54 protein-coding genes (2 of these 54 only partly in view) are annotated in these 56,738 nt (G+C 72.9%); 35 read left to right on the top strand and 19 right to left on the bottom strand.

The genetic code is table 11. The annotated features are described in order from the left end of the window. Nucleotides 1-770, bottom strand: partial view of a DEAD/DEAH box helicase gene (locus tag OC439_RS12940; protein ID WP_262013599.1) — the 5' portion only. 3,952 nt of this gene lie to the left of the window's left edge; the window shows 770 of its 4,722 coding nt (coding positions 1-770); it begins with the start codon at nt 768-770; the stop codon falls past the left edge of the window. Nucleotides 771-1,031: 261 nt separating this feature from the next. On the opposite strand from OC439_RS12940, the gene OC439_RS12935 reads away from it, so the two are divergent. The 10 genes from OC439_RS12935 to OC439_RS12890 all read left to right on the top strand — a co-directional run bounded on the left by OC439_RS12935 (nt 1,032) and on the right by OC439_RS12890 (nt 11,333). Further along, the gene (locus tag OC439_RS12935; RefSeq protein WP_262013659.1) at nt 1,032-1,355 is read left to right on the top strand and encodes a hypothetical protein; all 324 of its coding nucleotides are present in this window, start codon (nt 1,032-1,034) and stop codon (nt 1,353-1,355) included. A 250-nt stretch (nt 1,356-1,605) separates the two neighbouring features. Then, nucleotides 1,606-4,440, top strand: a complete 2,835-nt coding sequence (locus tag OC439_RS12930) for a Na+/H+ antiporter subunit A (RefSeq protein WP_262013598.1) — start codon at nt 1,606-1,608, stop codon at nt 4,438-4,440. Continuing rightward, nucleotides 4,437-4,919, top strand: a complete 483-nt coding sequence (locus OC439_RS12925; protein ID WP_047894325.1) for a Na(+)/H(+) antiporter subunit C — start codon at nt 4,437-4,439, stop codon at nt 4,917-4,919. The genes OC439_RS12930 and OC439_RS12925 overlap by 4 nt, the downstream gene beginning before the upstream one ends. After that, the gene (locus tag OC439_RS12920) at nt 4,916-6,421 is read left to right on the top strand and encodes a Na+/H+ antiporter subunit D (protein WP_262013597.1); all 1,506 of its coding nucleotides are present in this window, start codon (nt 4,916-4,918) and stop codon (nt 6,419-6,421) included. Before OC439_RS12925 ends, OC439_RS12920 begins: the two co-directional genes overlap by 4 nt. Then, complete coding sequence (locus OC439_RS12915; RefSeq protein ID WP_262013596.1) at nt 6,418-7,068, top strand: Na+/H+ antiporter subunit E; 651 nt, start codon at nt 6,418-6,420, stop codon at nt 7,066-7,068. The genes OC439_RS12920 and OC439_RS12915 overlap by 4 nt, the downstream gene beginning before the upstream one ends. Then, a complete protein-coding gene (locus OC439_RS12910; RefSeq protein WP_013284715.1) occupies nt 7,065-7,328 on the top strand; it encodes a monovalent cation/H+ antiporter complex subunit F in 264 nt (87 codons plus the stop codon). The genes OC439_RS12915 and OC439_RS12910 overlap by 4 nt, the downstream gene beginning before the upstream one ends. Before the next feature lie 61 nt (nt 7,329-7,389). Further along, complete coding sequence (gene mnhG / locus OC439_RS12905) at nt 7,390-7,722, top strand: monovalent cation/H(+) antiporter subunit G (RefSeq protein ID WP_262013595.1); 333 nt, start codon at nt 7,390-7,392, stop codon at nt 7,720-7,722. Between the two features lie 163 nt (nt 7,723-7,885). After that, a complete protein-coding gene (locus tag OC439_RS12900; RefSeq protein WP_262013594.1) occupies nt 7,886-9,241 on the top strand; it encodes a hemolysin family protein in 1,356 nt (451 codons plus the stop codon). After that, nucleotides 9,238-10,302, top strand: coding sequence for a hemolysin family protein (locus OC439_RS12895; protein WP_262013593.1), 1,065 nt, complete (start codon nt 9,238-9,240; stop codon nt 10,300-10,302). Before OC439_RS12900 ends, OC439_RS12895 begins: the two co-directional genes overlap by 4 nt. Before the next feature lie 101 nt (nt 10,303-10,403). Next, nucleotides 10,404-11,333: a sporulation protein gene (locus OC439_RS12890; protein ID WP_262013592.1), complete on the top strand. Its 930-nt coding sequence runs from the start codon at nt 10,404-10,406 to the stop codon at nt 11,331-11,333. Between the two features lie 13 nt (nt 11,334-11,346). Here OC439_RS12890 and leuE read toward each other — a convergent pair whose 3' ends face one another. Together leuE and OC439_RS12880 are read right to left on the bottom strand one after the other, a co-directional pair. Then, on the bottom strand, nt 11,347-12,009 hold the full coding sequence (gene leuE, locus OC439_RS12885; protein ID WP_262013591.1) for a leucine efflux protein LeuE: 663 nt from the start codon (nt 12,007-12,009) through the stop codon (nt 11,347-11,349). Further along, on the bottom strand, nt 12,006-13,253 hold the full coding sequence (locus OC439_RS12880) for a bifunctional pyridoxamine 5'-phosphate oxidase family protein/GNAT family N-acetyltransferase (RefSeq protein WP_262013590.1): 1,248 nt from the start codon (nt 13,251-13,253) through the stop codon (nt 12,006-12,008). Before OC439_RS12880 ends, leuE begins: the two co-directional genes overlap by 4 nt. A gap of 38 nt (nt 13,254-13,291) precedes the next feature. Here OC439_RS12880 and OC439_RS12875 point away from each other — a divergent pair, with 38 nt between their 5' ends. Both OC439_RS12875 and OC439_RS12870 read left to right on the top strand, forming a co-directional pair. Further along, entirely contained in the window at nt 13,292-14,629 is a 1,338-nt protein-coding gene (locus OC439_RS12875) for an aminotransferase class I/II-fold pyridoxal phosphate-dependent enzyme (RefSeq protein WP_262013589.1), read from the top strand. 80 nt (nt 14,630-14,709) lie between these two features. After that, on the top strand, nt 14,710-15,411 hold the full coding sequence (locus OC439_RS12870) for a UdgX family uracil-DNA binding protein (protein WP_262013588.1): 702 nt from the start codon (nt 14,710-14,712) through the stop codon (nt 15,409-15,411). Here OC439_RS12870 and OC439_RS12865 read toward each other — a convergent pair. Together OC439_RS12865 and OC439_RS12860 are read right to left on the bottom strand one after the other, a co-directional pair. Then, nucleotides 15,401-15,748: a nuclear transport factor 2 family protein gene (locus tag OC439_RS12865; protein WP_262013587.1), complete on the bottom strand. Its 348-nt coding sequence runs from the start codon at nt 15,746-15,748 to the stop codon at nt 15,401-15,403. The two genes, OC439_RS12870 and OC439_RS12865, sit on opposite strands and share 11 nt — an antisense overlap. 44 nt (nt 15,749-15,792) lie before the next feature. After that, nucleotides 15,793-16,449, bottom strand: coding sequence for a 4a-hydroxytetrahydrobiopterin dehydratase (locus tag OC439_RS12860; protein WP_262013586.1), 657 nt, complete (start codon nt 16,447-16,449; stop codon nt 15,793-15,795). An 85-nt stretch (nt 16,450-16,534) separates the two neighbouring features. Between OC439_RS12860 and OC439_RS12855 the strand changes: the two genes are divergently transcribed. The 7 genes from OC439_RS12855 (at nt 16,535) to rny (ending at nt 24,616) form a co-directional block, all read left to right on the top strand. Continuing rightward, a complete protein-coding gene (locus OC439_RS12855) occupies nt 16,535-17,677 on the top strand; it encodes an acyl-CoA dehydrogenase family protein (RefSeq protein ID WP_262013585.1) in 1,143 nt (380 codons plus the stop codon). A gap of 69 nt (nt 17,678-17,746) precedes the next feature. Further along, a complete protein-coding gene (locus OC439_RS12850; protein WP_262013584.1) occupies nt 17,747-19,045 on the top strand; it encodes an MFS transporter in 1,299 nt (432 codons plus the stop codon). 4 nt (nt 19,046-19,049) lie between these two features. Then, nucleotides 19,050-19,250 (top strand): DUF3046 domain-containing protein, encoded by a 201-nt coding sequence (locus OC439_RS12845; RefSeq protein ID WP_030504158.1) that lies wholly within the window; start codon nt 19,050-19,052, stop codon nt 19,248-19,250. 185 nt (nt 19,251-19,435) lie between these two features. After that, a complete protein-coding gene (recA, locus tag OC439_RS12840) occupies nt 19,436-20,485 on the top strand; it encodes a recombinase RecA (RefSeq protein WP_013284729.1) in 1,050 nt (349 codons plus the stop codon). Nucleotides 20,486-20,496: 11 nt separating this feature from the next. Then, on the top strand, nt 20,497-21,189 hold the full coding sequence (locus OC439_RS12835; protein WP_047894669.1) for a regulatory protein RecX: 693 nt from the start codon (nt 20,497-20,499) through the stop codon (nt 21,187-21,189). A 51-nt stretch (nt 21,190-21,240) separates the two neighbouring features. Further along, nucleotides 21,241-21,945 (top strand): 3-keto-5-aminohexanoate cleavage protein, encoded by a 705-nt coding sequence (locus OC439_RS12830; RefSeq protein ID WP_262013583.1) that lies wholly within the window; start codon nt 21,241-21,243, stop codon nt 21,943-21,945. A gap of 904 nt (nt 21,946-22,849) precedes the next feature. Continuing rightward, complete coding sequence (gene rny, locus OC439_RS12825; RefSeq protein WP_262013582.1) at nt 22,850-24,616, top strand: ribonuclease Y; 1,767 nt, start codon at nt 22,850-22,852, stop codon at nt 24,614-24,616. Between the two features lie 57 nt (nt 24,617-24,673). Here rny and OC439_RS12820 read toward each other — a convergent pair whose 3' ends face one another. The 4 genes from OC439_RS12820 to OC439_RS12805 are packed head-to-tail and all read right to left on the bottom strand — an operon-like array spanning nt 24,674 to nt 28,069. Further along, complete coding sequence (locus tag OC439_RS12820) at nt 24,674-25,642, bottom strand: amino acid ABC transporter permease (protein WP_262013581.1); 969 nt, start codon at nt 25,640-25,642, stop codon at nt 24,674-24,676. Then, the gene (locus OC439_RS12815; protein WP_047894121.1) at nt 25,639-26,346 is read right to left on the bottom strand and encodes an amino acid ABC transporter permease; all 708 of its coding nucleotides are present in this window, start codon (nt 26,344-26,346) and stop codon (nt 25,639-25,641) included. Before OC439_RS12815 ends, OC439_RS12820 begins: the two co-directional genes overlap by 4 nt. A 36-nt stretch (nt 26,347-26,382) precedes the next feature. Next, nucleotides 26,383-27,261, bottom strand: coding sequence for a glutamate ABC transporter substrate-binding protein (locus OC439_RS12810; protein ID WP_262013580.1), 879 nt, complete (start codon nt 27,259-27,261; stop codon nt 26,383-26,385). 52 nt (nt 27,262-27,313) lie between these two features. After that, nucleotides 27,314-28,069 (bottom strand): amino acid ABC transporter ATP-binding protein, encoded by a 756-nt coding sequence (locus OC439_RS12805; protein WP_315985928.1) that lies wholly within the window; start codon nt 28,067-28,069, stop codon nt 27,314-27,316. A 199-nt stretch (nt 28,070-28,268) separates the two neighbouring features. Here OC439_RS12805 and selD point away from each other — a divergent pair, with 199 nt between their 5' ends. Both selD and OC439_RS12795 read left to right on the top strand, forming a co-directional pair. Beyond that, nucleotides 28,269-29,258, top strand: coding sequence for a selenide, water dikinase SelD (gene selD, locus OC439_RS12800; protein WP_262013579.1), 990 nt, complete (start codon nt 28,269-28,271; stop codon nt 29,256-29,258). Between the two features lie 213 nt (nt 29,259-29,471). Further along, nucleotides 29,472-29,951 carry a hypothetical protein gene (locus tag OC439_RS12795; RefSeq protein ID WP_135238912.1) on the top strand — a complete coding sequence of 160 codons (480 nt, stop codon included), beginning with the start codon at nt 29,472-29,474 and terminating at the stop codon, nt 29,949-29,951. Nucleotides 29,952-30,029: 78 nt separating this feature from the next. Here OC439_RS12795 and OC439_RS12790 read toward each other — a convergent pair whose 3' ends face one another. Then, entirely contained in the window at nt 30,030-30,257 is a 228-nt protein-coding gene (locus OC439_RS12790) for a DUF2277 domain-containing protein (protein WP_262013578.1), read from the bottom strand. Nucleotides 30,258-30,309: 52 nt separating this feature from the next. Here OC439_RS12790 and miaB point away from each other — a divergent pair, with 52 nt between their 5' ends. Then, nucleotides 30,310-31,809, top strand: a complete 1,500-nt coding sequence (miaB, locus tag OC439_RS12785; RefSeq protein ID WP_262013577.1) for a tRNA (N6-isopentenyl adenosine(37)-C2)-methylthiotransferase MiaB — start codon at nt 30,310-30,312, stop codon at nt 31,807-31,809. Nucleotides 31,810-31,857: 48 nt separating this feature from the next. Here the strand turns inward: miaB and OC439_RS12780 are convergent, their stop codons facing one another. Both OC439_RS12780 and OC439_RS12775 read right to left on the bottom strand, forming a co-directional pair. Continuing rightward, entirely contained in the window at nt 31,858-33,480 is a 1,623-nt protein-coding gene (locus tag OC439_RS12780) for a cellulase family glycosylhydrolase (protein WP_262013576.1), read from the bottom strand. Nucleotides 33,481-33,811: 331 nt separating this feature from the next. After that, a complete protein-coding gene (locus OC439_RS12775) occupies nt 33,812-35,020 on the bottom strand; it encodes a DUF349 domain-containing protein (protein ID WP_194802971.1) in 1,209 nt (402 codons plus the stop codon). A 204-nt stretch (nt 35,021-35,224) separates the two neighbouring features. On the opposite strand from OC439_RS12775, the gene OC439_RS12770 reads away from it, so the two are divergent. From OC439_RS12770 to dapF, 3 genes are read left to right on the top strand one after another with little or no spacing between them, the layout of a single operon-like run. Continuing rightward, nucleotides 35,225-35,944, top strand: coding sequence for a hypothetical protein (locus OC439_RS12770; protein WP_262013575.1), 720 nt, complete (start codon nt 35,225-35,227; stop codon nt 35,942-35,944). Next, complete coding sequence (miaA, locus tag OC439_RS12765) at nt 35,929-36,846, top strand: tRNA (adenosine(37)-N6)-dimethylallyltransferase MiaA (RefSeq protein ID WP_262013657.1); 918 nt, start codon at nt 35,929-35,931, stop codon at nt 36,844-36,846. The genes OC439_RS12770 and miaA overlap by 16 nt, the downstream gene beginning before the upstream one ends. Nucleotides 36,847-36,853: 7 nt before the next feature. Continuing rightward, entirely contained in the window at nt 36,854-37,702 is an 849-nt protein-coding gene (gene dapF, locus OC439_RS12760; RefSeq protein WP_262013574.1) for a diaminopimelate epimerase, read from the top strand. A 528-nt stretch (nt 37,703-38,230) separates the two neighbouring features. Here the strand turns inward: dapF and OC439_RS12755 are convergent. Next, the gene (locus OC439_RS12755; RefSeq protein WP_262013573.1) at nt 38,231-39,703 is read right to left on the bottom strand and encodes an NAD-dependent malic enzyme; all 1,473 of its coding nucleotides are present in this window, start codon (nt 39,701-39,703) and stop codon (nt 38,231-38,233) included. Between the two features lie 195 nt (nt 39,704-39,898). Here OC439_RS12755 and hflX point away from each other — a divergent pair, with 195 nt between their 5' ends. Next, a complete protein-coding gene (hflX, locus tag OC439_RS12750) occupies nt 39,899-41,362 on the top strand; it encodes a GTPase HflX (protein ID WP_262013572.1) in 1,464 nt (487 codons plus the stop codon). Between the two features lie 50 nt (nt 41,363-41,412). Beyond that, nucleotides 41,413-43,167, top strand: coding sequence for a hypothetical protein (locus tag OC439_RS12745; RefSeq protein WP_262013571.1), 1,755 nt, complete (start codon nt 41,413-41,415; stop codon nt 43,165-43,167). Between the two features lie 59 nt (nt 43,168-43,226). Here OC439_RS12745 and lexA read toward each other — a convergent pair whose 3' ends face one another. Further along, nucleotides 43,227-44,009, bottom strand: a complete 783-nt coding sequence (gene lexA, locus OC439_RS12740) for a transcriptional repressor LexA (protein ID WP_013284750.1) — start codon at nt 44,007-44,009, stop codon at nt 43,227-43,229. Between the two features lie 489 nt (nt 44,010-44,498). Between lexA and nrdR the strand changes: the two genes are divergently transcribed. Both nrdR and OC439_RS12730 read left to right on the top strand, forming a co-directional pair. Beyond that, nucleotides 44,499-44,999: a transcriptional regulator NrdR gene (gene nrdR / locus OC439_RS12735; protein WP_013284751.1), complete on the top strand. Its 501-nt coding sequence runs from the start codon at nt 44,499-44,501 to the stop codon at nt 44,997-44,999. Between the two features lie 34 nt (nt 45,000-45,033). Further along, nucleotides 45,034-47,928: a vitamin B12-dependent ribonucleotide reductase gene (locus tag OC439_RS12730; protein WP_262013570.1), complete on the top strand. Its 2,895-nt coding sequence runs from the start codon at nt 45,034-45,036 to the stop codon at nt 47,926-47,928. A gap of 92 nt (nt 47,929-48,020) precedes the next feature. On the opposite strand, the gene OC439_RS12725 is transcribed toward OC439_RS12730, so the two are convergent. Beyond that, nucleotides 48,021-48,821 carry a maleylpyruvate isomerase N-terminal domain-containing protein gene (locus OC439_RS12725; protein ID WP_262013569.1) on the bottom strand — a complete coding sequence of 267 codons (801 nt, stop codon included), beginning with the start codon at nt 48,819-48,821 and terminating at the stop codon, nt 48,021-48,023. Between the two features lie 113 nt (nt 48,822-48,934). On the opposite strand from OC439_RS12725, the gene OC439_RS12720 reads away from it, so the two are divergent. Then, nucleotides 48,935-49,882 (top strand): DUF2332 domain-containing protein, encoded by a 948-nt coding sequence (locus tag OC439_RS12720; protein WP_262013568.1) that lies wholly within the window; start codon nt 48,935-48,937, stop codon nt 49,880-49,882. A gap of 25 nt (nt 49,883-49,907) precedes the next feature. On the opposite strand, the gene OC439_RS12715 is transcribed toward OC439_RS12720, so the two are convergent. Further along, nucleotides 49,908-50,348 (bottom strand): hypothetical protein, encoded by a 441-nt coding sequence (locus OC439_RS12715; protein ID WP_262013567.1) that lies wholly within the window; start codon nt 50,346-50,348, stop codon nt 49,908-49,910. A 97-nt stretch (nt 50,349-50,445) separates the two neighbouring features. On the opposite strand from OC439_RS12715, the gene OC439_RS12710 reads away from it, so the two are divergent. After that, complete coding sequence (locus OC439_RS12710) at nt 50,446-51,087, top strand: class I SAM-dependent DNA methyltransferase (RefSeq protein ID WP_262013566.1); 642 nt, start codon at nt 50,446-50,448, stop codon at nt 51,085-51,087. Between the two features lie 114 nt (nt 51,088-51,201). Beyond that, nucleotides 51,202-52,644, top strand: coding sequence for an alpha/beta hydrolase (locus OC439_RS12705; RefSeq protein WP_262013565.1), 1,443 nt, complete (start codon nt 51,202-51,204; stop codon nt 52,642-52,644). 37 nt (nt 52,645-52,681) lie between these two features. On the opposite strand, the gene OC439_RS12700 is transcribed toward OC439_RS12705, so the two are convergent. Next, the gene (locus OC439_RS12700) at nt 52,682-53,635 is read right to left on the bottom strand and encodes a hypothetical protein (RefSeq protein WP_262013564.1); all 954 of its coding nucleotides are present in this window, start codon (nt 53,633-53,635) and stop codon (nt 52,682-52,684) included. After that, nucleotides 53,632-54,228 (bottom strand): RNA polymerase sigma factor, encoded by a 597-nt coding sequence (locus OC439_RS12695; RefSeq protein WP_262013656.1) that lies wholly within the window; start codon nt 54,226-54,228, stop codon nt 53,632-53,634. Before OC439_RS12695 ends, OC439_RS12700 begins: the two co-directional genes overlap by 4 nt. 164 nt (nt 54,229-54,392) lie before the next feature. Between OC439_RS12695 and OC439_RS12690 the strand changes: the two genes are divergently transcribed. Continuing rightward, nucleotides 54,393-54,626, top strand: a complete 234-nt coding sequence (locus OC439_RS12690) for a DUF5522 domain-containing protein (RefSeq protein ID WP_262013563.1) — start codon at nt 54,393-54,395, stop codon at nt 54,624-54,626. A gap of 87 nt (nt 54,627-54,713) precedes the next feature. Next, nucleotides 54,714-55,262, top strand: coding sequence for a hypothetical protein (locus OC439_RS12685; RefSeq protein WP_135238924.1), 549 nt, complete (start codon nt 54,714-54,716; stop codon nt 55,260-55,262). 12 nt (nt 55,263-55,274) lie between these two features. Here the strand turns inward: OC439_RS12685 and OC439_RS12680 are convergent, their stop codons facing one another. Beyond that, nucleotides 55,275-55,961 (bottom strand): metal-dependent transcriptional regulator, encoded by a 687-nt coding sequence (locus OC439_RS12680; protein WP_135238925.1) that lies wholly within the window; start codon nt 55,959-55,961, stop codon nt 55,275-55,277. A 97-nt stretch (nt 55,962-56,058) separates the two neighbouring features. Here OC439_RS12680 and OC439_RS12675 point away from each other — a divergent pair, with 97 nt between their 5' ends. Next, nucleotides 56,059-56,738 carry the 5' portion of a sulfurtransferase gene (locus OC439_RS12675; protein WP_262013562.1) on the top strand. 178 nt of this gene lie beyond the right edge of the window, so 680 of the gene's 858 nt are visible here — the first part of the coding sequence; its start codon is at nt 56,059-56,061; its stop codon lies beyond the right edge, outside the window.

The following is a 56,738-nucleotide window of genomic DNA, read 5'->3' as shown; positions in this document are numbered from 1 at the left end:
AGGCCGCCGAGATCGTCCTCGGGTGGCTCCTGCTCGTCGAGGCGAGTCATGTCCTCCACCGGGACCTGGACGCTGACCTCGATGGTCTTGTTCGACGGCGGCTGCACCACGTCGACCGGGCGCGCGCCGCCGAGGAAGCGGGCGCACACGTCGATCGGCCGGACGGTGGCGGACAGCCCGATCCGTTGCGCCGGTCGCTCCAGCAGCGCGTCGAGGCGTTCCAGGGACAGCGCCAGGTGCGCGCCGCGCTTGGTGCCGGCGACCGCGTGCACCTCGTCCACGATGACCGTGTCGACGCCGCGCAGCGAGTCGCGGGCGGCGGAGGTGAGCAGCAGGAACAGCGACTCGGGTGTGGTGATGAGGATGTCCGGCGGGGTGCGGGCGAAGGCCCGGCGCTCGTCGGCCGGGGTGTCGCCGGTCCGCATCCCGACGGTGACGTCCGGCGGGACCAGGCCGAGCCGGGAGGCGGCCTGGCGGATGCCGGTGAGCGGGGCGCGCAGGTTGCGTTCCACGTCGACGGCGAGCGCCTTGAGCGGGCTCACGTAGAGCACCCGGCAGCGGCGCCGGGGATCGGCCGGCGGTGGCTCCTTGGCGAGCCGGTCGAGCGACCAGAGAAACGCCGCGAGCGTCTTGCCGGAGCCGGTCGGCGCGACGACGAGCGCGTTGCGGGCGGCGGCGACCGAGCGCCAGGCGCCCTCCTGGGCCGGGGTGGGCGCGGCGAACGCCGCGGTGAACCACTCCCGGGTCGCCGCGCCGAACTCCGCCAGCACCCCGCCCGACCTGCCTGAACCGTCTGACCTGCCTGAACCGTCTGACCTGCCCGACCCGCCTGACCGGGCCACCTCGTCCGCCACGCACCCATCCTGCCGCGCGGGTGTGACAACCGGCCCGCCGCCGGACCGTTCCGTCCCGCGCGCGGCAGTCGAAGAATGGAATGGGCGATTATTCCGTTAAGTCTTACTTAACTGCTTGCTTGTGGGCTGCAACATAAAGTAACTTCACTCGCGATGCGGCGTGGGGTGGAGGCGTGGATGACCGTCGAGGAACGAGGCCGGGGGTCCGGAACCGACGTGCTCATCCGCAAGGTCGACAGTCGACTGGCGGCGCTCCGCGCCGGGCTGCACGGTCCTGATCTGGAGCTGGCCGAGGAACTCGCCGCGCGGCTGCGCGAGATGATCCTGGCGACCGCCCGGTCCAGCGCCGCCGACCGTGCCCGGGTCCGGGCCGCCGTGCACTACTTCGTCCAGCGCCGGGAGAGCCGGGACGCCCGGCTGCCGCTGCGCTCCCTGGCCGCCGCCCAGCGCGCGGTAGACCGCGCCGCCCACCAGCTGGCCACCCCCGGCCCCACCCCCTGACCGCCCTCTCCCACCCGTCCCCTCCTCGCCCCCAACCACTCCGGTGATCAAGGAGTTCGCGGCGGGTTCCGGCCGCGTGATCCCGGACACGAACTCCTTGATCACCGGGCGATGGGGCGGCTGCACGCCGGGTGGCCGGGTGGGGTAAGGGTGGGTTTTGGGGAAAACCGCCCGGTTCGGTGCCTCTGTGGCGTGTGATCGGTTGTGACACCAGCGTGTTCGCGCGCTGTCACCTCGACCGGGAGTACGTGTGCTCGTCCTGCTGATCGTGCACCTGGTGGCGGCGCTGCTCGCCCCGCTGCTGGTCCGCCGGTGGGGTCCGCGCGCCTGCCTGCTGCTCGCGCTCGCCCCGGCCGCCACAGCGGTCTGGGCGGCGGCGCACACCGGAGCGGTACGCGACGGCGGCGAAGTGGTCGAGACGTACCAGTGGATCTCGCAGCTCCAGCTCGACGTGGCGCTGCGCGTCACGACGTTGTCCTGGCTGATGCTGCTGCTCGTCGGCGGCGTCGGCGCGCTCGTGCTGGTCTACTCCGCCCGCTACTTCCCGCCCGGGTCCATCGGGCTGGCCCGGTTCGCCGCCGTCATGGTCGCCTTCGCCGGGGCGATGCTCGGCCTCGTCGTCTCCGACGACCTGCTGCTGCTCTACGTCTTCTGGGAACTGACCACCGTCTTCTCGTACCTGCTCATCGGGCACAGCACCGAGCGCCGGTCCAGCCGGTGGGCCGCCGCGCAGGCGCTGACAGTGACCACGCTGGGCGGGCTCGCCATGCTCGTCGGGTTCCTGCTGCTCGGCCACCACGCCGGCGGCTACCGGTGGTCGGCGGTGGCCTCGGCGCCGCTGCCCGGCGGCGGGTACCTGGTCGTCGCGGTGCTGCTGATCCTCGCCGGGGCACTGGCGAAGTCCGCGGTGTTCCCGTTCAACGCCTGGCTGCCGGTGGCGATGGCCGCCCCGACGCCGGTGAGCGCGTACCTGCACGCGGCGGCGATGGTGAAGGCCGGCATCTTCCTCATCGGACTGCTCGGCCCGGTGCTCGCCCCGGTCGACGGGTGGCGGCCGGTCACCGTGGTCGCCGGCCTGGTCACGCTCGTCATCGGCGGGTGGGCGGCGCTGCGGCAGACCGACCTGAAGCTGCTGCTGGCGTACGGGACGGTCAGCCAGCTCGGTCTGCTCACCGTGGTGTTCGGCGCGGGCACCCCGAAGGCGGCGCTGGCCGGGGTGGCGATGCTGGCAGCACACGCCCTGTTCAAGGCGGCGCTGTTCCTCGTCGTCGGCATCCTCGACCACGAGGCCGGCACCCGTGACCTGCGGGAGCTGTCCGGGGTCAGGCGGACCGCGCCGGTGCTGGCCGTCGTCGCCACGCTGGCCGCCGCCTCGATGGCCGGGGTGCCGCCGCTGCTCGGGTTCGTCGGGAAGGAGGCGGCGCTCGCCGCGTTCACCGGTGATCCGCTGGTGCTGACCGTGCTGGTGGTGGGCAGCGCGCTCACCGTCGCGTACAGCATCCGGTTCCTCTGGGGCGCGTTCGGCACCCGGCCCGGCACCCCGGACACCGAGCTGGCCCGGCCGCCCGCCGCGATGCTCGTACCCCCGGCGCTGCTCGCCGTGGCCGGGCTCGCCGCCGGCCCGGCGGCCGGGTGGCTGAGCGGCCTGTTCGAGCCGTACGCCGAGCTGTTCGGGCCGGTCGAGGAGCACCTGGCGCTCTGGCACGGCCCCACGGCGGCGCTCGGTTTGTCCGCCCTCGTGCTGGCCGGCGGTGTGGTGCTGCACCTGGTCCGCGGCCCGCTGGCGCCCGCGCTGGCCCGGCTGCGCTCGCCGGTGGGCGGCAACCAGGGGTACGAGTGGGTGACGCACGCCTTCGACCGGCTCGCCATCGAGGTCACCGGCGCCACCCAGCGCGGGTCGTTGCCGCAGTACCTCGGCACCGTGCTGCTCGTGCTGGTGTTCGTGCCGGGCGGGGCGATGATCGCGACCGCGCCGTGGCGGGTCGACCTGGCGACCTGGGACAACCCGGCCCAGCTCGTGGTCTGCGTGGTGATCGCGGTGGCCGCGCTGCTCGCGGTCGGCGCGCGCCGCCGGCTCACCGCGATGCTGCTCGTCGGCGTGACCGGCTACGGCACCGCGATGATGTTCGTCCTCTACGGCGCGCCGGACGTGGCACTGACCCAGTTCCTGGTGGAGACCGCGACGATCGCCGTGTTCGTGCTGGTGCTGCGTCGGCTGCCGGAGCGGTTCTCGGCCCGTCCGCTGCGCCGCAGCCGCTGGGTCCGCCGCGGCATCGGAATCGCCACCGGTGTGGTGATGGCCGGTCTGGCGCTGGCCGCGGCCGGGGCGCGGCGAGCGCCGTCGATCTCCGCCGACTTCCCGGACCTGGCCCTGATCGAGGGGTACGGCCGCAACGTCGTGAACGTGACGCTGGTCGACATCCGGGCCTGGGACACGATGGGGGAGATCTCGGTGCTCGTGGTCACCGCGACCGGCGTGGCCAGCCTGATCTACGAGCGGTCCCGCACCGGGCCGCGTCCCCGCCGTCCCCCACCGGCCGCACTGCGCGCCGGCGACCGGCGCACGGTGTGGCTGCGCGGTGGGCAGACGCTGCCGGAACGGCGGCGGTCGATCGTGTTCGAGGTGGTCACCCGGCTGATCTTCCACACCGTCCTGATCTTCTCGCTGTTCCTGCTCTTCTCCGGGCACAACGCCCCCGGTGGCGGCTTCGCCGGCGGGCTCGTGGCCGGCCTCGCGCTGGCCCTGCGGTACCTGGCCGGCGGCCGGTACGAGCTGGCCGAGGCGGCGCCGGTCGGGGCCGGCACGGTGCTCGGCGCGGGTCTGGGCATCTCGGTCGGCAGCGGCGTGCTCGGCCTGGCGCTCACCGGCGAGGTGCTCCAGAGCATCAAGGTCAACCTGTGGCTGCCGCTGGTCGGTGACTTCTACCTGGTCACGTCGCTGTTCTTCGACATCGGCGTCTACCTGGTGGTGGTCGGGCTGGTGCTGGACATCCTGCGCAGCCTGGGCGCCGAGGTGGACCGGCACGTGGAGGCGGCGGGCGAGGCGGGGCGCGGCCTGGTCATCCAGCGCGAGGGCCAGTCATGACGCGCGGGGCGGCCGGGCCGACGCTGGTGCTGGTGCTGGCGGTCGGGGTGCTCGTCGCCGCCGGTGTCACGCTGCTGCTGGAACGCAGCCTGACCCGGATCCTGCTCGGCATCATCCTGCTCGGCAACGGCGTGAACCTGCTCATCCTGCTGGGCGGGCGGTCCGGCGCCGCTCCGCTGGTCGGTACCGCCCCGCAGCGGGAGATGAGCGACGCGCTGCCGCAGGCCATGGTGCTCACCGCCGTGGTGATCACGTTCGGGCTGACCGCGTTCCTGCTCGCTGTCGCGTACCGGAGCTGGTACACCAGCGGCGACGACGAGGTCCAGGACGACCTGGAGGACCGGCAGATCGTCCGGCTCGCCGAGAGCAACGAGGTGTCCACCGCGGACCTCGGCGGTGAGGGCCCGGACGACGACCCGGAGCAGGTGGACCCGGAGCCGGCCCGCCGGCGGTTGCGCCGGGACGGGGAAGCCCAATGAGCGCCCTGGTGCCGCTGCCGGTGGTGGTGCCGCTGCTCGGCGCGGCGCTCACCCTCGTGCTGTCCGGCCGGCCCCGCCTGCAGCGGTCGATAAGCGTCCTCTGCCTGTCCAGCGTCCTGGTGGTGGCGGCGGTGCTGCTGGTGCAGGCGTACCGGTTCGGGCCGGTGGTGGTGCAGGTGGGCGGCTGGCCGGCGCCGGTGGGCATCGTGCTGGTCGCCGACCAGCTGGCGGCGCTGATGGTGCTCGTCTCCTCGGCGGTGACGCTGTGCGTCCTGCTCTACTCGATCGGCCAGGGCCGGGGGGAGACCGGGGAGACCGCGCCGGTGAACATCTACCACCCCACGTACCTGGTGCTCACCGCGGGCGTGACGAACGCCTTCCTGGCCGGGGACCTGTTCAACCTGTTCGTCGGCTTCGAGATCCTGCTGGCCGCGAGCTTCGTGCTGATCACGCTGGGCGGCACCGAGGTGCGGTTGCGGACCGGATCGACGTACGTGGTGGTCAGCATCCTGTCGTCGCTGCTGTTCCTGTCCGCGGTGGGGCTGGTGTATGCGGCCACCGGCACGCTGAACATGGCCCAGCTCGCCGGTCGGCTGGACGCGCTGCCGTCGGGCGTACGCCTGACCCTGCAACTGATGCTGCTGCTCGCGTTCGGGATCAAGGCGGCGGTGTTCCCGCTGTCGGCGTGGCTGCCGGACAGCTACCCGACCGCGCCCGCGCCGGTGACGGCGGTCTTCGCCGGCCTGCTCACCAAGGTCGGCGTGTACGCGATCATCCGCACCGAGACGCTGCTGTTCCCCGGCGGCCAGGTCGCCACGCTGCTGATGGTGGTGGCCGGGCTGACCATGGTGGTCGGCATCCTCGGTGCGGTGGCCCAGTCGGACCTGAAGCGGCTGCTGTCCTTCACGCTGGTCAGCCACATCGGCTACATGATCTTCGGGGTGGCGCTGAGCACCGTCGCCGGCCTGTCCGGGGCGATCTTCTACGTGGTGCACCACATCACCATCCAGACCACGCTGTTCCTGGTCGCCGGCCTGGTCGAGGAACGCGCGGGCAGCACCGACCTGCGCCGCATCGGCGGCCTGGCCCGGATCGCCCCGATGCTCGGCGTGCTCTTCTTCGTCCCCGCGATGAACCTCGCCGGCATCCCGCCGTTCTCCGGCTTCCTCGGCAAGCTCGGGCTGCTCCAGGCGGGCGTCGCAGCGGGCGGGACGCTGCCCACGGTGCTGGTCGCGGCCGGTACGCTGACCAGCCTGCTCACGCTCTACGCGGCCTCCCGGGTGTGGAACATCGCGTTCTGGCGGGAGCCCCGGCTGGCCACCACCACCCCGCCGGCCCGGCTGCCCGGACTGATGGTCGGGGCCACCACCGCCCTGGTCGCGCTCGGTGTGCTGTTCACGTTGGTGGCCGGGCCGCTGTTCCAGGTCACCGCCGACGCGGCCACCGACCTGCGCGAGCGCACCCCGTACGTGCGGGCGGTCCTGCCCCGGGACGTGCCGTGACCGACGACCTGCCCCCGGGCGGGGGTGCGACCGGTGAGCCCGCCGGCGTATCCCGTGCGGCGCCCGCCCCGGACGCGCCGACGCCGACCGTCGGGCGGGGCGGGCGGCGGCGGGACCAGGCGCTGGCACTCGGCTGGCTGGTCGCCGCCTGGCTGCTGCTGTGGGGCGACGTCTCCCTGGGCAACGTGATCGCCGGACTGGTGGTCGGCGTGGCCGTGCTGCTGTTCTTCCCACTGCCGCCGGTCACCTTCGGCGGCCGGTTGCGCCCCCGCGCGCTGCTGGTGTTCGCGGCGACGTTCGTCGCGGAACTGGTCAGCGCCAGCGTGCACGTGGCAGCCGTGGCGCTGCGTCTCGGCTACCGCCCGCGCGGCGCGATCATCGCGGTGCCGCTGCGCGTGCGCACCGACCTCAACCTCGCGCTCACCGCCGAGGTGATCTCGCTGGTGCCGGGCACGCTGATCCTCGACGTCGACCGGGCCGCGGGCGTGCTCTACGTGCACGTGCTCGACGTGCGCGGACCCGAGGACATCACCGGCAGCCGCGAGCGCGTGCTCGCCGTCGAACGGCGCATCGTCCGCGCCATCGGATCTCCCGACGAGGTACGCCGGCTCGACCTCGCACCCGACGAACGGAGGAACCACCCGTGACAGTCCTGCTCGCCGTCGCGTTGACCGTGCTGCTCTCGGCCACCGCGCTGCTCGCCCTGGCCCGGATCTACCGGGGCCCGTCCCTGCTCGACCGGGTCGTCGGCGCCGACCTGCTGCTGTCGGCGATGCTCGCCGCGGTGGGGGCGGAGGCCGCCGTGAACCGGCACGCCACCACGCTGCCCGTGCTGGTGGTGCTCTCGCTGCTCGGCTTCATCGGGTCGGTGTCGCTGGTGCGCTTCGCGGTCCGGGCTGAAGCGTGAGCGCGAGGAGTGAGCCGGTTCTGCGAGCCCCGCAGTCGCGAACGGAAGGAGGCTCAGCCTGATGGCCGGCGCGGTCGCGGACTGGGTGGGTGGGGTGCTGCTGCTGGCCGGTGCGGTGCTGGCCCTGGTCGCCGGCATCGGGCTGGTGCGCTTCCCGGACGTGCTGGACCGGATGCACGCGGCCACCAAGCCGCAGGTGCTGGGCGTCCTGCTGTTGCTGGCCGGGCTGGCGCTGCGTCTGCGTACCCCGTCGGACCTGGGCATGCTGGTCCTGGTGGCGATCTTCCAGCTCTCCACCGCGCCGGTGGCCGCGCAGATGATCGGCCGGGCCGCGTACCGCTCCGGGCGGGTCGACCGGACGCTGCTGGACGCCGACGAGCTGGCCGGACGCTGAACCGGACGTGCGGGAGGCTTCCCGGCACCCTCAGCGAACGTCCAGCGGGTACCGATAAAATGGGCCGCATGATCGACTCTCCTGCCCCGGAGGGCAGCAGTAGCCGGCCGGGTAATACCCGGCGAATTCCCTCCCCGACGACCCCGGGAGCCCTGAACCTCCCGTGTTGATCCTCGTCGGTCTCCTTCTCATCACCGTCCTCACCGCCGCCACCGGTTACTTCGTGGCCCAGGAGTTCGGTTACGTCGCCGTGGACCGTGGCAAGCTCAAGCAGCTCGCCGACGGTGGCGACCGTGCCGCGGCCCGGGCCCTGGAGGTGACCGGGCGGCTCTCCTTCATGCTGTCCGGCGCCCAGCTCGGCATCACCGTGACCGCCCTGCTCGTCGGTTACGTCGCCGAGCCGTTCCTCGGCGCCGGGCTGGCCGACCTGCTCGGCCTGGCCGGGCTGTCCAGCGCGGTCACGCTGCCGTTGTCGGTGGCGCTCGCCCTGGTCATCGCCACCGTCGTGCAGATGGTCCTGGGTGAGCTGGCCCCGAAGAACCTGGCCATCGCGCGGGCCGTGCCGCTCGCCCGGGCGCTGTCCCGGTCCACCCTGATCTACCTGAAGATCGCCGGTCCGCTGATCACGCTGTTCGACCGGGCCGCCGTACGGCTGCTCCGCCGCATCGGCATCGAGCCGATCGAGGAGCTGCCCAGCGGCGCCACCCCGCAGGACCTGGAACAGATCATCGCCGAGTCCCGGGAGGAGGGGCACCTCGACGCCGAGATGTCCGACCTGCTGGACCGGGGTCTGGACTTCCGGGAGCTGACCGCCGGGGAGGCGATGGTGCCGCGCGTCGACGTGCACACCATCCGGGCCGACGAGCCGGTCAGCCGGATCGTCGAGCTGCTGGACACCGGCCACTCCCGGTTCCCGGTGAGCGGCGCCGAGGGCGTCGACGACCTGGTCGGCGTGGTCGGCATCGCCGACGTGCTCGGGGTGCCCCCGGCGCAGCGCGCGACCACCCGGGTCGACGCGGTGGCCGTACCCCCGTTGCTGGTGCCCGAGACGCTGCCGCTGCCGACGGTGCTGGACCGCCTGCGGTCCGGGCACCGGCAACTCGCCTGCGTGGTCGACGAGTACGGCGGCTTCGCCGGCGTGATCACGCTGGAGGACCTGGCCGAGGAACTGGTCGGGCCGATCCGCGACGAGGACGACCCGCCGGACCGGGCCGCGGCGCGGCAGGAGGACGGCTCCTGGGTGGTCCCGGCGCGCTGGCGCATCGACGAGGTCGCCGACAGCACCGGCATCGAACTGCCCGAGGCGCCCGAGTACGACACGCTCTCCGGGCTGGTGATGCGGGAGCTGGGCCGGGTGCCCGAGGTCGGTGACCGGCTGGAGATCCCGGTCGCCGCGGACGGCGACGAGCCGGCCGGCGGCCCGCGGGTGCTGGTCGAGGTGCTGGCGGTGGACCGGCACGTGGCCGACTCGGTGCGGCTGCGGCCCGCCGCCTCGGTGTCCGGGGAGGGTTCCGCATGAGCCCCGGATTCGCGTTGTTCTTCTCCGTGGTGCTGCTGGCGCTCAACGGGTTCTTCGTGGCCGCCGAGTTCGCGCTCGTCGCCTCCAAGCGGTACCGCCTCGAACAGGCGGCCGCCGGTGGCGGCCGGGCGGCCCGCGCGGCGCTGGACGGCGTCCGCGAGCTGAGTCTGATGCTGGCCGGCGCGCAGCTCGGCATCACGCTGTGCACGCTGGGTCTGGGCGCGCTGGCCGAACCGGCCATCGAGCACCTGCTCAGCCCGCTGCTGCACGCGGTCGGCCTGCCCGAGGCGGTCAGCCACGTGGTGGCGCTGGTGTTCGCGCTGTCGCTCGTGACGTTCCTGCACCTGGTGGTCGGCGAGATGGCCCCGAAGTCGTGGGCGATCACCGACGCGGAGCGGTCGGCGATGCTGCTGGCGCTGCCGTTCCGGGCGTTCGCCCGGATCGCCCGGCCCGTGCTGTCCCTGCTCAACGGGCTCGCGAACGCGATGCTGCGCCTGTTCGGGGTGCAGCAGCAGGACCAGCTCGCCCAGGTGCACGGCCCGGACGAGCTGCGCATCCTGCTGGAGCAGTCCCGGGAACACGGGCTGCTCGGCGCCGAGCAGCACCAGCTGCTGACCAGCATGCTGGAACTCCAGGGCACCACGGTCGCCCAGGTGATGGAGCCGTTCGACCGGATCGTCACGGTGGGCCGGAGTGAGACCGCCGAGCGGATCGAGCACGTCTCCCGCGACAGCGGCCGGTCCCGGCTCGCCGTGGTCGACACCGGTGGTGAGGTGTGCGGCCTGGTGCACGTACGCGAGGCGGTGCGCGCCGTCACCACCGGCCGCCCGGCGACCGCGGAGGAGCTGATGACCAGCGCCTTCACGCTGCCGGCCGAGGCGTCGGTGACCGAGGCGGTGGCCGCCATGCGGGCACGGCAGGCGCAGCTCGCGCTGGTGAGCAACGGTGGCGGGCCGACCCGGCCGATCGGGTTCGTCGCGCTGGAGGACCTCCTGGAGGAGGTCATCGGCGAGTTCGACGACGAGACCGACCCGGTGCCGCGAGGCCGCCGGATGCGCTGACCGTCGTGATCCGTACCGGCCCGGCGAGGTGGGAGACCACCTCGCCGGGCCGGCGTCGTTCCGGCGGGGCATGGCCGGGCGGGCAGCGGGAAAGCCCCGGCATGCGGTTGACCGGCGTGTCGCGGGACTCCGCCTGGACCGGGCTCTCGGTGAGCACCACGCTGCCCAACCCGAGCACCCGGCCGGGCCTGCGCCTGCCGGGCCGGGTGACGCTCACCGCCGGCGGGTCGGACGTACCGGTCCGGCACATCCGGCTCGGCCTGGTCACCCAGGTCGAACCGGAGGACCCGGAGGCGCCGCGCCGCCTGGTGCAGTTCCAGACGTGGACGATCGCGGGACGGTTCGTGGTGCCGGCCGGGCGGCGGCGGGCCGTCGAGTTCGCCGTGCCGCTGCCGTGGGAGTCGCCGGTGACCACGTACGGCGGGGTGCCGTTGCTGAGCCTGCGTACCGGGCTGCGCACCGAGGTGTCGGTGGATCCGGAGGTGGACCAGGGCGCGATGGTGCCGGTGCTGATCCACCCGCTGCCCACCCAGGAGCACGTGCTCGCCGCGCTGGACACGCTCGGCTTCGCGATCCGGCAGGCCGGGCTGCGCGAGGGACGGCTGCCGGGGGTGGAGCAGACGCTGCCGTTCCAGCAGTGGTACGGCTTCTGGGCCGCCCCGCTCTACGCCGGCCCGATGACCGAACTCGAAATGATCATGCTGACCGACTCGGCCGGCATGGAGGTGCTGCTCTGGCTGGACCGGCGGCTCTCCCTGGCCGGGATCACCCACCAGAGCATCAGCCGGTTCCGGGTCTGGCACGCCGGTGCCGACAAGCGCGACTGGGTGGCCACTGTGGACGGCTGGCTGCGGCACGCCATCGACAGGCACGCGGCCGCCGCCGCGCACGCCGACTGGTCGGCCACGATCCGCGAGTCGGCGCACGTCAGCCGCCCGCCCGACCGTCCGGTCGCGCCCGGTTACGGCCTCGGGGGTACGGCCGGCGGCGCGGGCATCGGCGGCGGTGGCGGAGGCGGCGACGGCACCTGACCCTCGCCGCCGGTCAGCCGGCGGCGAGCTTCAAACTGAAGCCGAGGAACAGCACCGCGACGGCAGTCGTGCCGCTCGCGGCGAGCCGGCGGCGCTGCCGGAACTGGGCCGCCAGGTACGTGCCGGTGAAGATCAGCACGGTCAGGTAGATCGCGCTGGCGACCTGCGCGATCAGCCCGAGCAGCAGGAACGACAGCGCCGGCCACGCGTACCGGGGGTCGACGAACTGGATGAAGAACGAGACGAAGAACAGGATCGCCTTCGGGTTGAGCAGGCTGATCACCAGCGCCCGGCGGAACGGCTCCCGCTGTTCCGCCGGCTCCACCTCGTCGATCAGGCGCGGCGTGGCCGGGTCGTTGCGGTCGCGCCAGCGCCGCCACGCGCCGCGCAGCATGGCCAGCCCGAGATACCCGAGGTACGCCGCCCCGGCGTACTTGATCACCAGGTAGAGCGGGGGATACGCCTGGAGCAGCGAGGCCACACCGGCGGCGGAGAGCACCATCAGCACCGCGTCGCCGACGAACACCCCGGCGGCGGCCCGGTAGCCGGTGGCCACGCCCCGGCGGGCGGCGGTGGCCAGCACGAAGAGCGAGTTGGGGCCGGGCAGCAGCACGATCGCCACGGTGCCCAGCACGTACGTCCAGATGTCGGTGATCCCCAGCACGCCGGACATCATGACGCCGCGCCCGCCGTCGGGCGAAGCCTTTCCCGCAGGCTGACCTGTGCGTTCGGCCACTCCTGCGCGAGCATCGAGTACTGCACGGTGTCCCGCCAGGAGCCGTCGGCACGCTGCTTGTGCTGCCGCAGCACGCCCTCGCGGCTCGCGCCGAGCCGTTCGATGGCCCGCTGCGAGCGGTCGTTGCGGATGTCGGTGTGCCAGACCACGCGGACGGCGTCGAGGTCGTCGAAGGCCCGGCCCAGCAGCAGCAGCTTCGCCTCGGTGTTGACGCCGGTACGCCACCAGGGGCGGCCCAGCCAGGTGTAGCCGATCGCCAGCGACCGGCGGACCGGGTCGATCTCGTAGTAGGAGGTCGTGCCGATCACCGCGCCGGTGACGGCGCAGCGCTGCGTCCAGCACACCTGCTCACCGCGTTCCTGGGCGTCCAGGTAGGCGGCGACCACCCGGCGCATCTCGGCGGCGTCGGCCGGCTGCGTACCGCCCAGGTGCCGCCACACCTCCGGGTCGGCGGTGGCGGCGTACAGCTCGTCGGCGTGGGCGAGGTCGAGCGGCTCCAGCACCACGTGCTCGCCGCGCAGCACCGCCGGCTCGTGCCACGGCGAGCGGGCCGGGCGCAGGTACGCCGGCACCGGCGCGTTCACCCCGGGTGCGGGTTCGGGGCGGCCCGGCGTGAGCCGCAGCGGCACCACACCGGCCCAGTACGGCAGCGCCTCGTCGGCCGGCTCGTCGTTGACGCCGCCGGTGCGCATCCGTACCGACACCTCGCGCAGCGGCAGCGCCAGCACGGCGGTCTCGGCCAGTTCGCGCCGGTTCGGCGGGCGGCTGTCGGCGGACCGGCCGGCGGCGACCTTCTCCACCAGCGCGGTCAGCACCGCCGCCTTCTCGCCGGCGTCGTCGACCAGGTGGGCGGTGCCGTGCGCCACCACCGACCGGTAGTTGGCGCTGTGGTGGAACTGGGAGCGGGCGTAGATCAGCCCGTCGAGGTGGGTGACGGCGACGCAGACCCTCAGCCCGGCCTCTCCCCGGGCGGCGAGCAGCGGCCGGCTGCCGGTGGATCCGTGCAGGTAGAGGGTGTCGCCGATGCGCACGTGCAGGGTCGGCAGGATGCGCGGCTCACCGTCCACCGTGAACGACAGCGCGCAGTGGTACGCCTCGTCGAGCAGCGCGTGCGCGGTGGCCCGGTCGTAGTGCATCCGGTCGCGGGTGCGGGTGGCGGTGGTGCGTTCGGTCGGGGCGTACACGTGACATCCCACCTTTGTTCTAGTACAATCTCCGAACTGTGGCAGCACAATATCAGGTCACCGGCTCGACGTCCGCCGCGATTTCGGCAAGCGTCGAATCCGGCATCCGCACCGGCGATCTCGCCCCCGGCGACGCCCTGCCCGCCGTCCGTGCGCTCGCCGCCCAGCTGGACGTCAGCCCGGCCACCGTCGCGAAGGCGTACCAGGAACTGCGGCAACGCGGCCTGGTCGCGACCGCCGGCCGGCACGGCACCCGGGTCCGCCCCCGCCCGCCGGTCGCCGGTCGCCGCGCCGCGTTGCTGCCCCCGCCGCTGCCCGGCGGCCGTGACCTCTCCGCCGGCCAGCCCGACCCCCGGCTGCTGCCCCCGCTCGGCCCGCACCTGGCAGCGCTCGCCACCGAGATCGGACCCCCCGGCGGGTACGCGACCGACGCCGTGCTGCCCGAGCTGGCCGCCCTGGCCCGGGACCGGCTCGCCGCCGATCGCGTGCCGGCCGCCGAGCTGACCGTCACCGGCGGCGCGCTCGACGGCATCGAACGGCTGCTCGCCGCCCACCTGCGCCCCGGCGACGCGGTGGCGGTGGAGGACCCGGGCTGGGCCAACCTGCTCGACCTGATCGCCGCGCTCGGGCTGCGTACCGTCGGGGTGCCGGTGGACGACGAGGGCCCCACCGTCGGCGGCGTCCGGGCGGCGCTCACCGCCGGAGTCCGGGCGCTCGTGGTGACCAGCCGGGCGCAGAACCCGACCGGCGCCGCCGTCTCCGCCGACCGGGCCGGCGCGCTGCGGACGCTGCTCGCCGGCCGGGCCGACCTGCTGCTGATCGAGGACGACCACGCCGCCGAGCTGGCCCGCGTACCCCTGCACCCGCTCGCCGGGGCGACCCCGGCGTGGGCCTTCGTCCGGTCGGTGAGCAAGCCCTACGGGCCCGACCTGCGGCTCGCGGTGCTGACCGGCGACGAGGCCACAGTGGCCCGGGTGGCCGGGCGGGCGCGGGTCGGCGCCGGCTGGGTCTCCACGGTGCTGCAACGCCTGGTCGTGTCGCTGTGGCGCGACCCGGCCACCGCCGAGCTGGTCCGGCGCGCGGCGGACAGCTACGACAGGCGGCGCGACGGGCTGGTGGCCGCGCTCGCCGCGCGCGGGACGGTCGCGCACGGGCGTACCGGGATCAACGTCTGGGTGCCGGTGCCCGACGAGACGGTGGCGATCACGACGTTGCGCGACGCCGGGTGGTCGCTCGCCCCCGGCGGCCTGTACCGGATCGCCGCCGCCCCCGCCGTGCGCGTCTCGGTGAGCGCGCTGGACGAGGCCGACATCCCGGCGCTCGCCGACGCCCTCACCGCGGGAAGGAAGGGCCCCCTCCTAACGCATTCGGTATAGGAAGGGCCCCTTCTCAACACCTCCGGACAGCGCGGCGGGCCGCTCGCGTGCGCACCGCCGGACGGGGTAGAACGATCGGCATGGCCGAGACCGAGAGCGCACCCGGAGCACAGGAGTTCATCCCGCCGTCGGCGGACACCATCGACGAACTACGCGCCGCGGCGGGCGACTGCCGGGGCTGTGAGCTGTACCGGGAGGCCACCCAGACCGTCTTCGGCCGCGGCGACGAGCACGCGCGGGTGGTCTTCGTCGGCGAGCAGCCGGGCGACATCGAGGACCAGAAAGGGCTGCCGTTCGTCGGGCCGGCCGGGCGGCTGCTGCGCAAGGCCGTCGACGACGCGGCGCTCGACCCCGCCCAGATCTACCTGACGAACGCCGTGAAGCACTTCCGCTTCGAGCTGCGCGGCAGGCGGCGCATCCACCAGACCCCGGACCGCGTGCACGTCACCGCTTGCCGGCCTTGGCTGGTCGCCGAGTTCGCCCGGCTGCGTCCGGAGATCGTGGTGGTGCTCGGCGCCACCGCCGCCAAGGCGCTGCTCGGCCCGAGCTTCCGGGTGACGAAGCAGCGCGGCGAGCTGCTGCCCTGGCCCGCCGCCGCGCAGCACCCGGAGGACTTCGAGCGCGTGCCGGTCGACCGGACGGGCGCTGTCGCCGACGCCCCGGCGGCCCGGCTGCTCGCCACCATCCATCCGTCCGCGGTGCTGCGCGCCGACAACCAGGACGTGGCGTACGAGGGCCTGGTCGCCGACCTGAAGGTGGCCGCCAAGGCGCTCAAGAAGTGATCTTGCCGAACACGTCCTTGGCGACGATTCGCCCGTCCCGGACCCGGTAGACGTCCAGCCCGCGAAGCACGGTGCCGTCCTCGGCCGGCGGCCAGGCCCACTCGCAGACGGCGCGGTCGCCGGTGGCCCAGACCGCGCCGTCTGCCGGACCGTCGCCGGGACCGAGCTGCCCGGCGAAGACCTCGGCCACCGCCGCCCGGCCCCGTACCGTGCCGGCCGGCCCGTCCCAGGCGTTCGGGCAGTAGGTGACGTCCTCGGCCAGGCAGGCCGACACCGCGGCCAGGTCACCCCGCAGCCAGGCCGCGTTGAACTCCTCGATCAGCGCGTGTGCGTCCACATCGGGCACGCTAGCGCCGGGCCGCGCGCGCCGCTGCCCCGGTCTCAGGGGCGCTGCTGCCAGGTGCAGAGGCAGACCCGGTTGCCGTCCGGGTCGGCGAGCACCCAGAAGCTCGGCGCCTCCGCGTCGCTGACCAGCGTCCCGCCCGCCGCCAGCGCCGCCGCGATGCGCGCGTCCACCTCGGCCGGGTCGACCCACACGTCCGGGTGCCACCGCTGCCGGGGCTCGTCCCGGCCGGAGCGCTGGAACCAGACCGTCGGCAGCACGCCGTCCGGGTCGCGTACCTCGTCGTCGTCCGGGCCCCGGCCGTCCGGCGACTGCCAGGTCAGGACCGCCCGCCAGAACGGCAGGACCGCCGCGTGCTCCGGGGTGTCCAGCGCGAGTTCCAGGCGGGCCAGCCCGGCTGCCGACAGGGTCAGCCCGGCGTCCGCGGCCAGGGTCGCGATCGTCCGGGCCAGCCGCAGGTCACGCTGGGTCACGCCACCCGCGTCGTGCGACCACAGCCGCACGTCCACGTGGGTGTAGCGCAGGTCCAGATCGGGATGATGATCGACCCGCTCGGCCTCCGCGCCCACCGCGGCCACCAGCGCCAGTCCGGCCGCGAAATCGGGGGTACGGATGCGCGTCTGCAACGCCCCCAGCAGGTACGTCCACCCGTCCAGCCCGGCCTCGGCGACCTGCTTCCCCGTGAGTGTGCTCATCCGGCCATCCTGGTCTACCGCGCGGCGGCGGACCAGCCCCGCTCACCCCTGTCCGGGGCGGCTGAGCGGTGCCAGACTTGCCGACATGGAGCAGCATCTCTACGAGCCCGTCCACGACGAGTTCCGCGACCTGTGCCGCCGGTTCCTGACCCGGGAGGCGGTGCCGCACCACGAACGCTGGGAGGCCGACGGGATCGTCGACCGGGAGGTCTGGCGGTCCGCCGGCGCGGCCGGGCTGCTCGGCCCGGACGTCGACCCCGAGTACGGCGGCGGCGGGCAGCGCGACTTCCGGTTCAACGCGGTACTGGACGAGGAGATCGTCGCGTCCGGGTGCTCGGGTCTGGGGTTCGGCCTGCACAACGACGTGGTCGCGCCGTACCTGACCGAGCTGACCACCGGCGACCAGCGCAAGCGGTGGTTGCCGGGCTTCTGCTCCGGCGACCTGGTCACCGCGATCGCGATGAGCGAGCCGGGCGCGGGCAGCGACCTGGCCGGCATCCGCACCAGCGCGGTCCGCGACGGCGACAGCCTGGTCCTCAACGGGCAGAAGACGTTCATCACGAACGGTGAGATGGCCGACCTGGTGGTCGTGGTGGTCAAGACCGCGCCCGAGCAGGGCGCGCACGGGGTGAGCCTGGTCGTGGTGGAGAGCGGCACGCCGGGCTTCAGCCGGGGCCGCCGCCTGGCGAAGGTCGGATTGAAGGCCAACGACACCGCCGAGCTGTTCTTCGACGACTGCCGGGTGCCGGCGGAGAACCTGATCGGCACCGAGAACCACGGCTTCTACCACCTGATGGCCAACCTGCCCCGGGAACGGCTCAGCATCGCCGTGGCAGCGGTGGCGGCCTGCGAGAAGCTGCTCGCGCTCACCATCGAGTACGCCCGCTCCCGGGAGGCGTTCGGCCGGCCGATCGGCCGGTTCCAGCACAACCGGTTCCTGCTGGCCGAGCTGGACACCGAGGTCACCATCGCGCGGACCTTCGTCAACCACTGCATCGCCGAGTTCAACGCCGGCCGCCTGTCGGTGACCGACGCCGCGAAGGCCAAGTGGTGGACCACCGAGTTGCAGACCAAGGTCGCCGACCGGTGCGTGCAGTTGCACGGCGGCTACGGCTTCATGGCGGAGTACCCGGTGGCGAAGGCGTGGCTGGACAGCCGGGTGCAGACCATCTACGGCGGCACCACCGAGATCATGAAGGAGATCATCGGCCGGGGCCTCGGCCTGTAGCGAAACCGGGTGCCGGCCGGGCGGGCCGGTGCGGGAGGATGGGGCACCCGTCCCCACCAGGAGCGCCGCATGTCCACCGACCTGACCGCGCCGGCCCCGCCCCGGCCCGACGTCGCCGGCATCCAGCGGCGTACCGTCCGGCTGCTCTTCCTCACCCAGATCATCGGCGGCATCGGCGTCACCATCGGCATCTCGGTCGGCGCGTTGCTCGCCGCCCGGGTCGCCGGCACCGCCCTGGCCGGGCTGGCGCAGAGCGCCGGGGTGGTCGGCGCCGCGCTGCTCGCCATCCCGGTCACCCGGCTCATGACCGCGCGGGGCCGGCGGCCAGGGCTGGTCCTCGCGTACGCGGTCGGCGCGGTCGGCGGCGTGCTGGTGGTGGTCGCCACCGCGACGCGCCTGGTGCCGCTGCTCTTCGTCGGCATGCTGCTGTTCGGCGGCGGCACGGCGGCCAACCTCCAGGCCCGCTACACGGCGGTGGACCTGGCCGAGCCGCACCGCCGGGGACGGCAGCTCTCGCTGGTCGTGTGGGCCACCACCATCGGCGCGGTGGCCGCGCCGAACTTCGCCGCGCTCGCCGACGAGACCACCCGTGGCTGGGGCCTGCCGGCGCTGGCCGGCCCGTTCGCCTTCAGCGCCGTCGCGTTCACGCTCACCGCCGTCGTACTCCTGGTCCTGCTCCGGCCGGACCCGCTGCTCACCGCGCGCCGGCTGACGGCGGCCGAGCCGGCGGCGGGCGCCGCACCGGCTGTCGCCCGCCGCGGTGGCATGGCCGCCGCGTGGCGCACGGTACGCGGGCGGCCGGCCGCCCGCCTCGGCATCGCCGCTGTCGCGGTGGGGCACCTGGTGATGGTCGCGGTGATGTCGATGACCCCGGTGCACCTCGGCGAGTGGCACTCCGACGCGGACGTCCTGCCGGTGGTCGGCCTGGTGCTGAGCCTGCACATCGCCGGCATGTACGCGCTGTCGCCGGTGGTGGGGTGGCTCACCGACCGGTTCGGCCGGCGGCCGGTGATCCTCGGCGGGGTCGCGCTGCTGCTGGCCGCGTGCGCGGTCTCCGGCACCGCGGGGCACAGCACACCGCTGCTGTCGGTGGGGCTGACGCTGCTCGGGCTGGGCTGGTCGGGCACGATGGTGGCGGGCTCGACGCTGCTGTCGGAGTCGGTGCCCACCGCCGACCGGCCCGGCGTGCAGGGCCTGTCCGATCTGCTCATGGGGCTGGCCGGGGCGGGTGCGGCGGCGGCGAGCGGGTTCGTCATGCGGGCCGTGGGGTACCCGACGCTCACCCTGCTGGCGGCGATCGCGGTGGTGCCGCTGGTGGCGCTGGCACTGCGCCGTACCGGCACGGCACCACTCGACGAGGAGGAGTGAACACGTGCGGCTGACCGACTTCTGGACGCGGCTGGAGGAGGCGTTCGGGCCCGGCTACGCGGCCAGCATCGCCAGGGACCAGGTGCTGTCCCAGCTCGGTGGGCGGACCATCGAGCAGGCGCTCGCGGCCGGTGAGCAAACGCACGTGGTCTGGCGCGCCGTGGTCGCCGCGTATCCCGACCGGGTGCCCGCCCGACTACGCTGAGCAGCCTTTTCATCGATCCCGCGTGTCGCTTGCCCAGTCGTACACCTGTTCGGCTATTGTCCACAGCGGGGTGCTCGTCCACAGCTCACGGCCCGTCGGCTGGTTTTCTGTCGGACCCAGCGCCTAGCGTGTCCCGCGTGACGCGAAGCTCAGGAAAGACGCCGGCGAAGGCAGGGGTGGCAACGATGGCAGCAGGGCCTGACCGGGAGAAGGCGCTCGACCTTGCTCTCGCTCAGATCGACAAGCAATTCGGCAAGGGTTCGGTGATGCGGCTGGGGGAGCGGCCCGTCGTGCAGACGGCTGTCATCCCGACCGGCTCCATCGCGCTCGACGTGGCGCTCGGCGTGGGCGGTCTGCCCCGCGGCCGGGTGGTCGAGATCTACGGTCCGGAGTCCAGCGGTAAGACCACCGTCGCGCTGCACGCGGTGGCGAACGCCCAGCGGGCCGGCGGCATCGCCGCGTTCATCGACGCGGAGCACGCGCTCGACCCGGAGTACGCACGGGCCCTCGGCGTCGACACCGACGCCCTGCTGGTCTCCCAGCCGGACACCGGCGAGCAGGCGCTGGAGATCGCCGACATGCTGGTGCGCTCCGGCGCGATCGACATCATCGTGATCGACTCGGTGGCGGCCCTGGTGCCGCGCGCCGAGATCGAGGGCGAGATGGGCGACAGCCACGTCGGTCTCCAGGCCCGGCTGATGAGCCAGGCGCTGCGGAAGATCACCGGTGTGCTCAACAACACCGGCACCACCGCGATCTTCATCAACCAGCTCCGCGAGAAGATCGGCGTGATGTTCGGCAGCCCGGAGACCACCACCGGTGGCCGGGCGCTGAAGTTCTACGCCTCGGTCCGGCTCGACGTGCGCCGCATCGAGAGCCTCAAGGACGGCACCGACGTGGTCGGTAACCGCACCCGGGTCAAGGTCGTGAAGAACAAGGTCGCCGCGCCGTTCAAGCAGGCCGAGTTCGACATCATGTACGGCAAGGGCATCTCCCGCGAGGGCTCGCTGATCGACGTCGGCGTGGAGCAGGCGATCATCCGCAAGTCCGGCGCCTGGTACACCTACGACGGTGACCAGCTCGGCCAGGGCAAGGAGAAGGCCCGCGAGTTCCTCCGCGAGAACCCGGACGTGGCGGCCGAGATCGAGAAGAAGATCCTGGAGAAGCTCGGCGTCGGCACCGGTGGTGCCGGTGACGCCGCCGGTGGCCCGGAACTGCCGCCGGTCGACTTCTGATCCGCTGACCCGTGGCAGGACGACGCGCCCGTACGGGCCGGGGCTGGGATGCCGGCCCACCCCGTACGGGCGACGCCACAGGTACGCCCCGGCCTCGCCGGGGACGCCGTGATCGCGCGGCGGAGCCCGATGCAGGGGAGGCTCCGGCTCCGCCGCGCGACGAGGCCGAGGTGGCCCGGGAGATCTGCCTGCGGCAGCTCGCGGTGCGCCCGCGCACCCGGGCCGAGCTGGCCGGCGCGCTGGCCCGGCGCGGCATCTCCGAGGAGGTCGCCGAGCAGGTCCTCGACCGGTACGACGAGGTCGGCATCGTCGACGACGCCGCCTTCGCCCGCGCCTGGGTGAGCAGCCGGCACAACGGCCGCGGGCTGGCCCGCCGGGCGCTCGCCAACGAGCTGCGCCAGCGCGGCGTCGACGGCGAGGTGGCCGGCGCGGCACTGGACGGGCTGGACGAGGAGACCGAGGCGCAGACCGCCCGTGCCCTGGTGGACCGCAAGCTGCGCACCGCCAGGGGCGAGCCGGACGCGGTGTTCCGGCGCCTGGTCGGCATGCTGGCGCGCAAGGGCTACCCGGCCGGGGTGGCGATCCGGGCGGTGAAGGACGCGCTCGCCGCGCAGAGCGCCGAGGCGGCCGAGTTCGCCGAGCACATCGACGCGGACGCGCTGGCCGACGCCGAGCACGACCTCGACTCCCGCCGACTCGACTGACCGACCGGCGGCCGGTGTCGCGGCCGCCGTCCCGAGGGGAGGCGCACACCCGTGCTGAAGGCGTGTCTCAACGGCACCCGACGGCGGGACGAGCACCCCGCCGTACCGCTCACCCCGGCCGAACTGGCCGCCGACGCGGTGCGCTGCGCGGCCGCCGGGGTGGCGGCGGTGCACGTGCACCCGCGCGACGAGGCCGGAGCCGAGTCGCTCGACCCGGCGGTGATCGCCGCTGCGGTCACCGCCATCCGCGACGCCCGTCCCGGCCTGCCGGTCGGCGTGAGCACCGGCGCCTGGATCGTCCCCGACCCGGCCGTGCGGGTCGCCGCCGTCCGCGCCTGGACGGTGCTGCCCGACTTCGCCTCGGTCAACGCCCACGAACCCGGGGCGGCCGAGGTCGCCGCCGCCCTGCACGAGCGTGGCGTGATGGTCGAGGCCGGCCTGTGGACGCCGGCGGCGGTCGACGCCTGGCGCCGCTGGTCCACGCCCACCGGGCGGGTCCTCGTCGAGTGCATGGCCGAGCAGGTCGAGACGGCTCTCGCCGACGCGGCGTCGATCCTCGCCGCGCTGCCCGACGGGCACCCGCCGGTGCTGCTGCACGGCGAGGGCCCGGCCACCTGGCCGGTGTACGCGGAGGCCGTCCGGCGGGGTCTGCACACCCGGATCGGCCTTGAGGACACGCTGCTGCTGCCCGACGGCACCCAGACCCCCGACAACGCCACCCTGGTAACCACAGCCCGAGCCACCGCCGCTCCCTGACCCACCCCGCCCGGCCCACCCACCCGGCCCACCCCGCCCGCTCCCGCCCCCGCCCGCCCCCGCCCGCTCCCGCTCCCGCCCGGTCCCGCCCGGTCCCGCTCGCTCCAGCCCGGTCGATCATGAAGTTGACGGCACCTCCCGTCCGTTTTGTCCAGGCCAACTTCATGATCACGCCCGTCAACCTCATGATCGTGCGGGGAGGGGGTGCCCTCACGTGCCTGCGACGGGCCGGGTGGCCCAGCGCGGTGATCAAGGGGTTTGTGTCACCCGAGGGCCCGTGGAGTGACGTCAACTCCTTGATCGTGTGGGCGAGTGGCGGGCGGCGTCGATGGGGGAGGGGGCCTGAGCAGGTCGGGAGCGGCGAGCAGTGGCGCCGGAGGGCGGGGTTTGTCCGGGCCTGTCCGGCATCTGATCACCACTGAGTGACGCCGCAACTTCTCTCCGTCCGGGTGGTTTGATCATGACTCCTTGACCGAACGGCCCCTCGCGACCTAGCCTCGCCATACAGGCTCACTTTGCCCGACCAGCGCAGGCTAAGCGCACAACATAGATCTCGTAACAGAACAGCATCACTTTGGCCAGCTACACCGGCCCTTGACGGAAGCTCCGGAACCTTTCGCAGCCTCCGACAACTGCAACCGGCCGCCAGCGGTGCCCCATGAGGGACACCGCCGACGGAAAGCTGCCCACAGCCAGCCGCTCCGGTCGGGCGTCCAGAGCCGCAGGCGCGTGTCCTTCGCGCGTGTCCTGCGGCGCCGACGTTTCAGGGGGAGGCGGCCATGGCAGGGCGGCACAGGTTCACCGGCGGTCTGCCACACGGCCCCGAACCCGCATCGGCGGGCGACAACCCGGCTACCGGGCATCGGCGGGCGAGTGTGCCCGCGTACCGGTGCGGAGCGGCTCGATGAGCGCCTTCGACATCGTCCTCCTCCTGGTCGTGCTGCTGCTGGTCGTGGTGGTGGTCGGCGCCGTGCTGTTCGGCGTGCGTACCCTCAAGCGGCTCAGCCTGGCACCCGCGCCGGAGGACCCGGCGTTCATCGCGGAGAAGGACCGGCAGGAGCAGTCCCTCGCGGCGTTGCGGACGGCCGCCGACGAGGTGAACAGCACCATCGACGTGGCGAAGTCCGCTGCCTCCGCGGCCCGGGCCGAGGCGGCCGCCGCGAAGGCGGAGGCGAAGTCCGCCCGGGCCGAGGCGCGGCGGGTGCTCGACGACGCCCGCGCCGAGGCCGACACGGTGCTGGAGCGCGCGCACAAGCAGGCCGAGGCGGACGCCGAGCAGTTGCGTGCCGCGGCGCGGCGCAGCGGCGAGCGCGAGGTGGCGGTGCTGGCCGCCACCACCCGGGAGCAGGCGGCCGAGGTGGAACGCCGCGCCGCCCGGATGGACGAGCGGGAGCGGCTGCACACCGAGGAGGTGGAGCGGCTGGCCGAGCGGGAACGGCAGCTCACCGCCGCCACCGCGGCGCTGGCCGCCCGGGAGGCCGCCCTGGCCGAGCGCGAGCGGACGCTGACCGAGGTGGAGGAGCAGCGCCGCCGGGAGCTGGAGCGGGTGGCCGGCCTGACCGCCGACGCGGCCCGCGCCGAGCTTGTCGAGTCGATCGAGGGGCAGGCGAAGCGGGAGGCCGCGCTGCTGGTCCGGGAGATCGAGGCGGACGCCCGGGGCAGCGCCGAGCAGCGTGCCCGCAACATCGTCGTGGACGCCATCCAGCGGGTCGCCAGCGAGCAGACCGCGGAGAGCGTGGTCAGCGTGCTGCACCTGCCCGGCGACGAGATGAAGGGGCGCATCATCGGCCGCGAGGGGCGCAACATCCGCGCCTTCGAGTCGGTCACCGGCGTCAACCTGATCATCGACGACACGCCCGAGGCGGTGCTGCTGTCCTGCTTCGACCCGGTACGCCGCGAGGTCGGCCGGGTCACGCTGGAGAAGCTGGTGCTGGACGGCCGGATCCACCCGCACCGGATCGAGGAGGTCTACGACCTGGCCCGGCAGGAGGTCGAGGAGCTGTGCCTCCGGGCCGCCGAGGACGCGCTGGTCGAGGTCGGCATCACCGAGATCCACCCGGAGCTGGTCACGCTGCTGGGCCGGTTGCGCTACCGCACGTCGTACGGGCAGAACGTGCTCAAGCACCTGGTGGAGACCGCGCACATCGCCGGGGTGATGGCCGCCGAGCTGCGGCTGGACGTGCCGACGATCAAGCGGTGCGCGTTCCTGCACGACATCGGCAAGGCGCTCACCCACGAGGTCGAGGGCAGCCACGCGATCATCGGCGCGGACGTGGCCCGCAAGTACGGCGAGAGCGAGGACGTGGTGCACGCCATCGAGGCGCACCACAACGAGGTGCCGCCGCAGACCATCGAGGCGGTGCTGACCCAGGCGTCTGATGCCTGCTCGGGCGGGCGGCCGGGTGCGCGGCGGGAGAGCCTCGAGGCGTACGTCAAGCGGCTGGAGCGGATCGAGGAGATCGCGGCCGGCAAGCTGGGCGTGGAGAAGGTCTTCGCCATGCAGGCGGGCCGGGAGATCCGGGTGATGGTCAAGCCGGACGACGTGGACGACATCGGCGCGGCGGTGCTGGCCCGGGACGTGGCCAAGCAGATCGAGGAGGAGCTGACCTACCCGGGGCAGATCCGGGTGACTGTGGTGCGCGAGTCCCGGGTCACCGAGATCGCCCGCTAGACCCGAATACGAAAAGGGCTGGCCGGTAGGAACCGGCCAGCCCTTTTCGTGTGCCCGTCAGACGCCGCCGGCACCCTCGGCCTGCGAGGTGAGCGCGGCCGGCGGCGTGGCCGGCGCCGGGGTGCCGGCGGTCTTGCGGCCTCGCGAGAGCCGGCGCTGGACGTACTGGGCCAGCTTCGACAGCGAGTAGTTGATGGCGATGAACAGCACGGCGATCACCACGTACACCTGGATCGGGTTGCCCAGGACGCCGATGATCTGCTTGCCGATGTTGAGCGTCTCCTCGTAGCTGATGATGAAGCCCAGCGAGGTGTCCTTGAGCACCACCACGAGCTGGCTGATCAGCGCCGGCAGCATGATCCGGAAGGCCTGCGGCAGCAGGATCAGCCCGGTGGTCTGGAACGGGGAGAGCCCGATCGCGGCGGCGGCCTCGGCCTGCCCGCCGGGCAGGCCCTCCATGCCCGATCGCAGGATCTCGGCGATGACCACGGAGTTGTAGATGGTCAGGCCGATGACCAGGTACCAGAGGTTGTCGAACGAGGCGCCGAACTCGGGGAAACCGCGCGCCACGAAGAAGATGGTGATGACGACCGGGAGGCCACGGAACACCTCGACGCAGACCCGGGTCACGGCGGCCAGCACCCAGCTCAGCCCGCGCAGCAGGTACGCCACCGGCGTGGCAGCGCCGGTGAAGCGCCGCCGGGTCAGGCTCTTGAGCTGGATCCGCAGGACGGCGAGCAGGGTGCCGACGACCAGCGACGCGACGATGGCCAGCGCGGCGGCGACCAGGGTGTTCTTGAGGCCGATCCCGATCCGGTCCCAGACGAGCGGGAAGTTCTCGTTCGAGGGGTCGACCAGCGGACCCCACAGCTCCATCGAGAACTGGCCCTTGTCGGCCAGCGGGCGGTAGATGAACAGGTAGGCGCCGGCCAGCACCACCACGACGGCGATCAGGCTGCTGATGAGCGTGACGCGTCGCTGGCGCGGCCCGGGAACGTCGTAGAGGACGCTGGACTGCTGGCTCATCGGGCCACCGCCTGTCGCTTCTCGATCCGGTCCAGCAGGGCGCCGAGAGGGACTGTCATGATCAGGTATCCGACGGAGATGCCGATCGCCACCGGGATGAAGGGGTAGCCGCCGGCGGAGGTGAGCTGATCGGCGGTCTGGGAGAGGTCACCGACCACGCCGAAGAAGCCGACGAGCGCGGAATTCTTGATCATCGCGATGATGACCGAGCCGAGCGGCACCACCGAGGCCTTCCAGGACTGCGGGAGCACGACGTGCCGCAGGTTCTGGCCGAAGGTGAGGCCCAGCGAGCGCGCGGCCTCGGCCTGACCGGGCGGCACCGCGTTCACGCCGGAGCGCAGGGCCTCGCAGACGAACGCCGCGGTGTAGAGGACCAGCGCGATCAGGCCGAACCGGAAGTAGGGCAGGTCGGTGCCGAGCCGGGTGAAGATCGACTCCAGGCCCGGGATGCGCAGGAAATCGGCGTTGGAACCGAGCGCCGGCAGGCCGAACGCGGCGAAGAACAGCACGACGGTCAGCGGCAGGTTCCGGAAGACGTTCACGTACGTGGTGCCGACCGCGCGCAGCGGTGGCACCGGCGAGATCCTCAGCACCGCCACGACGGCGCCCAGGATCAGGGCGCCGATCGCGGCGAGAAAGCAGATCTGGAGGGTGAGCCAGAACCCGCCCGCGAAGACGTCGAACTTGTCGATGAGCACACTCACGGGTCGGTTTCCTCCCCACCCTCCGGATCCAGCGGATCAGTAGCGGTTGACGGCGGGCGGGTCGCCCAGGGTGGCGCCGAACTTGCCGGCGGTGTCGTCCCACGCCTTCTTCCAGCTGCCGTCCTGGAAGGCCTGGTCCAGGGTGTCGTTGATGAAGTTACGGAAGTCGGTGTCCTCCTTCTTGACACCGATGCCGTACGGCTCCTTGGTGAAGTTGTCGCCGGCCATCTTGAAGGACGCCTCGTCCTTGGCGATGTAGCCGAGCAGGATGACGTTGTCGGTGGTGACGGCGTCGACCTGCTTGCCCTTCAGGGCGTCGCGGCACTTGTCGTAGGTGTCGAAGAGCACCAGCTGGGTGGCGACGTCCTTGACGTACTTCTTGATCTCCTCGGCCGGGGTGGAGCCGGTGACCGAGCAGACCTTCTTGGTGCCGTCCTTGAACGAGTCCGGGCCGGTGATGGCGGCCTCGTCCTTGCGGACCATGATGTTCTGGCCGGCCTCGTAGTACGGGCCGGCGAAGGCGATGCGCTCCTTGCGCTTGTCGTTGATCGTGTAGGTGGCCGCGACCAGGTCGACGGTGCCGTTCACGATGACGTCCTCGCGGACCTTCGACGGCGTCTCGACGTACTCGATCTTGTCCTCGGGGATGCCGAGTTCCTTCACGATCAGCTTCGCGACCTCGACGTCGAAGCCCTCCGGCTTGCCCGACAGGCCCTTCTGGCCGAAGCCCGGCTGGTCGAACTTGGTGCCGACCTTGATCTTCTGGGCCTTGTTCAGCCGCTCCATGGTGCTGCCGGCCGCGAAGTCCTTGCTGCCGGCGCCAGTGCCCTCGTCGTCGCTGTCGCCACCGCAGGCGGACAGGCCGAGCGCCAGAGTCGCCGCTGCGGCAACCGCCGCCACGCGCTTGTAACGCATACTCAATCTCCTTCTTCGACGGAGCCGCCGGGACGACTCCAACTACGGACGCTCAGTGCGTGAGGATCTTGGAGAGGAAGTCCTTGGCCCGCTCGCTGCGCGGGTTCGCGAAGAACTCGGCCGGCGGTGCGTCCTCAACCAGCTGCCCGTCGGCCATGAAGACCACACGGTTCGCGGCGTGCCGGGCGAAGCCCATCTCGTGGGTCACCACGACCATGGTCATGCCCTCGCTCGCCAGCGACGTCATCACGTCGAGCACCTCGCCGACCATCTCCGGGTCCAGCGCGCTGGTCGGCTCGTCGAACAGCATCGCCTTGGGCTGCATGGCCAGCGCGCGGGCGATCGCCGCCCGCTGCTGCTGACCGCCGGAGAGCTGCGCCGGGTACTTGTCCGCCTGGTTGGCGATGCCGACGCGGTCCAGCAGGGCCAGGCCGCGCTCGCGGGCGGCGGCCGGCTTCTCCTTGCGGACCTTGACCGGCCCCAGGGCGACGTTCTCCAGGATGGTCTTGTGCGCGAAGAGGTTGAACGACTGGAACACCATGCCGACCTCACTGCGCAGCTTGGCCAGGGGCTTGCCCTCGGCCGGCAGCGGCTGCCCGTCGAACGTGATGGTGCCGGAGTCGATGGGCTCCAGCCGGTTGATGGTGCGGCACAGCGTCGACTTGCCGGAGCCGGACGGGCCGATCACGACGACCACCTCGCCCCGGCCGACGGAGAGGGACACGTCGTCGAGCACGTGCAGCGGCCCGAACCACTTGTTGACCCCGTCGAGCACGATCAGCGGGTCGCCCGTCGTCACGTCGTCCACCGTCCCTGTCGTCCATGGCGGAATTCGGGGGTCGGTCGACCCCCGGTTGGGCAACTGTAGGCGGGGTGATGTGGCAGAACGCAACTCAGATGGTCACGGAGCGGTAACACCGGTCACCTGCATACCGGCCCGTCCGAATTTCGTCACAGTCCGGGTGGGCCGACTGGCGCCGAAGCCGCAGGCCGGAGATCATGAGGCGATGACCGACGCGATCCGGCTGACCGACTACGCCCGCGGTGGCGGCTGCGCCTGCAAGATCCCACCGGGCGAGCTGGAGGCGATGGTCGCCGGGCTCGGCGCCACCGGCGGCTCGGCCGACCTGCTGGTCGGCCTGGAGAACGGCGACGACGCCGCGGTGGTCCGGCTGGACGAGCGTACGGGTCTGGTGTGCACCGCCGACTTCTTCACCCCGGTGGTCGACGACGCCTACGACTGGGGGCGCATCGCCGCCGCCAACGCGCTCTCCGACGTGTACGCGATGGGCGGCACCCCGCTCGTCGCGCTCAACCTGCTCTGCTGGCCCCGCGGGGTGCTGCCGCCGGAGATGGCCCGCGAGGTGCTGCGCGGTGGTCTGGACGTGGCCCGGGAGGCGAACTGCCACCTGGCCGGCGGGCACAGCGTGGACGACGACGGCCCGAAGTACGGCCTGGCGGTCACCGGCGTGGTCCGGCCGGAGGAGCTGATCACGCTCGACGCCGGGCGGGCCGGGCTGCCGCTGTCGCTGACCAAGCCGCTCGGTGTGGGCGTGCTCAACACCCGGCACAAGCAGACCGGGCAGCGCTTCCCCGAGGCGGTCGAGTCGATGGTCCGGCTCAACCGGGACGCGGCCCGCGCGGCGGTGGCCGCGGGCATCCGCTGCGGCACCGACGTGACCGGCTTCGGCCTGCTCGGGCACGCCTCGAAGCTGGCCCGCGCGAGCCGCCTGACGGTGGCGATCGACGCGGCGGCGGTGCCGTATCTGACGGGCGCGCGGGAGGCGCTGCGCGACGGGTACGTCAGCGGCGGCACCCGGCGCAACCTGGAGTGGGTCACCCCGTGGACGGACTTCGGCGGCGCGGACGAGGGGGAGCGGCTGCTGCTCGCCGACGCGCAGACCTCGGGCGGCCTGCTGGTCGCCGGTGAGGTGCCGGGCGGCACGGTGATCGGTGAGCTGCTGCCCGCGTCGGAGCACCTGATCCGGGTGCGCTGAGCCGCCGGATCCACGGCGCGGCCAGCCGCCGCCGGGGCACCGTACCCGATAAACTGTCATCTTCCAGCTACTCTGGGCAACGTCGCCCGAGGGAATTTTGCCCGGAATGGTCACAGACCGGTAACTTGCGCCCGGCTGAGGTCAAATGCACCCCACCATCGTCATTAAGGCCCGATCCGGAGGCCGGTGGAACGAGCGCAGCGAGGAGGCGGCATGACCGAGCTGTGGAACTGGAGAATCGACGGCGGCGAGCCGGTGGAGGTCTACCCGGCACTGGCCGAGGCGCTCGGCCGGGTGGTGATGCCCATGGCCGTCGCCGACCCGATGCGGCTCCCCGCGTACGCGGTGGTCTGCGACGTGTGGGAGGCGCCCGGGCTGTACGGCACCGTGGTCGACTGTTACGGCGTGCCCGAGAGCCTGACCGAGCTGCCCGCGATCGCGGCGCTGGCCCGGCTGCTGGGCCGCAACTGCCTGATGCGGGACGACACGCTCGACGCCGGCCGGCACCTGCTGGTCGCGCCGGACGGCACGATCCGGCCGGTGCACTTCGACGTGGCCGACACCGACGACGGCGAGGTGCTCAGCCACCACCGGCTCTGCACCGTCGCCGACGCGCGCTGCCGGGGCTGGTCACAGTGCCACCGCTCCCGCTGGGCGCCGGACACGGTCGCCCCGGCGCTCGCCGCCGCCTGAGCGCGGGCGCCGGCGCGCGCCCATGAGCGGTGCTCGCCGCCGTGCCCCCACCGGCGGCGAGCGGTGGCGGTCCCGGGCTCAGCCCCGGGCCGCCGGCTGCTGCCCCCGCACCACGAGCTGGTCGAGCAGCGTCGCCGTGGCGGCGGCCACGGCTTCCACCGCGGCGTCGAACGCGGCCGCGTTGTGCGCCGCCGGGGTACGGAATCCGGAGATCTTCCGGACGTACTGCAACGCGGCGGCGCGGATGTCCTCCTCGGTCACCACCGGGACGTACGGCTCACGCAGGGTCTTGATGCTCCGGCACACGGCTCCTCCTCGTTCGATCCGATCGGCTCCACCCGGATACGCTGTCCGGGTCATGACTACCGCAGCCGCGGGCAGCCCGCGCACCTACCAGGTGCGTACGTACGGCTGCCAGATGAACGTGCACGACTCCGAGCGCATCTCCGGCCTCCTCGAGGACGCCGGGTACGTGCGCGCCGCGGAGGCCGACGAGCAGCCCGACGTGGTGGTGTTCAACACCTGCGCGGTCCGGGAGAACGCCGACAACCGCCTCTACGGCAACCTGGGTCATCTGCGCCCCGTGAAGGCGAAGCACCCGGGAATGCAGATCGCCGTCGGCGGCTGCCTCGCCCAGAAGGACCGCGGCGACATCGTCCGCAAGGCGCCCTGGGTGGACGTCGTCTTCGGCACGCACAACATCGGCTCGCTGCCGGCGCTGCTGGACCGGGCGCGGCACAACGCCGCGGCCGAGGTCGAGATCCTGGAGTCGCTGGAGGTCTTCCCCTCCACGCTGCCGACCCGGCGCGAGTCGACGTACGCCGGGTGGGTCTCGATCTCCGTCGGCTGCAACAACACCTGCACGTTCTGCATCGTGCCCTCCCTGCGCGGCAAGGAGAAGGACCGCCGCCCCGGCGACATCCTCTCCGAGGTCCGCGCGCTGGCCGACTCCGGCGTGCTGGAGGTGACGCTGCTCGGGCAGAACGTCAACTCGTACGGCGTCGAGTTCGGCGACCGGTACGCCTTCGGCAAGCTGCTGCGCGCCTGCGGCGACATCGACGGGCTGGAGCGGGTGCGGTTCACCAGCCCGCATCCGAAGGACTTCACCGACGACGTGATCGCCGCGATGGCCGAGACGCCCAACGTCTGCCACTCGCTGCACATGCCGTTGCAGTCCGGCTCCGACGACGTGCTGCGCGCGATGCGCCGCTCGTACCGGTCGGAGCGCTACCTGGGGATCATCGAGAAGGTCCGGGCGGCGATGCCGGACGCGGCGATCACCACCGACATCATCGTCGGCTTCCCCGGCGAGACCGAGGCCGACTTCGTCCGCACCCTCGACGTGGTGCGGGAGGCGCGGTTCTCCTCGGCGTTCACGTTCCAGTACTCCAAGCGCCCCGGCACCCCGGCCGCCACGATGGACGGGCAGCTGCCCAAGCAGGTCGTGCAGGAGCGCTACGAGCGGCTGATCGCCTGCGTCGAGGAGATCACCTGGGCGGAGAACAAGAAGCTCGTCGGCGAGACCGTCGAGGTGCTGGTGGCGGTGGGTGAGGGCCGCAAGGACGAGCGCACCGGCCGGATGTCCGGCCGGGCCCGCGACGGTCGGCTCGTGCACTTCGCCACCGGTGAGCTGGCCGGAAAGATCCGCCCCGGCGACATCGTGCACACAGTCGTCACGTACGCCGCCCCGCACCACCTGAACGCCGACGGCGCGCCGCTGGCGCACCGGCGCACCCGGGCCGGGGACGCGGCCGAGGCGGGACAGGTTCCGCGTACCCCCGGGGTGCTGCTCGGCCTGCCGACGGTCGGCGCGCCGGCCGCGGCGCCCGCCCCGGTCGGCGGCTGCGCCGCGCACTGAGCCGAGCGTGACGGCGGGGGCCCGACCTGGGCCCCCGCCGTCACGGCCTCAGCAGGCGGTGCCGTTGAGCTTCACGCTCCCCGGCGTCGCGGCGGTGCCGTTGGCGGTGAAGCCGACGGTGACCGACGCGCCCGGCGCCAGCGACGACGCCCAGGCCGGCGCGGCCGCAGTCACAGTGGTGCCGGACTGCGTGACGGTGGCGTTCCAGCCGCTCGCCAGCGTCACCCCGGACGGCCAGGTCCAGGTGGCCGACCACGGGTTCACCGCGGCGGTGCCGGTGTTCTTGACGGTCAGCTCCCCCTGGAAGCCACCCGACCAGGAGTTGATCTGCTTGTAGGTGGCGGTGCAGCCGCCGGTCACCGGAGGCGGCGGGGTGGTCGGCGCCGGCGAGGTGTTCGGCGTGCCGGTCGGGGACGGGCTGGTGGTGCCGCCACCACCGGTCGGCGGGATCAGGTACGGCGTGAGGATGTCCTGCTTCGGCTGGTTGATCGTGGTCCAGTCGTCGTTGGCGATGCCGCCCGTGTCACCGGAGTTCGGGTTCCACGACCAGTACGTGAACGACATGCCGTTCACGCCGGTGCCGGTGTACGCCATCAGGTTCTGCAACCAGATCTTGTCCTTCGGGTCCTGGAGCGTGGTGCCGAACTCGCCCATCATGATCGGCGCGATGTTCTGCTTGTACAGGTAGCCCCAGTACTTGTCCCAGATGGCCGGCATGTTCGCCGGGTACGACGGGTCGTCGAACCAGGCCTGCCGGTAGACCGACGTGGCGTACTCGTGCGGCGAGTAGACCAGCCGGTTCGCCACGTTCAGCCGCACCGGGAACTGCCCGGCCTTGGACAGGTTGCCGCCCCACCAGCCGCAGTCCTCGTCGTTGCTGGGGTCGTTGTCCCAGACGTTCGACAGGCCGCCGCTCGGACAGCTCACCCCCTCCACGAAGATCAGCCAGTTGGGCTGCACGCCGAGGATCGCGTTGCCGGCCCGCTCGGCGGCCAGCCGCCAGTCCCGGGCGGTGTCGCCGCAGCCCCAGCAGGCGCCGGTGGCGGCCGGGTTGGTGCCTTCGGCGTGCGGCTCGTTGTGCAGGTCCGCGCCGATCACAGTGGTGTTGCCGGCATAGCGCTGGGCCAGCATCTTCCAGTCGTTGATCCAGGTCGTCTCGGAGACCGTCGAGGTGTACCAGAGCGGCGACTGCCCGGCCGACGTCGGCCGGTGCCGGTCCAGGATGACCCGCATCCCCTTGCTGCCGGCGTAGTCGATGACCTTGTCGAGGATCTGCAACGGGGACAGCCCGATCAGGTCCGGGTTGACGAAGTCGTTGATGCCGGTGGCGGTCGCGCCGGCCTTGAGCGCGTCGTTCGAGTACGGGATCCGCAGCGTGTTGTAACCCAGCCGCGCCATGGTGTCGAGCTGCGAGCGCCACGGGTTGCTCGACCACAGGCCGTGGAACGTCTTGTTGTCGGTCTCCATCCCGAACCAGTTGATGCCGGTCAGCCGGACTGTCGCGCCCGTACTGTCGACGATCTTGCTGCCGCTGGTGTGCAGGTAACCGGTGCCGGTGCCACCGGCCGCCGCGGCGGCCGGTGCGGTGGAGACGGCGGCGGCGACGAGAACGCCGGCTGCCGCGGTGGCGAGCGCCGTCAGGGCGCCGCCGAGGGCGGTGCGTCGGTGCATGGAAGCTCCACTTCGGATGCCCGCGCCGCGCAGGCGCCGCGGGCGGCAGGACCAGGAGGCACGTCCCGCTCGTCATCGAGTACGCGCGCAGCGCGCGCCGGGCCGTGTCGTGTGGACGGCCAACCGCGAGATGTCGCACCGGCGACCGTCGACGGCGAGATCAGCCGTCGGTGCCCTCGTGCCGGTGCCTGAACCTGGCTCCGCCGCTCATTCTGATCAGCCCGTCTCGATGCGTCAACCCGCCCCCGGACGCGGGTGAGCCCCCGGCCGACCCGGCCGGGGGCTCACCCGATGTGTCCGTCCGCCGGCCTGCCCGGCCGGGGTGCTTCCGTCAGCCGGCCTGCTCGGCGAGCTGGAGGAACTGCCGCTTCGAGGCGAGCGCCTGCTCGGCCTCCTTGATCCGGCGGGTGTCACCGGCGGCCTGGGCCCGGGCCAGCCGGTCCTCGGCCTCGGCGACCTGGGCGCGCATCTGCGCCAGCAGCGGGTTGTCCTCCTTGGAGGTGCGCCGCCACGCCGAGTCCATCACCTCGCGGACCTTGTCGTCCACGGCCCGCAGCCGGCGCTCCAGCCCGGCGGCGGCCTCGCGCGGCACCCGGCCGGCCTCGTGCCACTGCGCCTGGATGTCCCGCAGCTTCGCCTGGGCGCCCTTCGGGTCGCCGTCGACGTCCAGCGCCTCGGCCTCGGCCAGCAGCGCCTGCTTGCGCTCCAGGTTGGCGCGCTGCTCGTTGTCGCGGGCGGAGAAGACCTCGCTGCGGCGGGTGAAGAACTCGTCCTGCGCGGCGCGGAACCGTTCCCAGAGCTTCTGTTCGGCCTCCTTGGCGGCGCGCGGCGCGGCCTTCCACTGGGCCATCAGATCCTTGAGCTGACCGGCGGTGACGCCCCAGTCGCTGGAGTCCTTGAGCTTCTCCGCCTCGGCGACCAGCTCCTCCTTGACCGTCTGCGCCTGCTTGCGCTGCTGGTCGAGGGAGGCGAAGTGGGCGCCCCGGCGGCGGGTGAAGCCGTCCCGCGCGGCGGCGAACCGCTTCCACAGCTCACCGTCGGTCTTCTTGTCGACGCCGCGGATGGTCTTCCACTCGTCGAGGATCTCCTTGAGCCGGTCGCCGGCGGTCTTCCAGCCGGTCGACTCGGCGGCCAGCTTCTCGGCCTCCTCGACCAGGGCGGTCTTGCGCGCCAGCGCCTCGCCCCGGGCGGCCTCGCGGGCCGCCTTGGCCTCGCCGGCCTTCTCCTCGGCGACGGTGGCCAGCTTGTCCAGGCGGGCGGCAAGGGCGTCGATGTCACCGACGACGTGCGCCTCGGCCAGCGACCCACGGATCCGGCGGATCGTGGTCAGGGAGTGGCCGGCGTCAGCCGCGCCCGAGTTGAGCCGGGCCTCGGTCAGATCGACCTCGGTCACCAGGTCGGCGTAGCGCCGGGCGAAGTGGGCGAGCCCTTCCTCCGGTGCCCCTGCCTGCCAGGATCCGACCACCCGCTCGCCCTCGGCGGTCTTGACGTAGACGGTGCCGTCCTCGTCGACCCGTCCGAAGGCAGTCCAGTCGCTCATGTGCCCATCCTCGTTCTCCCGGCGCCGAGGGGACAGCCCCCTCGTTCGCCGCCACGGCGCAGCAAACTTTTTCCCGGCATTGTCACAGGTCCGCCCCCGTCCGTGTCGAGCGCCTGTCGCCGACCGTGACCATACGGTGTTGTACGCCCTCGATGACCGGATCGGCGCGGGGACGCACCGGGGGATCCCGATAGGTTTGGGGGCGTGCCACTGGTCGCCGCCGCCGTCTGCCCCCACCCGCCGCTGATCGTGCCCGAGCTGGCCGGCGCCGCCGCGCCCGAGCTCGACGACCTGCGCGCCGCCACCGACGCCGCCGTCGCCCGGCTGCTCGCCGCCGAGCCCGAGGCGATCCTGCTCGTCGGCGGAGGGCCGGAGACCGTCCGGTTCAACTCCGCCGAGCACGGTTCGCTTCGCCCGTACGGGCTGGACCGGCGCGTGCGGCTCTGGAAGGTCAACTGCGCGGGCGGGGACCGCCTGCCGCTGAGCCTGACGGTCGGCGCGTGGCTGCTGAACCGCTCCGGCACCGAGCTGACCCGGCTGGCCCGGTCGGTGGCGTACGACGCCACACCGGCCGAGTGCGCGGCGTTCGGCGCGAGCCTGATCCTCGACGACGACCCGCAGGTCGCGCTGCTCGTGCTCGGTGACGGGTCCGCCTGCCGGGGCGTCAAGGCGCCTGGCTACGACGACCCGCGCGCCGAGGCGTACGACGAAGGGGTTGCGGTTGCCCTGGCCGGTGCGGACGCCGACGCCCTGCTCGGCCTGGACCCGGTGCTGTCGGCGGAGCTGAGGGTCGCCGGGCGGGCGCCGTGGCAGGTGCTGGCCGGCGCGGTCCGGGCGGCGGGCGGTGACTGGCGCGGCGACGTCAGCTACCAGGACGCGCCCTACGGCGTTGCCTACTTCGTGGCGAACTGGGAGCGGGCGTGAGCGTCGTTGCCGTGGTCGGGCCGACCGCGGCCGGGAAGTCGGCGCTGAGCATCGCGCTGGCCCACGCGCTCGGCGGCGAGGTGGTCAACGCCGACTCGATGCAGCTCTACCGGGGCATGGACATCGGCACCGCGAAGCTGACCCCGGCCGAACGCGAGGGCGTGCCGCACCACCTGCTGGACATCTGGCCGGTGACCGAGCCGGCGAGCGTCGCCGAGTACCAGACGCTGGCCCGCGCTGCCGTCGACGACATCCTGGCCCGCGGCCGGGTACCGCTGCTGGTCGGCGGCTCCGGGCTGTACGTGCGGGCGGTGCTGGAACGGTTCGAGTTCCCCGGCACCGACCCGGCCCTGCGGGAGCGGCTGGAGGCGGAACTCGCGGCGGTGGGCCCCCTGCCGCTGCACGCGCGGCTGACCGAGGCCGACCCGGGCGCGGCGGCGAGCATCCTGCCCACGAACGGGCGGCGGATCGTGCGGGCGCTGGAGGTGATCGAGCTGACCGGCGCGCCGTTCACCGCGTCGCTGCCGTCGCCCACGCCGTACTACCCGTCCGTGCAGCTCGGCGTCGACCTGGACACCGGGCGCCTCGACGAGCGGATCGCGCTGCGGGTGGACCGGATGTGGGCCGACGGCCTGGTCGACGAGGTACGGGCGCTGGTCGGTGAAGGGCTGCCCGAGGGGCGGACGGCCAGTCGGGCGCTCGGCTACCAGCAGGTGCTGCGGTTCCTGGCCGGGGAGCTGACCGAGGCCGAGGCGCACGAGGAGACGATCCGCGCCACCCGCCGGTTCGTCCGGCGGCAGCGCTCCTGGTTCCGGCGTGACCCGCGCGTCCACTGGCTGGACTCGGCGTCGCCCGCGTTTCTCGACACTGCCCTGCGGGTGGTCGCCGAGCATCGGCCATGATGGGGGCGTGGAGTTCACAAAGGGTCACGGCACCGGCAACGACTTCGTCATCCTGCCCGACCCGGACGGCACCCTCGACCTGACACCCGGCCTGGTCGCGGCGCTCTGCGACAGGCGGCGCGGGCTCGGCGGCGACGGCGTGCTGCGTGTCGTACGCGCCGCCAAGCACCCCGAGGGCGTCGCGCTCGCGGGCGAGGCCGAGTGGTTCATGGACTACTGGAACTCCGACGGCTCGTTCGCCGAGATGTGCGGCAACGGGGCCCGCGTGTTCGTCCGCTACCTGCTGGACCGTTCGCTGGCCGCCGCCCCGTCGGGCGGGACACTGCCGATCGCGACCCGCGCCGGCCTGGTGCGGGCCCGGGTCGAGGGCGCGGACGTGGCGGTCGAGATGCGCCGCCCTCGGCTGTACGACACGGCGACCGCCACGCTCGGCGGGTTGACGCTGCCCGGCACCGCAGTGGACGTCGGCAACCCGCACCTGGTGTGCGCGCTGCCCGCCGCGTTGGAGCTGACGGCGCTCGACCTCACCCGCGCGCCCGAGGTGGACGCCTCGACCTTCCCGTCCGGGGTGAACGTCGAGTTCACCACGGTGGGCGAGCCGGTGACCGGCACCGACGGGCACGTGCTGATGCGGGTGTACGAGCGCGGCTCGGCCGAGACGCTGTCCTGCGGCACGGGCGCGTGCGCGGTGGCGGCGGTGGCGTTGCGCGACGCCGGCCTGGACACCGGCACGGTGGCGGTGGACGTGCCGGGCGGCCGTTTGACGGTCACCGTGACAGCCGACTCCTGCTGGCTGTCCGGCCCCGCCGTCCTGGTGGCCACAGGCACCCTGACCCCCGCAGCCCTGCGCCCGTAGCCCTGCACCCGTAGCCCTCGCCCTGCCTCGCCCGCCCTGCCCTGCCCCGGCCCGCCCGCGTTGCTTCTGCCAGCTGATCAAGGAGTTTGTGGCGGAATCCCGCTGCTCCGGTGACGCGAACTCCTTGGTCAACACGGGGCTGAGTGGTGGCCGCGGTCCGGCCGTTCCGTCCCCGGCGCGCTGCCGCCCTGCTGCCTCGGCGCGCTGCGGCCCGGCGGCCCGGCATGATCAACACCAGTTCGGCGAAGTGGTGCTGTCGTGGGGTCTCTGATGCCACCACCTCGCCGAACTGGTGTTGATCAAGGGTGCTGATGCCTCAGCTGAGGCGCTGCTGGGGATCTTGGAAGATTTGGGCCCCTCTGAGGGCCGTTTCCTTCCAAGATCTCGTGTGGACGCGCCGGGGACGCCTGACTGCTCCGGTGCGCTGACCCCGGCGCGGGCGGGCCCCGTGTGAGGAGGCAGGAGGTGCCCCGCGAGAGGGCGCTGGCCTGTGCGAAGGCGCCGCGAGAGGCGGGGCGCGTGCCTGGGTCAGGGGGTGGCGCTGGCGTTGGCGGCGATCTCGGGCAGGTCGGCCGGGCCCGGGTCGGCCGCCGGAGCCGGCGTCGCGGCCGGGTTCTGGGCGGCGGCCCGTACCGCGGCGGCCACCGCCGGGGCGACCCGGGAGTCGAAGACGCTCGGCACGATCACCGTCGGGTTGATCTTGTCCTCGCCGACCACGTCCGCGATGGCCCGGGCGGCGGCGAGCGCCATCTCCTCGGTGAACTCCTCGGCGTGGGCGTCGAGCATGCCGCGGAACACGCCGGGGAAGGCGAGCACGTTGTTGATCTGGTTCGGCTGGTCCGAGCGGCCGGTGGCGACCACCGCGGCGTACTTGCGCGCCTCCCGCGGGTCCACCTCCGGGTCGGGGTTGGCGAGCGCGAAGACGATCGAGTCCTTCGCCATCTGGGCGACGTCCTCGCCGGTGAGCAGGTTCGGCGCGCTCACACCGATGAACACGTCCGCGCCGCGTACCGCCCCGGCCAGGTCACCGGAGTAGTTCTCCTTGTTTGTGTTCTCGGCCAGCCACTGCCACGCCGGGTTGAGGTCCGGCAGTCCGCGGTGCAGGGCGCCCTGGCGGTCGTACGCGATGATGTCGCCCACGCCCTGACGCAGCAGCAGCTTCATGATCGCGGTGCCGGCCGCGCCGGCGCCGGAGACCACGACCCGGACGTCCGCGAGCTGCTTGCCCACGACGCGCAGCGCGTTCGTCAGCGCGGCCAGCACGCAGATCGCGGTGCCGTGCTGGTCGTCGTGGAAGACCGGGATGTCCAGGGCCTCGCGCAGCCGGGCCTCGATCTCGAAGCAGCGCGGCGCGGCGATGTCCTCCAGGTTGATGCCGCCGTACGCGGGCGCGATCGCCTTGACGATCGCCACGATCTCGTCGGTGTCCTGGGTGTCCAGCACCACCGGCCACGCGTCCACCCCGCCGAAGCGCTTGAACAGGGCCGCCTTGCCCTCCATCACCGGCAGCGACGCGGCCGGCCCGAGGTTGCCCAGGCCGAGCACCGCGGTGCCGTCGCTGACCACGGCGACGGTGTTGCGCTTGATGGTGAGCCGGCGAGCGTCGGCCGGGTTCTCCGCGATCGCCATGCAGACCCGGGCCACACCCGGGGTGTACGCGCGGGACAGCTCGTCGCGGGTCCGCAGCGCGACCTTCGGGGTGACCTCGATCTTGCCGCCGAGGTGCAGCAGGAAGGTGCGGTCGGAGACCTTGCGGACGTCCACCCCGTCGAGCGCGGTGAGCGCGTCGACGACCTGGTCGGCGTGGCCGGCGTCGGCGGTGTCGCAGGTGAGGTCGACGATCACGTGGGCGGGGTCGGAGTCGACCACGTCCAGCGCGGTGACGATGGCCCCGGCCTCGCCCGCGGCGGTGGTGAGGCGGCCGATGGAGGAGGCGTCGGCGGGTACCGCGATCCGGATGGTGATGGAGAATCCGGCACTCGGCAGTCGTGTGTTGGCCACGAGAAACTCCTCCGTCGGCGCTGAGCGGCTCGACTGGCATTTCTACTCGCCCGCCCAGGTCGCCCGGCATCCGCCCCCGCTACCCGTCGGTAGCGTCACGGGCATAACACAGGTGCGCCCGGCGTTGTCACATGTCAGGATTGCTGTCACGCGCCGAAAATTCTCGGCGTTGCCCAAAACGGACAGGAGACGCATTTGCGCGAGCAGGAGACCGTCCATCCCTACACCGACGACGAGTTCGACGCCACCACCGGCGAGTACGAGCTGTCGGAGCGGCAGGCGCTGCGGCGGGTCCCCGGCCTCTCCACCGAACTCACAGACATCACCGAGGTCGAATACCGCCAGCTCCGGCTGGAGCGGGTCGTCCTGGTGGGGGTCTGGACCGAGGGCACCCAGACCGACGCCGACAACAGCCTCACCGAGCTGGCGGCGCTGGCCGAGACGGCCGGCTCGCAGGTGCTCGAAGGGCTGATCCAGCGTCGCCAGCGGCCCGACCCGGCCACGTACATCGGCCGCGGCAAGGTGGACGACCTGGGCGCGGTGGCGCTGTCCACCGGCGCCGACACGATCATCTGTGACGGTGAGCTGTCGCCGTCGCAGCTGCGCAACCTGGAGCAGCGCACCAAGGTCAAGGTGGTCGACCGGACCGCCCTGATCCTCGACATCTTCGCCCAGCACGCCAAGAGCAAGGAGGGCAAGGCGCAGGTCGAGCTGGCCCAGCTCGAATACCTGCTGCCGCGCCTGCGCGGCTGGGGCGAGACGCTGTCCCGGCAGACCGGTGGTAGCGGCCGCGGCGGTGGCGCCGGCGGCGGCGTGGGTCTGCGTGGTCCCGGTGAGACCAAGCTGGAGACCGACCGGCGGCGCATCCGCCACCGCATCGCGCGGCTGCGCCGCGAGATCAAGAGCATGGCGACGGTACGCCAGACCAAGCGCGCCCGGCGTACCCGTAACGCGGTGCCCGCGGTGGCCATCGCCGGCTACACGAACGCCGGCAAGTCCAGCCTGCTCAACCGCCTGACCGGGGCGGGCGTGCTGGTGGAGAACGCGCTGTTCGCCACGCTAGACCCGACCACCCGCCGGGCCACCACGTCCGACGGCCGGCTCTACACGCTGTCCGACACGGTCGGGTTCGTCCGGCACCTGCCGCACCAGATCGTCGAGGCGTTCCGCTCGACGCTGGAGGAGGTCGCCGACGCCGACCTGGTGGTGCACGTGGTCGACGGCACCCACCCGGACCCGGAGGAGCAGGTCCGGGCGGTACGCGAGGTGCTCGCCGAGGTGGGCGCGGACCGGCTGCCGGAACTACTGGTGGTGAACAAGACCGACGCCACCGACGAGGAGACGATGCTGCGGCTCAAGCGGCTCTGGCCGGAAGCGGTCTTCGTCTCCGCCCACAGCGGGCGCGGCGTCGACGAACTGCGCGAGGCGGTCGAGCGTCGGCTGCCCCGGCCTGCGGTCGAGGTGCGCGCGGTGCTCCCGTACGACCGGGGTGACCTGGTCTCCCGGGTGCACCGGCAGGGTGAGGTGCTCAGCACCGCGCACCTGCCCGAGGGCACGCTGGTGCACGTGCGGGTCAGCGAGGGTCTGGCCGCGGAGCTCGCGCCGTACCGGGCGGGTGACCGGCTGACCAGTGACGAGCGGGTGGGCGCCGGGCGGTGAGCCGTCCGGCGTCACCCGCCGGAAACCCGCGCCGTGCGACACTGAGCGTCATGCGGCACGTTGTCTCCTCGGTCACGCTCGCGCTCGGCCTGGTCGGCGCGGTCGTGGCGCCGGCCGGGCCGGCCCCGGCGGCTCCCGCCGCGGCCCCCGTGCTGGCCGCGGCTCCCAAGAAGAAGTGCACCGTGGAGGACAGCCGCCTCCGCGAGCTGTCCGGCCTGGTGGCCACCAGCAACGGGTACGTCGTGATCAACGACGGCTCGGACGACCCGAGCCGCAAGCGGGTCTTCTACCTGGACACCAAGTGCAAGGTGGACAAGGACGTCCGTTACTCCGGTGACGGGCCGCTCGACACCGAGGACCTCGCGCTCAGCCCGGATCGCAAGACCCTCTGGATCGCCGACACCGGCGACAACGTGGAGAAGAAGACGCGCCGGGAGCGGGTCGCGGTCTGGACGATGCCGCTGAGCGGCTCGAAGCAACCGGTGCTGCACCGGCTCAGCTACCCGGGCAAGGAGCCGCACGACGCGGAGGCCCTGCTCGTCGGCGACGACAACATGCCGCTGGTGATCACCAAGGATCTCTCCGGCAAGTCGGAGATCTTCACCCCGACGGTGAAGCTGAAGGCGAGCGGTGACACCGAGCCGATCCCGATGAAGAAGGTCGGCGAGGTCACGCTCCCGAAGACGAACACCGAGAACAAGCTCGGCTCGCCCGGGCGGGCGCTGGTCACCGGCGCCGCCCGCTCGCCCGACGGCAGCAAGGTCGTGCTGCGCACGTACGCCGACGCGTTCGAGTTCGACGTGGCCGGCGGCGACATCGTCAAGGCGATCACCACCGGCAAGCCCCGGGTCACCCCGCTGGCCGACCCGTTCGGCGAGGCGATCTCCTACACGCCGGACGGCAAGCTGTTCGTCACCGTCTCCGACGGCGGCACGCTCGACGAGTCGGACCCGATCGACATCCTCAGCTACACCCCGTCGACCACCGGTGCCGAGGCGCTGCCGAACGGCGGCAAGGCCGAGACCAAGGCGGCGGCCGAGAAGTCCTGGCTCCAAGGGCTCTCGCTCGACGAGATCACGTACCTGATCGCGGCGGTCGGGGTGCTCGGCGCGCTCCTGGTCGGCGCGGGCGTGTTCGGCATCCTGCGGGCGCGGCGCAAGCCGGCGCCCCGGGCGCCGGCCGACGAGCCCGAGCACAGCGGCGAGTTCCCGGTGAACAACGGCTTCCCGTCCGCGGAACGGCCGGAGGCGCCGCGCGGCGGGGTCTACGGCGGCGGTCAGGGCGGCGTCTACGGCGGCGCGCCGAACGGTGACCGCCCGGCGTCCGGCGGTGTCTACGGCGGTGGCCGGCCGGGCGGCGGCGTGTACGGCGGCGGCCCCCAGGACGGCGGTCGCGGCCAGGGCGGTGGCCGTCCTCCGGGCGCGGGCCGTCCGCAGGGCGGCGGCGTCTACGGCGGCGGCGGTGCCCCGGCCGGCGGCGGAGGTCGCGGAGGCGGCGTCTACGGCGGCGGAGGCCAGGGCGGGCCGGGCGCGGGCCAGGGCGGTCCCGGTCGGGGCGGCCCGGGTGGCGGCGGCCAGGGCAGTCCGGGCCGTGGCGGTCCGGGTGGCGGCTACGGCGGCGGACCGGGCGGGGCCGGATATCGCGGGCAGCCGAACGGCGGCGGGCCGCGGGCGGAGGGCGGCCGGGCCGAGCCGCCGCGCCGCGGCCAGGAACCGCGTGGCGGGCGCCGCGACGGCTACGACGATCAGGGTCGGTACGGCCCGGTGTCCGGCGGCGGCCGGGAGTACCGCGGCGACCGCTACTGAGACGACACGACGAAGGGGTGACCGGCGACCGGTCACCCCTTCTCGTCTGCCTGCCGTCGTCAGATGCGGCGCAGGACCGCCACCACGCGGCCCATGATGGTGGCGTCGTCGCCGGGGATCGGGTCGAAGGCCGGGTTCTGCGGCATCAGCCAGACGTGCCCGTCCCGCCGCCGGTAGGTCTTCACCGTCGCCTCACCGTCGAGCATGGCGGCCACGATGTCGCCGACCTCGGCGTTCGGCTGCTGCCGGACGACCACCCAGTCGCCGTCGCAGATCGCCGCGTCGAGCATCGAGTCGCCCTTGACCTGGAGCATGAAGACCTCGCCCTCACCGACCAGCTCGCGGGGTAGGGGGAAGATGTCCTCCACCGCCTGCTCGGCCAGGATCGGCCCACCGGCGGCGATGCGGCCCAGCATCGGCACGTACGCCGGGGCGGGCCGCTGCGCGCGGGCCGCCTCGTCGTCCGCCTCGCCCGGCGCGCGGACGTCGACGGCGCGCGGACGGTTCGGGTCACGGCGCAGGAAGCCCTTCTTCTCCAGCTCCTTGAGCTGGTAGGCGACGCTGGACGGGGACACCAGCCCGACCGCCTCGCCGATCTCGCGCACGCTCGGCGGGTAGCCGTGGCGCTCGACCCAGTTACGGATGAACTCCAGGATCCGCCGCTGCCGGGCGGTCAGGTCGACGGTCGCCGGGTCGGGGAAGCTGCTCACCACCGGGGTGACCGGACGCACCGCGGCGGGGGCGGTGCGGCTGCGGGCGGTGCGGGGGCGACGGGTCGCCGGAGGACCCGCCCCGTCGTTCGGCTGCGGGTTCTTCTGCCGGCTGGCCCGGTCCTCGGTCACGTCCGTCCCTCCCTGGTCGGCGCTGGGGTGCCTCGTCGGCTCGTGGTGCGTGTGGTCTGACCGTATAGGTGAGATCGGCCATTTTCAAACATCTGTACGAGGTGCTGTCGGCGTGTCGCGCCGAATTCCTGGATTTCCGAACTGGTGTTCTGATAGAAGGGTACGCCGCTCGAACGGATGTTCTATCCCGGCCACCCGTGACTAGCACGGGAGGCCGTCCGTTGGGCTCCTCGGCGGCGTCGCGCCGGGCGTGATCCTGACGACTCGCCGGACACGCCCGTCAACTTGACCTCGCTTGGGGTTCGGCATACGGTCGACCCCTAGATGTAGTAGTCACACGGGCGTAAGTTGCCTACAGGTTGGGTTCAACTACCGAACGCACTCCCGCACCGCGCACTCGGCGACGGTCATCAGACGATGGCCCCGCCGCGCCGACGCGTGCCCGGGAGCCGGTAGGTGTGCCCGCGATCGACTGAGGAGGTCGGGCGAATGCGGTGTCCGTACTGCCGGCACGCCGACTCCCGGGTGGTCGACTCGCGGGAGGCCGACGACGGCCAGCTCATCCGGCGGCGACGGTCGTGCCCGGAGTGCGGCAAGCGGTTCACCACCGTCGAGGAGGCGGTGCTCGCGGTGGTCAAGCGCAGCGGGGTGACCGAGCCGTTCAGCCGTACGAAGATCATCGGTGGGGTGCGCAAGGCGTGCCAGGGGCGCCCGGTCGACGACGACTCGATCGCGCTGCTGGCACAGAAGGTCGAGGAGACCGTACGGGCCAAGGGGGCGGCCGAGATCCCCAGCCACGAGGTGGGCCTGGCCATCCTCGGCCCGTTGCGTGACCTCGACGAGGTGGCCTACATGCGGTTCGCCAGCGTCTACCGGTCCTTCGACTCGCTCGCCGACTTCGAGCGCGAGATCGAGACGCTGCGGGCCGCCGCGCGCGCCCGGGAGGGCGCCGGTGCCGGTGCGGCGGACGCCGCCGGCGCGATCAGCTGACATTTTCGGGTTTCTGACAGGTACACGAGGCGCGGTGGGTGACCGTGCCGACGAGGGGGGCGAGGGCGTGACGACCAGCAAGTCACGGAACAAGGCCGGGGCGGGGCTGAAGATCGAGCGCGTCTGGACGACCGAGGGGGTGCATCCCTACGACGAGGTCGCCTGGGAGCGCCGCGACGTCGTCATGACGAACTGGCGGGACGGCTCGATCAACTTCGAGCAGCGCGGGGTGGAGTTCCCCGAGTCCTGGTCGGTGAACGCGGCGAACATCGTGACCACCAAGTACTTCCGGGGCGCGGTGGGGACCCCGGAGCGGGAGTGGTCGCTGCGGCAGCTGATCGACCGGGTGGTCGAGACCTACCGCACCGCCGGTGAGGAGTACGGCTACTTCGCCACCCCGGCCGACGCCGAGGTGTTCGCGCACGAGCTGACCTGGATGCTGCTGCACCAGGTGTTCAGCTTCAACTCGCCGGTGTGGTTCAACGTCGGCACGCCGTCGCCGCAGCAGGTAAGCGCCTGCTTCATCCTCTCGGTCGACGACTCGATGGACTCCATCCTCGACTGGTACAAGGAGGAGGGGCGGATCTTCCAGGGCGGCTCCGGCGCCGGGGTCAACCTCTCCCGGATCCGTTCCTCGAAGGAGCTGCTCTCCTCCGGCGGTACCGCCTCCGGCCCGGTCAGCTTCATGCGCGGCGCGGACGCCTCCGCCGGCACCATCAAGTCCGGTGGCGCCACCCGGCGCGCGGCGAAGATGGTCATCCTCGACGTGGACCACCCGGACATCGAGGAGTTCGTGGCGACCAAGGCGCGCGAGGAGGACAAGATCCGCGCGCTGCGTGACGCCGGGTTCGACATGGACCTGGGCGGCGCCGACATCGTCAGCGTGCAGTACCAGAACGCCAACAACTCGGTCCGCGTCTCCGACGAGTTCATGACCGCGGTGGAGAACGGCGGCGGCTTCGACCTGCGCGGCCGGCTCGACGGGCAGACCATCGAGACGATCGACGCCAAGAAGCTGTTCCACACCATCTCCCAGGCGGCCTGGGAGTGCGCCGACCCGGGCCTGCAGTACGACGACACCATCAACGACTGGCACACCTGCCCGGAGACCGGGCGGATCACCGCGTCGAACCCGTGCTCGGAGTACCTGCACCTGGACAACTCCTCGTGCAACCTGGCCTCGCTGAACCTGATGAAGTTCCTCCGCGCCGACGGCGGCTTCGAGGTGGAGAAGTTCGTCAAGTCGGTCGAGTTCGTCATCACCGCGATGGACATCTCGATCTGCTTCGCCGACTTCCCGACCGAGAAGATCGGTGAGACCACCCGCGCCTACCGGCAGCTCGGCATCGGGTACGCCAACCTGGGCGCGCTGCTGATGGCCTCCGGCCTGCCGTACGACTCGGAGCAGGGCCGGGAGGTGTCCGCCGCGATCACCTCGCTGATGACCGGCACCGCCTACCGCCGTTCCGCCGAGTTGGCCGGCATCGTCGGCCCGTACGACGGCTACGCCCGCAACGCCGAGCCGCACAAGCGGGTCATGCGCAAGCACGCCGCCGCCAACGACGCGATCAAGGCGACCGGCACCGTGGCCACCGCCGTGCAGCGCGAGGCCACCAAGCAGTGGACGCTCGGCAACAAGCTCGGTGACAAGTTCGGCTGGCGCAACTCGCAGGCCAGCGTGCTCGCCCCGACCGGCACCATCGGCCTGATGATGGACTGCGACACCACGGGTGTCGAGCCGGACCTGGCACTGGTGAAGTTCAAGAAGCTGGTCGGCGGCGGCTCGATGCAGATCGTCAACCAGACCGTGCCGCGCGCCCTGCGCAGCCTCGGCTACCCCGAGGAGCAGGTCGAGGCGATCGTCGAGCACATCGCCGACCACGGCCACGTGGTGGACGCCCCGGGCCTCAAGCCGGAGCACTACCCGGTCTTCGACTGCGCCATGGGCGAGCGCTCGATCGCGCCGATGGGTCACGTGCGGATGATGGCGGCCGTTCAGCCGTTCATCTCCGGCGCCATCTCCAAGACGGTCAACATGCCGGAGCAGGCCACCGTCGAGGACGTCGAGAAGATCTACTTCGAGGGCTGGAAGCTCGGCCTCAAGGCGCTGGCGATCTACCGCGACAACTGCAAGGTCGGCCAGCCGCTGTCGGCTGCCAAGCCGGGCAAGGGCGCCGTCGAGGCCCAGGCCCCGGCCACGCCGGAGAAGGTCGTGGAGAAGGTCGTCGAGTACCGCCCGGTGCGCAAGCGGCTGCCGAAGAAGCGCCCGTCGGAGACCATCTCGTTCTCGGTCGGCGGCGCGGAGGGCTACCTCACCGCCTCGTCCTACCCGGACGACGGCCTCGGCGAGGTCTTCCTCAAGATGTCGAAGCAGGGCTCGACCCTGGCCGGCGTGATGGACGCCTTCTCGGTGGCCATCTCCATCGGTCTCCAGTACGGCGTCCCGCTGGAGACGTACGTCAGCAAGTTCACGAACATGCGCTTCGAGCCGGCCGGCATGACCGACGACCCGGACGTGCGCATGGCCGCCTCGGTGATGGACTACATCTTCCGTCGCCTGGCGCTGGACTTCCTGCCGTACGACCGCCGCGCCGAGCTGGGCATCTTCACCGCCAAGGAGCGGGCCGCCCAGCTCGCGGCCGAGGCGGAGGCGGAGGCGAGCGGTGCGGACCTCACCGCGATGGCCTCCTCCGCCCCGGTCGAGGCGCCCGAGCCGAAGACCGGCCCGATCGCGCAGCCGGCGCAGGAGATGGCCGACGCCGCGGCCGTCAAGCCCGCGCCGTCTGTGGGTTCCAGCACCGAACTGCTGGAGGCCGTGATCGGCAAGGCCGCCGACGCGCCGCTCTGCTTCACCTGCGGCACGAAGATGCGGCCCGCCGGTAGCTGCTACGTCTGCGAGGGCTGCGGCTCCACCAGCGGCTGCAGCTGACATCGAGCGAAGTCGCATCTGCTGCGACAGCGACCGCCCGGTCCTCCAGGGGCCGGGCGGTCGCTGCGGCAGGGACGAGGTGTCGTCGATCGTCAGACGGACGGGTCCCAGGCGATGAGCTGGTCGAAGATGCGGCGGTCGCCGTCCAGCTCCAGCTTCGGGGAATCCGGCGTTATGCGGCCGTAGAAGAACAGGACCAGGTCACTGGCAGTGCCCCGGGCGGAGACGTCGGCCGTGTCCCGGTCCGGGTCCTCACCGGCGGCCGGCTCGCCGAGCCGGCTGGCCTGTGCGCCGTCGCCGGACAGCCGAAGGCGCCACGAGCGGCCCTCGGTGGCGTGGTATTCGACGACGGCGGGTTCGTGCGGCCAGGCGACATCCGTCGAGCAGAGGGTGAACTGGCAGTCGTCGAAAGCGTCGAGGGCGACCTCGTCCGGCAGCGGCTCCGGGCTCCCCACGGCGAGCTGAGCGTCGTGGGTGTGCACCGCGATCTCGGCGACCTGGCGCCGAGCCCACGCACCGGAGGTTTCCGGTGACTGCGAATCACCCCACCACGTCCAACACCGGCGGTCCGGGCCGGCCTCGCGCAGTGCGCTCGTCAGCCGCTCGACGGACTCGCGCCACCAGGCCAGGAGAGCCTGGCGTTCCTGAGGCGCACCCGTGCCGTCGTCCCACACGGACTTGTCCGGGGGACCGTCGGCCGGCCCTGCGGCGACGATGGCGGCCGACCTGCGGCGGCCCATGCCCAGGTGCTGTACGAGATCGAACAGCGTCCACTCCGGACAACTCGGCACCGGCGCGTCGAGGCTGGGCGCCGCGGCGACCGCGGCGTGGAAAGCGGTCGACCGGTCGTCGATCAGCCGCAGGTGATCGGCGAAGGTGAGATTCGTGTGCACCCGGGCTGTCTATCAGTGTTCTTCGAAAGACGGACAGCGATTTTCGCCGCGCACGCGGCGGGCGGTGCCGGCGGTCATACCTCGCCGCGTACGCGAGCTGGAATGCTCGGGGGATGAGCACGACCGACATCTATCGGGTCTTCGCCGAGCGTGAGACGCGCGGCGTGTCCCCGGCGTACGAGCGGTTGTCGCAGGCGGTGGCCGGTGACCCGGAGCTGCTCGCCCTGCTCGACACGCTGCCACCGGCCAAGCGTCAGCCGAACCTGCTGTTCGGGGTGGTGCGGCTGCGCGGCGGGCCGGTGGACGACCCGGCGGCGTTCCGCGAGTACGTGATCGCGCACTGGCCGGACGTCGCGGCGCAGATGCGGGTGCGGGCGACGCAGACGAACGAGGCGGGGCGCTGCGCGGTGCTGCTGCCGGTGCTCGCCGCCCTGCCGCAGCCGCTGGCGTTGCTGGAGGTGGGCGCGTCCGCCGGGCTGTGCCTCTACCCGGACCGGTACGCCTACCGCTACGGCGACCGGCAGATCGGCGATGGCGAGCCGGTGCTCGACTGTGACCTGACCGGCACCGATCCGCCGGAGCGGTTGCCGGAGGTGGTATGGCGGGCCGGGCTCGACGTGAACCCGCTCGACGTCACCGACCCGGCCGACGTGGCCTGGCTGGACGCGCTGATCTGGCCGGAACACCGGCACCGCCGGGAACGGCTGCGCGCCGCGTCAGCTGTCGCGGCGGCCGATCCGCCCCTGCTGGTACGCGGTGACCTGGTCGACGACCTGTCGGCGCTGGCGGCGCGGGCTCCGGCCGGGGCGACGCTCGTGGTGTTCCACAGTTCGGTGCTCTACCAGGTGCCGCCGCAGCGCCGGAACGCCTTCACCGAGCTGGTGCGGACCTTGCCCGGCCACTGGATCGCCAACGAGGACCCGTCAGTTCTGCCGCACGCCGATCTGCCAGAGCCCCCCGCCGATGGGTTCCACAACGTGCTGGCCCTGGACGGCCGCCCGCTGGCCTGGACCCGGGGTCACGGGCAGGCGCTCACCTGGTTCGGCCCGGCGCGGCCGTGAAGACCGCCGGACCGCCCGGCCCGGCTCAGTCCGGCAGCGAGTCGACCGCCGAGGCGAGCACGCCGCGCAGGTCGGCCTCCGCGCCGGCCGGCAACGTCTGGGGCTTGACCACCTGGTACGCCACGCGTACCTCGTAGTGGTCACCTCGCCAGGCCCAGCCGTCGAACCGGGTCTCCCCGCCGTCCCACGGGCGTACCGCCGTACAGGAGGTGTCGCCCGGTCCGGCGTCGCTCGGTTCGGCGGCGATGCGGTCGCACCGGTCCCGCCGCCACTTCGCGTCGTACCTGCCATCGGTATCGACGGCCACGGTGACGACCATGTCGCCGCGCATGGAGGTGCCGCTGGTCAGATCGACCGCGCACTCCTTGGAGCCGCTGCGGTCACCGAGGTTCGCCGAGGCGCTGGGCTGAGCGCCGGGCGACCGTAGCAGCGCCGCGCCAACCCCGCCCTCCGCCCCGTCGATCATGAGGTTGACGGGGCGACACGCCGACCTCGCCCCCGTTAACCTCATGATCGACGGAGCGAGGGCGGGAGGCGGTCCGGCCGGCTACTAGGGTCGCGGGGTGACCGAACCGCGGTGGCTCTCCGAGACCCGTGCGGCGTACGACGCCGTCGCCGAGGACTACGCGCGGCTGCTGCCCGACGTGGTCGAGCCGCCGCTGGACCGGGCCCTGCTGGCCGCGTTCGCCGAGACGGTCGGGCCGGGCCGGTCCGTGCTGGAGGCGGGCTGCGGCACCGGCCGCGTCACCGCCCACCTGCACCGGCTCGGCCTCGACATCAGCGGCGTCGATCTGTCGCCCGGCATGGTGGCGGTGGCCCGCCGCGCGTACCCGGACCTGCGCTTCGAGGTCGGCTCGCTCACCGAGCTGACCGCGCCCGACGGGTCGCTGGCCGGGCTGGTCTCCTGGTACTCGGTCATCCACCTGCCACCGGAGCTGCTGCCCGAGGTGTTCGCCGGTTTCCACCGGGTTCTCGCTCCGGGTGGTCACCTGTTGCTCGCGGTGAAGGCCGGCGACCGGCGCGACCGACGGGAACAGGCATACGGCCACTCCGTCGCCCTCGACGTCTACTGGCTGTCCCCGGATCGGCTGGCCGCACAACTCACGACGGCCGGGTTCGTGGTGTCGGCGACGATGGTCCGCGCGCCGGTCGGCCGGGAGCGGCAGCCCCAGGCGTTCCTGCTCGCGCAGCGTCCGGCCGACTGAACTCTCCGGCACCACTCACCACAGTCGGCACCCGGCCTGTACCGCACGTCATGACAGGGCAGCGAAGAGTTGCCGTCCTGGCTAGGGTTGACGATCTCGGCGGAGGGAGACGTCATGCGCACCCGGATGCTCCTCGCGTCGACGCTGCCGTTGCTCTGGGGCGCTGTCGTCGGCTGGTGGACGCCGCGCGGGCCCGGCACTGTGGGCGCGGCACTCGCCTCCGTGGCGGTGAGCCTCGCCGTCGGGCTGGCCGCCGGGTGGCTGAGCCGGTCCCGCTGGTTCATGCTCGTCGCGCCGGTGATCTTCGCGGTGGCCGTCGAACTGGTCCGGCTGCGGCTGCGCGGGCCCACCGTCGACCGTCCGCACCTGTCCGGCTTCGGCGTCGTGGCGCTGCTCGCCGGCCGGGGCGTACACGGACTCCTGACCTTGTTGCCGCTGCTGGTCGGCGCCGCCTACGGCGCCGGACTGGCCCGCCGCCTCGACGCGGTGCCGCCGCGCCGGCCGGTGCCGCGCTGGGCGGGCCGGATCGGCGTCGGCCTGCTGGCCGCGCTGCTCGCGCTCGTCACGGTCGGCGCGGCCGTGCCGGGCCGCACCGCCCCGATCCCCGGCGGCATCGCCCGCTTCGACACCGTCGAGTCCTCCGGGCGCGAGCTGGGCCTGCTGATCAGGGGTACGGACCGCAGCGCTCCGGTGCTGCTCGTGGTGCCCGGGCCGCCCGGCGGCTCGGAGATCGGCTCGGTCCGTCGCCACCTGCCCGAGCTGGAGCGCCGATTCGTGGTGGCCGTGTGGGACCGTGCCGGCGGGCCACGCTCCTGGTCGGGCTTCCGCGCTCCGTCGAACTGGCGCCTGGACGACGAGGTGGACGACCTGGTCGCGGTGGCCCGGCACCTGCGGGAACGGCTGGGCCGGGATCGGATCCACCTGGTCGCGCACTCCGGCGGCACCATCGCCGGCCTGCTCGCCGTGCGACAGCACCCGGAACTGTTCGCCGCGTACGTCGGCGTCGGGCAGGTGGTGAGCCTGCGCGAGGCCGACCGCAGTCAGTACTCCGACACCGTGGCCTGGGCCCGCCGCACCGGCCGGACGGCACTCGCGGACCGGATGACCGCGCAGGGTCCGCCGCCCTACCGCGACGTCTGGGCGTACGAGCCGTTGCTGACAAACGAGGCCGGCGCCTTCCCGGTCGACCGGGAAGGCGCGAGCGAGGACGAGACCGGGGCCGTCGGCAACCTGGGCGTGTCCGAGTACAGCCTGCTGGAGAAGGTGCACCTGTTCGGTTTCCTGGACGGCTGGGACGTGCTCTACCCCCGGTTGCAGGAGATCGACTTCCGGCGTGACGTGCGGCAGCTCGCGGTGCCGGCGTACTTCGTGGACGGCGCGCAGGAGGTGCCGGGCCGGCTGCGCCTGTTCGACGAGTGGTACGCGCAGCTCCAAGCGCCGCGCAAGGACCATCTGGTGATCCCGCGTGCCGGGCACCGTTCGATGTTCGAGCGGCCCGAGGCGTTCCTGCCGTACCTGGAACGCCTCGGGAGCGACGGCGGCCCGGGCGGCAACTAGGCCGGAGGCCGCTCGGACAGGTGCCGGCGGGGGCCGGTCAGGGGCGGCGCGGAGTCACGGATACCTGCTCGGCGATCGCGACGACCTGGCCGGCGGAGAGCCGCAGCGGCGCCTGCAGGTTGACCACGGCCCCGCCGGGCACCTCGGCCTGCAGGAACCAGAGCTCGTCGGTGCGGATCAGATGAGCTTCCCGGCCGCCCACCGTGACCCTTCGCTCGTCCCGGGCTCCCATCACGGTGCGCAGCAGGTCCGGGTCACGGCGCGGCACCACCTGCACGGTGAGCGTCTCGTCGGGGGAGTCGCCCCGCAGGGTAAGGATGGTGTCGTCCTTGAACATGGCGACCCGCCAACCGCGCGGCGCCAGCCGCACCCGCAGCGGCACCTGCTGCGGCTCGTCGACGACGTGCTCGGCCAGCCGGAGCAGCGCCGCGTCGTCGGCGAACATGCCGTGGCCGGTCAGCGTCACCCACTGACCGGGCCTGCGCTCCCACGACACGACGAGCCGACGCGGTCCGCCGGGATTCGGCTCCTCGTACATCTCGGCCGGGCGGCCTGCGACGGCCACCGGACGCGACGTCTTCGCGATCCGTGCCGGTGCACTGTCCCAGACGAAGAGGTGGACGTCGTCGGTGGTGCTGCGGGACAGGTACACGGCGAGGAACTGGCCCGGAGCGTAGCTGTAGCGAGGTGGGCTCAGCGTCGCCGGCCGCGACCGCAGGGTCAGCGGAAACTCCGGGATCGTCGCAGCCACCAGGGTCAACGGCTCCGCCGATCGATCGAGCGGACGTACCGCGAGGCCGACGCCCGCCCCGGCTACCACCGCAGCCGCGGCGGCCACCAGGAGCGTCCGCCGCCGCAGCGGCGGGACGGTCCGGCGTACGGATGCGGCGGTGAACTCGCCGGCGAGGCGTTCCCTCGCGAGGCGGAGCGTCTCGGTGGACGCTTCCGGGGCATCCGGCCCGTGCGTCCGCAGCAGGTTGATCTCGTTCATGTCGGCTCCTCGATGGCGAGCGCGAGTCGGGTGAGTCGGCGGGCACGGTGCAGGCGGGAACGGACGGTGCCGAGCGGGATGTCGAGCACGGCGGCGATCTGCTCGTACGACAGGTCCGCCCACGCGGTGAGCAGCAACACGTCCCGGTCCCGCCGGTGCAGCGAGGCCAGCGCCAGGGCCAGGTCCCGGCGTAGGGCGCCGGCGTCCAGCCGGTCGATCGCGTCCTCGATCACCGGCGGTGCCAACTCGCCGGCGGCGAGCCGGGCCAGCGCGCGGTAGCGGCGTTCCTCGGTCCGCACGTGCCGGCGCACGAGGTTGGTGGCGATCCCGAACAGCCACGGCCGTACGCCGACGTCCGAGGTGTAGGACGCCCTCCGCCGGAATGCGACCAGGAAGGTCTCGGCCAACAGGTCGTCGGCCGGCGGGCCGATGCGACGAGCCAGATAACGGTGCACGGGGACGGCATGCCGGTCGAACAACGGCCCGAACCGCTCCGGCTCCGTGACGGACGCGCGGATCACCTCGTCGTCCGAGGGCTCGTCGGGCGGCCCGACCCCGGGATGTCCCCGCTCGTGGGCCTCGGCCCGGTGCATCTTGTTTGTCACACCCGTTCATGCCCGGTCGGCGCGGACCGGTTCACGGCGGAACCGCACCGGTCTTGGTGTCCCTCCCGGACAGCCGGCGCGACGGGAGGTACCAGCGTAGGCACCCAGGGCACCGCGCGAGGGTACGGGAGGCCACTCCGTAGACTCCAGCGGTGCGTGACGAGCCGGCCGACCGGCCCCTTACCGAACCGCACCCGTCGCGGCTGTCGCCGGATCACCCCGGACGGGAACGGATCCTTGCCGCGCACGCCGCCGCGCTGGCCGCCGGGGAGGCGGGCTACCTGGACCCGGAGACCGGGCTGTTCGTGCTCAGCGCGGGATTTCTCGCCCGGCGTGGCACGTGCTGCGGGCGAGGCTGCCGGCACTGCCCGTACGTGGCCGATTAGGGGGCTTCCGTCCCCGCTGGGGCACGCCGTACGGTGTCCGACGGAACTCCGGCGGGTCGAACCCGCCGCCGACCGCGGAGGTCTCCCGTGCGTGCCCGATTCTGGCTGGCCGTTCCGGCCGTCCTGCTCGCCGCCGGCTGCGCCGACGAGGCGCCCACGGCGGCCGGGCCGCCGCCCCCGCCTCCGCCGGTCCCGGTCGCGGCGGCGTCCTCGGGCGGGGCGTGCCGGCTGCTCGACTTCGCGGTGATCGCCGAGCACACCGGCGGCACGTTCGACGTGGCGGCGGCCACCGAGCGGGGCGACACCCACACCTGCGTGGTCCGCGCCGCCGGGGCGGTGCTGCCGGAGCTGACGCTGTCGGTGACCGAGACGTCGATCGACGCCGCCACGTTCGCCCTGGACGTGCAGCCCAGCGGCGCGGCGAAGATCAGCAAGCTGGGCAAGGCCGCCTACCGGCGCACGCTGCCCAAGACCGCGAAGTCCGGGCCGGCCGCCGAGGTCGGCTGGCTGGCCACCGAGGGGCGGCTCGCCACGCTGCGCTGGACCGCCCCGACCGGCACCGCGAAGGCGGAGGCGGACAAGACGGCCGGCAAGCTGGTCACGCTGGCCAAGGTGATCGACACCCGGCAGCTCTGACCGGGAGCCGCGTCAGCGGGCCGCGACGAACACCCGGGACGCCACCTCGCGGGGCAGCCGGACCCGGTCGCCGGAGCGGTCGATGGAGACGGCGTCGCGTTCCTGCGCCACAGTCACCGTCGCGCCCGGGTCGACGCCGGCGGCGTGCAACTGCCGGAGCACGTCCGAGTCGGTCTGCACGCTCTCGCAGATCCGCCGCACCACGACCGTGCCGGACAGGCCGGGGAACGCCAGGTTGCGCTCACCCTCGACCGCGTCGGCGGGCACCTGGCCCGGGTCGCCCAGCTCCTCCAGGCCCGGGATCGGGTTGCCGTACGGCGAGCGGGTCGGGCGGTTGAGCAGGTCGAAGACCCGCTTCTCCACCGCGTCGCTCATCACGTGCTCCCACCGGCAGGCCTCCTCGTGGGCCTCCTCGTAGGGCATCCCGATCACGTTCACCAGCAGCAGCTCGGCCAGCCGGTGCTTGCGCATCACGGACACGGCGGTGTTGCGGCCCTGCGGCGTGAGGGTCAGGTGCCGGTCGCCCTCGACGGTGAGCAGGCCGTCGCGCTCCATGCGGGCGACGGTCTGGCTGACGGTCGGGCCACTCTGCTTCAGCCGCTCGGCGATGCGGGCACGAAGCGGCGGCACCCCCTCCTCCTCGAGTTCGAGGATGGTGCGCAGGTACATCTCGGTGGTGTCAACAAGGTCGTGCTTCACGTCTGCGGCCTCCTGGGCTCCGATGGTACCCGTTACCACCGACCATCGACGGAGGCGAAGCCGGAGGTGGCGCGCCGAATGGTGTTGACTGGACCGTATGTCCGCCACCGCAGACCTGCTGGTCGAGCCCGACCGGCTCGCCGCCGAACTCGATCACGCCGACCCGCCGACCCTGCTCGACGTCCGCTGGCGGCTGACCGGCCCGCCCGGGCGCGACGACTACGCCGCAGGCCACCTGCCCGGCGCCGTCTTCGTCGACCTGGACACCGAGCTGTGCGGACCGCCCGGCGCCGCCGGGCGGCACCCGCTTCCGGACCCGGCGGCGTTGCAGGCCGCGCTGCGGGCCGCCGGCGTCCGCACCGGTCATCCGGTGGTCGTGTACGACGGCGGCGACGGCATGTCCGCCGCCCGCGCCTGGTGGACGCTGCGCTGGGCCGGGCACCGGCAGGTGCGGGTGCTGCACGGCGGCTTCCCGGCCTGGACGGCCGCCGGGCTGCCGGTCGACACGAGCGTGCCCGCCCCGGCGCCGGGCGACGTGACCGTGGCGCCCGGCGCGCTGCCGGTGCTGGACGCCGCGCAGGCCGCCCGGCTCGCCGCCGCCGAACCCGGCGTGCTGATCGACGTCCGGGCCGCGCCGCGCTACCGGGGCGAGCACGAGCCGGTCGACCCGGTCGCCGGGCACGTGCCGGGCGCGGTGAACGTGCCCGCACCGGAGTACGTCACGCAGGGCCGGTTCCCCGACGCCGGTGCGCTGCGGGAGCGGTTCGCCGCCGCCGG

It is taken from the genome of Micromonospora sp. Mcm103 (assembly GCF_024519755.1).
Lineage (GTDB): Bacteria > Actinomycetota > Actinomycetes > Mycobacteriales > Micromonosporaceae > Micromonospora > Micromonospora aurantiaca.
This window is presented reverse-complemented; position numbering and strand designations above follow the sequence as displayed.

Coding starts and splice junctions, on each gene's coding strand:
- OC439_RS12935 (WP_262013659.1), top strand. CDS start 1,032: ATGACCGTCGAGGAACGAGGCCGGGGGTCCGGAACCGACGTGCTCATC.
- OC439_RS12925 (WP_047894325.1), top strand. CDS start 4,437: ATGACGCGCGGGGCGGCCGGGCCGACGCTGGTGCTGGTGCTGGCGGTC.
- OC439_RS12920 (WP_262013597.1), top strand. CDS start 4,916: ATGAGCGCCCTGGTGCCGCTGCCGGTGGTGGTGCCGCTGCTCGGCGCG.
- mnhG (WP_262013595.1), top strand. CDS start 7,390: ATGGCCGGCGCGGTCGCGGACTGGGTGGGTGGGGTGCTGCTGCTGGCC.
- OC439_RS12895 (WP_262013593.1), top strand. CDS start 9,238: ATGAGCCCCGGATTCGCGTTGTTCTTCTCCGTGGTGCTGCTGGCGCTC.
- OC439_RS12890 (WP_262013592.1), top strand. CDS start 10,404: ATGCGGTTGACCGGCGTGTCGCGGGACTCCGCCTGGACCGGGCTCTCG.
- leuE (WP_262013591.1), bottom strand. CDS start 12,009: ATGATGTCCGGCGTGCTGGGGATCACCGACATCTGGACGTACGTGCTG.
- OC439_RS12870 (WP_262013588.1), top strand. CDS start 14,710: ATGGCCGAGACCGAGAGCGCACCCGGAGCACAGGAGTTCATCCCGCCG.
- OC439_RS12860 (WP_262013586.1), bottom strand. CDS start 16,449: ATGAGCACACTCACGGGGAAGCAGGTCGCCGAGGCCGGGCTGGACGGG.
- OC439_RS12855 (WP_262013585.1), top strand. CDS start 16,535: ATGGAGCAGCATCTCTACGAGCCCGTCCACGACGAGTTCCGCGACCTG.
- OC439_RS12850 (WP_262013584.1), top strand. CDS start 17,747: ATGTCCACCGACCTGACCGCGCCGGCCCCGCCCCGGCCCGACGTCGCC.
- recA (WP_013284729.1), top strand. CDS start 19,436: ATGGCAGCAGGGCCTGACCGGGAGAAGGCGCTCGACCTTGCTCTCGCT.
- rny (WP_262013582.1), top strand. CDS start 22,850: ATGAGCGCCTTCGACATCGTCCTCCTCCTGGTCGTGCTGCTGCTGGTC.
- OC439_RS12820 (WP_262013581.1), bottom strand. CDS start 25,642: ATGAGCCAGCAGTCCAGCGTCCTCTACGACGTTCCCGGGCCGCGCCAG.
- OC439_RS12810 (WP_262013580.1), bottom strand. CDS start 27,261: ATGCGTTACAAGCGCGTGGCGGCGGTTGCCGCAGCGGCGACTCTGGCG.
- selD (WP_262013579.1), top strand. CDS start 28,269: ATGACCGACGCGATCCGGCTGACCGACTACGCCCGCGGTGGCGGCTGC.
- OC439_RS12795 (WP_135238912.1), top strand. CDS start 29,472: ATGACCGAGCTGTGGAACTGGAGAATCGACGGCGGCGAGCCGGTGGAG.
- miaB (WP_262013577.1), top strand. CDS start 30,310: ATGACTACCGCAGCCGCGGGCAGCCCGCGCACCTACCAGGTGCGTACG.
- OC439_RS12780 (WP_262013576.1), bottom strand. CDS start 33,480: ATGCACCGACGCACCGCCCTCGGCGGCGCCCTGACGGCGCTCGCCACC.
- OC439_RS12775 (WP_194802971.1), bottom strand. CDS start 35,020: ATGAGCGACTGGACTGCCTTCGGACGGGTCGACGAGGACGGCACCGTC.
- OC439_RS12745 (WP_262013571.1), top strand. CDS start 41,413: ATGCGGCACGTTGTCTCCTCGGTCACGCTCGCGCTCGGCCTGGTCGGC.
- nrdR (WP_013284751.1), top strand. CDS start 44,499: ATGCGGTGTCCGTACTGCCGGCACGCCGACTCCCGGGTGGTCGACTCG.
- OC439_RS12720 (WP_262013568.1), top strand. CDS start 48,935: ATGAGCACGACCGACATCTATCGGGTCTTCGCCGAGCGTGAGACGCGC.
- OC439_RS12715 (WP_262013567.1), bottom strand. CDS start 50,348: ATGATCGACGGGGCGGAGGGCGGGGTTGGCGCGGCGCTGCTACGGTCG.
- OC439_RS12705 (WP_262013565.1), top strand. CDS start 51,202: ATGCGCACCCGGATGCTCCTCGCGTCGACGCTGCCGTTGCTCTGGGGC.
- OC439_RS12700 (WP_262013564.1), bottom strand. CDS start 53,635: ATGAACGAGATCAACCTGCTGCGGACGCACGGGCCGGATGCCCCGGAA.
- OC439_RS12695 (WP_262013656.1), bottom strand. CDS start 54,228: ATGCACCGGGCCGAGGCCCACGAGCGGGGACATCCCGGGGTCGGGCCG.